At 72.3% G+C, this 57,671-nt stretch carries 44 protein-coding genes (2 of these 44 cut by a window edge); 20 read left to right on the top strand and 24 right to left on the bottom strand.

The window, feature by feature from the left end; genetic code table 11:
- A protein-coding gene (locus tag IE177_RS23330; RefSeq protein ID WP_308431588.1) for an aconitate hydratase crosses the window boundary here: on the top strand, positions 1-2,308 show its 3' portion. Its footprint begins 488 nt before the window's first position; the window shows 2,308 of its 2,796 coding nt (coding positions 489-2,796); its start codon lies off the left edge, out of view; its stop codon occupies positions 2,306-2,308.
- Between the two features lie 160 nt (positions 2,309-2,468).
- Here IE177_RS23330 and IE177_RS23325 read toward each other — a convergent pair whose 3' ends face one another.
- Entirely contained in the window at positions 2,469-5,159 is a 2,691-nt protein-coding gene (locus tag IE177_RS23325; protein WP_190017334.1) for a SpoIIE family protein phosphatase, read from the bottom strand.
- 301 nt (positions 5,160-5,460) lie between these two features.
- Here IE177_RS23325 and IE177_RS23320 point away from each other — a divergent pair, with 301 nt between their 5' ends.
- Positions 5,461-8,730: a GH92 family glycosyl hydrolase gene (locus IE177_RS23320; protein WP_190017333.1), complete on the top strand. Its 3,270-nt coding sequence runs from the start codon at positions 5,461-5,463 to the stop codon at positions 8,728-8,730.
- A 56-nt stretch (positions 8,731-8,786) separates the two neighbouring features.
- On the opposite strand, the gene IE177_RS23315 is transcribed toward IE177_RS23320, so the two are convergent.
- Entirely contained in the window at positions 8,787-12,590 is a 3,804-nt protein-coding gene (locus tag IE177_RS23315) for a GH92 family glycosyl hydrolase (RefSeq protein ID WP_229816230.1), read from the bottom strand.
- A gap of 378 nt (positions 12,591-12,968) precedes the next feature.
- Between IE177_RS23315 and ngcE the strand changes: the two genes are divergently transcribed.
- The 10 genes from ngcE (at position 12,969) to IE177_RS23265 (ending at position 26,617) form a co-directional block, all read left to right on the top strand.
- The gene (gene ngcE, locus IE177_RS23310; protein WP_190017332.1) at positions 12,969-14,417 is read left to right on the top strand and encodes an N-acetylglucosamine/diacetylchitobiose ABC transporter substrate-binding protein; all 1,449 of its coding nucleotides are present in this window, start codon (positions 12,969-12,971) and stop codon (positions 14,415-14,417) included.
- 82 nt (positions 14,418-14,499) lie between these two features.
- Positions 14,500-15,435 (top strand): carbohydrate ABC transporter permease, encoded by a 936-nt coding sequence (locus IE177_RS23305; RefSeq protein ID WP_190017331.1) that lies wholly within the window; start codon positions 14,500-14,502, stop codon positions 15,433-15,435.
- Between the two features lie 14 nt (positions 15,436-15,449).
- Positions 15,450-16,373: a carbohydrate ABC transporter permease gene (locus tag IE177_RS23300; RefSeq protein ID WP_190017330.1), complete on the top strand. Its 924-nt coding sequence runs from the start codon at positions 15,450-15,452 to the stop codon at positions 16,371-16,373.
- A 200-nt stretch (positions 16,374-16,573) separates the two neighbouring features.
- Positions 16,574-17,773, top strand: a complete 1,200-nt coding sequence (locus IE177_RS23295) for an ROK family transcriptional regulator (RefSeq protein WP_190017329.1) — start codon at positions 16,574-16,576, stop codon at positions 17,771-17,773.
- Positions 17,774-17,906: 133 nt separating this feature from the next.
- Positions 17,907-19,013, top strand: a complete 1,107-nt coding sequence (locus IE177_RS23290) for a substrate-binding domain-containing protein (RefSeq protein ID WP_190017359.1) — start codon at positions 17,907-17,909, stop codon at positions 19,011-19,013.
- Positions 19,014-19,203: 190 nt separating this feature from the next.
- The gene (locus IE177_RS23285; RefSeq protein WP_190017328.1) at positions 19,204-20,004 is read left to right on the top strand and encodes an ATP-binding cassette domain-containing protein; all 801 of its coding nucleotides are present in this window, start codon (positions 19,204-19,206) and stop codon (positions 20,002-20,004) included.
- The gene (locus IE177_RS23280) at positions 20,001-21,311 is read left to right on the top strand and encodes a sugar ABC transporter permease (protein WP_190017327.1); all 1,311 of its coding nucleotides are present in this window, start codon (positions 20,001-20,003) and stop codon (positions 21,309-21,311) included. The genes IE177_RS23285 and IE177_RS23280 overlap by 4 nt, the downstream gene beginning before the upstream one ends.
- A gap of 146 nt (positions 21,312-21,457) precedes the next feature.
- The gene (gene dxs, locus IE177_RS23275; protein WP_190017326.1) at positions 21,458-23,386 is read left to right on the top strand and encodes a 1-deoxy-D-xylulose-5-phosphate synthase; all 1,929 of its coding nucleotides are present in this window, start codon (positions 21,458-21,460) and stop codon (positions 23,384-23,386) included.
- A gap of 154 nt (positions 23,387-23,540) precedes the next feature.
- Positions 23,541-25,064, top strand: coding sequence for an amino acid permease (locus IE177_RS23270; protein ID WP_190017325.1), 1,524 nt, complete (start codon positions 23,541-23,543; stop codon positions 25,062-25,064).
- 107 nt (positions 25,065-25,171) lie between these two features.
- Positions 25,172-26,617, top strand: a complete 1,446-nt coding sequence (locus IE177_RS23265) for a glycosyltransferase family 39 protein (protein WP_190017358.1) — start codon at positions 25,172-25,174, stop codon at positions 26,615-26,617.
- Positions 26,618-26,790: 173 nt separating this feature from the next.
- Here IE177_RS23265 and IE177_RS23260 read toward each other — a convergent pair whose 3' ends face one another.
- On the bottom strand, positions 26,791-27,156 hold the full coding sequence (locus IE177_RS23260) for a PIN domain-containing protein (RefSeq protein WP_190017324.1): 366 nt from the start codon (positions 27,154-27,156) through the stop codon (positions 26,791-26,793).
- A 120-nt stretch (positions 27,157-27,276) separates the two neighbouring features.
- Here IE177_RS23260 and IE177_RS23255 point away from each other — a divergent pair, with 120 nt between their 5' ends.
- Entirely contained in the window at positions 27,277-28,293 is a 1,017-nt protein-coding gene (locus IE177_RS23255; protein WP_190017323.1) for a PLL family lectin, read from the top strand.
- Between the two features lie 62 nt (positions 28,294-28,355).
- Here IE177_RS23255 and IE177_RS23250 read toward each other — a convergent pair whose 3' ends face one another.
- The 5 genes from IE177_RS23250 to IE177_RS23230 all read right to left on the bottom strand — a co-directional run bounded on the left by IE177_RS23250 (position 28,356) and on the right by IE177_RS23230 (position 35,441).
- A complete protein-coding gene (locus tag IE177_RS23250) occupies positions 28,356-30,485 on the bottom strand; it encodes a 3-hydroxyacyl-CoA dehydrogenase NAD-binding domain-containing protein (protein ID WP_190017322.1) in 2,130 nt (709 codons plus the stop codon).
- Positions 30,482-31,699, bottom strand: a complete 1,218-nt coding sequence (locus tag IE177_RS23245) for a thiolase family protein (RefSeq protein WP_190017321.1) — start codon at positions 31,697-31,699, stop codon at positions 30,482-30,484. Before IE177_RS23245 ends, IE177_RS23250 begins: the two co-directional genes overlap by 4 nt.
- A gap of 661 nt (positions 31,700-32,360) precedes the next feature.
- On the bottom strand, positions 32,361-33,650 hold the full coding sequence (locus IE177_RS23240; protein ID WP_190017320.1) for a ribonuclease D: 1,290 nt from the start codon (positions 33,648-33,650) through the stop codon (positions 32,361-32,363).
- A 180-nt stretch (positions 33,651-33,830) separates the two neighbouring features.
- A complete protein-coding gene (locus IE177_RS23235) occupies positions 33,831-34,487 on the bottom strand; it encodes a response regulator transcription factor (RefSeq protein ID WP_190017319.1) in 657 nt (218 codons plus the stop codon).
- Positions 34,488-34,769: 282 nt separating this feature from the next.
- The gene (locus IE177_RS23230) at positions 34,770-35,441 is read right to left on the bottom strand and encodes a DUF3000 domain-containing protein (protein ID WP_190017318.1); all 672 of its coding nucleotides are present in this window, start codon (positions 35,439-35,441) and stop codon (positions 34,770-34,772) included.
- Positions 35,442-35,539: 98 nt separating this feature from the next.
- Here IE177_RS23230 and hemE point away from each other — a divergent pair, with 98 nt between their 5' ends.
- Entirely contained in the window at positions 35,540-36,607 is a 1,068-nt protein-coding gene (gene hemE / locus IE177_RS23225) for a uroporphyrinogen decarboxylase (protein ID WP_190017317.1), read from the top strand.
- 1 nt (position 36,608) lies between these two features.
- Here the strand turns inward: hemE and IE177_RS23220 are convergent, their stop codons facing one another.
- Entirely contained in the window at positions 36,609-37,433 is an 825-nt protein-coding gene (locus IE177_RS23220; protein WP_190017316.1) for a rhomboid family intramembrane serine protease, read from the bottom strand.
- 119 nt (positions 37,434-37,552) lie between these two features.
- On the opposite strand from IE177_RS23220, the gene IE177_RS23215 reads away from it, so the two are divergent.
- Complete coding sequence (locus tag IE177_RS23215) at positions 37,553-37,813, top strand: hypothetical protein (RefSeq protein ID WP_190017357.1); 261 nt, start codon at positions 37,553-37,555, stop codon at positions 37,811-37,813.
- A 160-nt stretch (positions 37,814-37,973) separates the two neighbouring features.
- Here IE177_RS23215 and IE177_RS23210 read toward each other — a convergent pair whose 3' ends face one another.
- Positions 37,974-39,374 carry an FAD-dependent oxidoreductase gene (locus IE177_RS23210; RefSeq protein WP_190017315.1) on the bottom strand — a complete coding sequence of 467 codons (1,401 nt, stop codon included), beginning with the start codon at positions 39,372-39,374 and terminating at the stop codon, positions 37,974-37,976.
- 27 nt (positions 39,375-39,401) lie between these two features.
- Complete coding sequence (locus IE177_RS23205; protein ID WP_190017314.1) at positions 39,402-40,427, bottom strand: DUF4349 domain-containing protein; 1,026 nt, start codon at positions 40,425-40,427, stop codon at positions 39,402-39,404.
- Positions 40,428-40,611: 184 nt separating this feature from the next.
- Here IE177_RS23205 and hemG point away from each other — a divergent pair, with 184 nt between their 5' ends.
- Positions 40,612-42,066, top strand: coding sequence for a protoporphyrinogen oxidase (hemG, locus tag IE177_RS23200; protein ID WP_190017313.1), 1,455 nt, complete (start codon positions 40,612-40,614; stop codon positions 42,064-42,066).
- 4 nt (positions 42,067-42,070) lie between these two features.
- The gene (hemQ, locus tag IE177_RS23195) at positions 42,071-42,802 is read left to right on the top strand and encodes a hydrogen peroxide-dependent heme synthase (RefSeq protein WP_190017312.1); all 732 of its coding nucleotides are present in this window, start codon (positions 42,071-42,073) and stop codon (positions 42,800-42,802) included.
- Positions 42,803-42,882: 80 nt separating this feature from the next.
- Here the strand turns inward: hemQ and IE177_RS23190 are convergent, their stop codons facing one another.
- The 5 genes from IE177_RS23190 to IE177_RS23170 form a co-directional block, all read right to left on the bottom strand.
- Positions 42,883-44,550 (bottom strand): alpha/beta hydrolase, encoded by a 1,668-nt coding sequence (locus IE177_RS23190; RefSeq protein ID WP_190017311.1) that lies wholly within the window; start codon positions 44,548-44,550, stop codon positions 42,883-42,885.
- 183 nt (positions 44,551-44,733) lie between these two features.
- The gene (locus IE177_RS23185) at positions 44,734-45,513 is read right to left on the bottom strand and encodes a TIGR04222 domain-containing membrane protein (protein ID WP_190017310.1); all 780 of its coding nucleotides are present in this window, start codon (positions 45,511-45,513) and stop codon (positions 44,734-44,736) included.
- A gap of 97 nt (positions 45,514-45,610) precedes the next feature.
- The gene (locus IE177_RS23180) at positions 45,611-46,381 is read right to left on the bottom strand and encodes a DUF4142 domain-containing protein (RefSeq protein ID WP_190017309.1); all 771 of its coding nucleotides are present in this window, start codon (positions 46,379-46,381) and stop codon (positions 45,611-45,613) included.
- Between the two features lie 134 nt (positions 46,382-46,515).
- Positions 46,516-47,979, bottom strand: coding sequence for an MbnB/TglH/ChrH family RiPP precursor modification enzyme (locus IE177_RS23175; protein ID WP_190017308.1), 1,464 nt, complete (start codon positions 47,977-47,979; stop codon positions 46,516-46,518).
- A 150-nt stretch (positions 47,980-48,129) separates the two neighbouring features.
- Positions 48,130-48,843, bottom strand: a complete 714-nt coding sequence (locus IE177_RS23170) for a peptidyl-tRNA hydrolase (RefSeq protein WP_190017307.1) — start codon at positions 48,841-48,843, stop codon at positions 48,130-48,132.
- 164 nt (positions 48,844-49,007) lie between these two features.
- Here IE177_RS23170 and IE177_RS23165 point away from each other — a divergent pair, with 164 nt between their 5' ends.
- Positions 49,008-49,883: an ABC transporter ATP-binding protein gene (locus IE177_RS23165; RefSeq protein ID WP_190017306.1), complete on the top strand. Its 876-nt coding sequence runs from the start codon at positions 49,008-49,010 to the stop codon at positions 49,881-49,883.
- Positions 49,880-50,551, top strand: coding sequence for an ABC transporter (locus IE177_RS23160; RefSeq protein ID WP_190017305.1), 672 nt, complete (start codon positions 49,880-49,882; stop codon positions 50,549-50,551). The genes IE177_RS23165 and IE177_RS23160 overlap by 4 nt, the downstream gene beginning before the upstream one ends.
- Positions 50,552-50,575: 24 nt before the next feature.
- Here IE177_RS23160 and IE177_RS23155 read toward each other — a convergent pair whose 3' ends face one another.
- The 8 genes from IE177_RS23155 to zapE form a co-directional block, all read right to left on the bottom strand.
- The gene (locus tag IE177_RS23155; RefSeq protein ID WP_190017304.1) at positions 50,576-50,758 is read right to left on the bottom strand and encodes a hypothetical protein; all 183 of its coding nucleotides are present in this window, start codon (positions 50,756-50,758) and stop codon (positions 50,576-50,578) included.
- A 17-nt stretch (positions 50,759-50,775) separates the two neighbouring features.
- Positions 50,776-51,624, bottom strand: a complete 849-nt coding sequence (locus IE177_RS23150) for a polysaccharide deacetylase family protein (RefSeq protein ID WP_190017303.1) — start codon at positions 51,622-51,624, stop codon at positions 50,776-50,778.
- 102 nt (positions 51,625-51,726) lie between these two features.
- Positions 51,727-52,584 carry a PPK2 family polyphosphate kinase gene (locus IE177_RS23145; protein ID WP_190017302.1) on the bottom strand — a complete coding sequence of 286 codons (858 nt, stop codon included), beginning with the start codon at positions 52,582-52,584 and terminating at the stop codon, positions 51,727-51,729.
- Between the two features lie 117 nt (positions 52,585-52,701).
- Positions 52,702-53,556 (bottom strand): slipin family protein, encoded by an 855-nt coding sequence (locus IE177_RS23140; protein WP_229816229.1) that lies wholly within the window; start codon positions 53,554-53,556, stop codon positions 52,702-52,704.
- 148 nt (positions 53,557-53,704) lie between these two features.
- The gene (locus IE177_RS23135) at positions 53,705-55,180 is read right to left on the bottom strand and encodes a SulP family inorganic anion transporter (protein ID WP_190017301.1); all 1,476 of its coding nucleotides are present in this window, start codon (positions 55,178-55,180) and stop codon (positions 53,705-53,707) included.
- Positions 55,181-55,188: 8 nt separating this feature from the next.
- Positions 55,189-55,767 carry a carbonic anhydrase gene (locus IE177_RS23130; RefSeq protein ID WP_190017300.1) on the bottom strand — a complete coding sequence of 193 codons (579 nt, stop codon included), beginning with the start codon at positions 55,765-55,767 and terminating at the stop codon, positions 55,189-55,191.
- 88 nt (positions 55,768-55,855) lie between these two features.
- Entirely contained in the window at positions 55,856-56,041 is a 186-nt protein-coding gene (locus tag IE177_RS35195; RefSeq protein WP_229816228.1) for a hypothetical protein, read from the bottom strand.
- A gap of 410 nt (positions 56,042-56,451) precedes the next feature.
- A complete protein-coding gene (gene zapE, locus IE177_RS23125; protein WP_190017299.1) occupies positions 56,452-57,555 on the bottom strand; it encodes a cell division protein ZapE in 1,104 nt (367 codons plus the stop codon).
- Between the two features lie 37 nt (positions 57,556-57,592).
- Here zapE and IE177_RS23120 point away from each other — a divergent pair, with 37 nt between their 5' ends.
- Positions 57,593-57,671, top strand: partial view of a pyrimidine reductase family protein gene (locus IE177_RS23120; protein WP_190017298.1) — the 5' end (the start) only. 734 nt of this gene lie beyond the right edge of the window; 79 of the gene's 813 nt are visible here — the first part of the coding sequence; its start codon is at positions 57,593-57,595; its stop codon lies off the right edge, out of view.

Below are 57,671 nucleotides of genomic sequence, written 5' to 3'. Positions count from 1 at the left end.
CGAGTTCAAGGTCGTCCCGCCGGGCACCGGCATCGTGCACCAGGTGAACATCGAGCACCTGGCCCGTACGGTCATGGTCCGGGGCGGCCAGGCGTACCCCGACACCCTGGTCGGCACCGACTCGCACACCACGATGGTCAACGGCCTCGGCGTCCTCGGCTGGGGCGTCGGCGGCATCGAGGCCGAGGCCGCCATGCTCGGCCAGCCGGTCTCCATGCTCATCCCGCGCGTGGTCGGCTTCAAGCTCACCGGTGAGCTGCAGCCGGGCACGACGGCCACGGACCTCGTGCTCACCATCACCGAGATGCTCCGCAAGCACGGTGTGGTCGGCAAGTTCGTCGAGTTCTACGGCGAGGGCGTCGCCGCCACCTCCCTGGCCAACCGCGCCACCATCGGCAACATGTCGCCGGAGTTCGGCTCCACCGCCGCGATCTTCCCGATCGACGACGAGACCCTGAACTACCTGCGCCTGACCGGCCGCTCCCACCAGCAGGTGGCGCTCGTCGAGGCGTACGCCAAGGAGCAGGGCCTCTGGCTGGACCCGAAGGCCGAGCCGGACTTCTCCGAGAAGCTCGAGCTGGACCTGTCCACCGTCGTGCCGTCCATCGCCGGCCCGAAGCGCCCGCAGGACCGCATCGTCCTCGCCGAGGCCGCCCAGCAGTTCGCCAAGGACGTCCTCAACTACGTCGAGGCCCCCGTCGCCCAGACGCCGGCCGCCGCCTCCTCCGTGGTCGACGAGGCGAGCGCCGAGTCCTTCCCGGCCTCCGACGCCCCGGCCTACGGCCACGAGGACAACGGCGCCGGCGCCCCGCAGCACGGCCAGGGCAACGGCTCCGTCCCGTCGAACCCGGTCCAGGTGACCGCCCCCGACGGCACCACCTACGAGCTGGACCACGGCGCGGTGACGGTCGCGGCCATCACGTCCTGCACCAACACCTCCAACCCGTACGTCATGGTCGCCGCCGCCCTGGTGGCCAAGAAGGCGGTCGAGAAGGGCCTGACCCGCAAGCCGTGGGTCAAGACCACCCTCGCCCCGGGCTCCAAGGTCGTCACCGACTACTTCGAGAAGGCGGGCCTGACCCCCTACCTCGACAAGGTCGGCTTCAACCTGGTCGGCTACGGCTGCACCACCTGCATCGGCAACTCCGGCCCGCTGCCGGAGGAGGTCTCCAAGGCCGTCAACGACAACGACCTCGCCGTCACCTCGGTCCTCTCCGGCAACCGGAACTTCGAGGGCCGCATCAACCCCGACGTCAAGATGAACTACCTGGCGTCCCCGCCGCTGGTCGTGGCGTACGCCCTCGCCGGTTCCATGAAGGTGGACATCACCCGTGAGGCGCTGGGCACCGACACCGACGGGAACCCGGTCTTCCTGAAGGACATCTGGCCCTCCGAGGCCGAGGTCAACGACGTCGTCGCCAACGCCATCGGCGAGGACATGTTCGCCAAGTCCTACAGCGACGTCTTCGCCGGCGACGCCCAGTGGCAGTCCCTCCCGGTCCCGACCGGCAACACCTTCGAGTGGGACGCGGAGTCCACCTACGTCCGCAAGCCCCCGTACTTCGAGGGCATGGGCATGGAGCCGGCCCCGGTCGAGGACATCGCCGGCGCCCGCGTGCTCGCCAAGCTGGGCGACTCGGTCACCACCGACCACATCTCCCCGGCCGGTGCCATCAAGGCCGACACCCCGGCCGGCAAGTACCTCACGGAGCACGGCGTCGAGCGCCGCGACTTCAACAGCTACGGCTCCCGCCGCGGCAACCACGAGGTCATGATCCGCGGCACGTTCGCCAACATCCGCCTGCGCAACCAGATCGCGCCGGGCACCGAGGGCGGCTACACCCGCGACTTCACCCAGGCCGACGCGCCGGTGTCGTTCATCTACGACGCCTCCCGCAACTACATCGAGCAGGGCATCCCGCTGGTCGTCCTGGCCGGCAAGGAGTACGGCTCCGGCTCGTCCCGCGACTGGGCCGCCAAGGGCACCGCGCTGCTCGGCGTCAAGGCCGTCATCGCCGAGTCCTACGAGCGCATCCACCGCTCGAACCTCATCGGCATGGGCGTCCTGCCGCTGCAGTTCCCGGAGGGCCAGTCGGCCGACTCCCTCGGCCTGACCGGTGAGGAGACCTTCTCCTTCACCGGCGTCGAGGAGCTGAACAACGGCACCACGCCGCGCACGGTCAAGGTCACCACCGACACCGGGGTCGAGTTCGACGCGGTCGTCCGCATCGACACCCCCGGTGAGGCCGACTACTACCGCAACGGCGGCATCATGCAGTACGTGCTGCGCAGCCTGATCCGCAAGTAGGCGGCACGCCGATCCGCGCGTAGCGGCACCCGGCGGCAGAGGGCCGCACCCCCGGCACCGGGGGTGCGGCCCTTCGCCGTGCCGTCCGGGTGTCCCGGCCGTGCCGTCCGGGTGTCCCGGCCGTGCCGTCCGGGTGTCCCGGCCGCGTCGGCCGGCCCGCTCAGTCCGGAAGGATCTCCGCCAGGTCCGGGACCGCCAGTTCCGCCCAGATCACCTTGCCCTGCGGGGTGTACCGGGTGCCCCAGCGCTCCGCCAGCTGGGAGACGAGGAAGAGGCCCCGGCCTCCCTCGTCGGTCGTCGCGGCGTAGCGCAGGTGCGGCGAGGTGCTGCTGCCGTCGGCCACCTCGCAGACCAGGGAGCGGTCGTAGATCAGCCGTACGTGGATCGGATCCGAGCCGTAGCGGATGGCGTTGGTGATCAGCTCGCTCAGCACGAGTTCCATGCCGAAGCCCAGCTCGGCCAGGCCCCACTCCTCCAGCTTGCCGGACACCGCCAGCCGCATCCCCGACACGGCCGCCGGGTCGCGCGGCACGTCCCAGTCGGCGATGCGGTCGGCGGGCAGCGCCCGGGTGCGGGCGATGAGCAGGGCGACGTCGTCCCGGGGCCGCTCGGGCAGCAGGTCGGCCAGCACCGCCCGGCAGCTCTCCTCCGGCGGCCGGTCGGGGTGCCCCGCCAGCGACCGGCGCAGCAGCTCCAGCCCCACGTCCAGGTCGCGGGCGCGGTCCTCGACGAGGCCGTCGGTGTACAGCACGAGCTGGCTGCCCTCGGCCAGCTCCAGCTCGGCCGTCTGGAACGGCATGCCGCCCAGGCCCAGCGGGGGTCCCGCGGGCACCTCGGGGAAGACGGCGCTGCCGTCGGGGTGGACCAGCGCGGGCGCCAGGTGTCCCGCGCGCGCCATGGCACAGCGGCGCGTCACCGGGTCGTAGATCGCGTACAGGCAGGTGGCGCCGACGATCTCGGCCGACTCCGAACACGCCTCGTTCTGGTCGATGCGGCCGACGAGGTCGTCCAGGTGGCCGAGCAGTTCGTCGGGAGGCAGGTCGAGAGTGGAGAAGTTGTGCACCGCGGTGCGCAGCCGGCCCATCGTCGCGGCGGCGTGCAGCCCGTGCCCGACCACGTCGCCGACGGCCAGCGCCACCCGGCTGCCCGGCAGTGGGATCACGTCGAACCAGTCACCGCTGACGCCGGACTGCGCGGGGAGGTAGCGGTAGCCGACCTCCAGGGCGCTCTGCTCGGGCAGCGCCCGTGGCAGCAGGCTGCGCTGCAGCGTGACCGCCAGCGCGTGCTCGCGGGTGTAGCGGCGGGCGTTGTCGATGCTGACCGCCGAGCGGGCCACCAGCTCCTCCGCCAGCGACAGCTCCTCCTCGTCGAAGGGGTCCCGCTTGGAACGGTAGAAGTTGGCCATGCCCAGGATGACGCCGCGGGCCTTGATCGGGGCGGCGATGAGCGAGTGGATGCCGTAGTCCAGGATCCTGCGGGTGCGCTGCGGGTCCTGCACGTGCCAGCCCCGCGCGGTCGACAGGTCGCTCACCAGCTCGGACCGGCCGGCGCCGTAGCCGCGGGCCTGGGGGGTGGAGGGCAGGAAGTCGATCAGCCGGCCCTGCTCGTAGAGCGGGTGGTCGTCCCGGATGCCGCGCACCACCACGCGCCGCATGTCGGTCGCGGTGGGGGCGGGCTCCTCGCCGTGCAGCACGGCGTCGGACAGGTCCACGGTGACGAAGTCGGCGAAGCGGGGGACGGCGACCTCCGCCAGCTCGTCGGCGGTGCGGACCACGTCGAGACTGGTGCCGATGCCGAGGCCCGCGTCGTACAGCAGCTCCAGCCGCTCCCTGGCGACCTCCGCGCGGCCGGAGACCGTCTGCAGCTCGGTGGAGTCGCGGAGGGTCACCACGGTCCCCCTGGGGCCGCCGCCGCGGTCCGTGGGCCGCTGGTTGACCGCCAGCAGCCGCCCTCCGGCGAAGTGGACCTCGTCGTTGGCCTCCCGCCCGGAGACGAGCAGCTCCACCGTCGCCGGGTCGAGGTCGGTCAGCTCGCGCACGTTGCGTCCCTCGGCGTCGGGAGGCAGGTCCAGCAGGCGTCTGGCCTCGTCGTTGGCGAGCAGCAGCCGCCTGTCGTCGTCGATGATGAGCACGCCCTCGCGCACCGAGTGCAGCACCGCGTCGTGGTGCTCGTACATGCGCCTCATCTCGGCCGGGGCCAGGCTGTGGGTCTGCCGCCGCAGCCGCCTGCCCACCAGAGCCGTGCCGCCGGTCGACACCACGAGCGCTCCCGCCCCGGCGCCCAGGATGATCGGCAGCTGCCGGTCCAGCTCGCTGGTGACGTGCTTGACCTTCAGCCCGGCGGAGACGAGCGCGGTGACGTGGCCGTCGGTGTCCTTGACGGGAACCGTCGCCTGCACCTCGTGGCCGAGCGGGCCGTGCACGCTCTCCGTGTAGACCTTGCCCGCCAGCGAGGGCTCGATCCGGCCGACGAACCGCTTGCCGATCCGGCTGGGTATCGGATGGGTGTAGCGAATGCCCTTGGTGTCCATCACCACGATGAAGTCGACGCCCGCGGTCTTGCGGCCCGCCTCGGTCAGCGGCTGGAGGACCTTGGAGGGATCGGGGCTCTGGAGCGCCTGGAGCATGCCCGGGGAGTGGGCGAAGGTCTGGGCGACGGCTATCGACCGGCGCCGTGCCTCGGTGCTGGTGTCCCGGCTCGACTGCAGGACCAGGGCGAGGACTGCGCAGAACACGAGCAGTACCACCAGCGCCACTTGGAGCAGGAAGACCTGCCCGGCAACGCTCCGCGGGCCCTTGCCGATCACAGAACGCCAAGCGAGACGTCTGAATCGGGCAAACATGTCCGACATGCGCCCTTTGTAGCATCGGCGTTTCCCGGATGGCTACGCCTGTTCCACGAGATGGACGGGGAAGACTGCGTGGCTTGTGCGCCGCGAGGTGCGCGACAACGTTGTCTGATTGGTCTGTACATGACTCTACCGTCCTAACCGACAACGATGTCAACCCACTTGGCGCAACCGCCGGAACGATTCATCGGGCGCCCGCGCGCGCCGGGGCGGTCTTCCGCGGTACCGCCGGCGCACGCTACTGTCCCTGCGGCTTGTGCGACCCGTGGTGCGCGACCCGTCCGTCAGGAGGAAGGGCCGCGCCATGCGTATCCGACCGATGTCCCTGCTGCTGGCCGCGCTCCTCGCGGCCGGCGGCACCTCAGCACCCGCCGTCGCGGCGACCGCCGGTCCGCCGGGCCTCGTCAAGGACCCCACGCCCTACGTCGATCCGCTGATCGGCACCAGGAACGGCGGCAACGTCTTCCCGGGCGCCGTCGTGCCGTTCGGCATGCTCTCCTGGAGCCCGGAGAACACCCGCGGCGACGCCACCAGAACCGCCGCGCCCGGCGGCTACCAGTACGACGCCACCCGCGTCCGCGGCTTCAGCCTGACCCACATGTCCGGCACCGGATGCGCGGGCGGCAGCGGCGACATCCCCTTCTTCCCGTACTCCGGCGAGGTCACCTCCTCACCGGCGAGCGACACCGAGGACGCCGTCTACGCGTCGGACTTCACCCACGCCGACGAGACCGCCGAACCCGGCCACTACCGGGTGGGCCTGGCCTCCGGCGTCACCGCCGACCTCACCGCCACCGCGCGCACCGGCTCGGCCCGCTTCACCTTCCCCTCCGGCAGGCCCGCGTCGCTGCTGGTGCGCACCGCGAACTCCGAGGTCGGATCCGAGGACTCGACGGTCACCGTCGACCCCGGCACCCGGACGATCTCCGGCTCCGTCACCTCCGGGAACTTCTGCGGCTACCTCGATCCCGAGGGCCGGCGCTCCTACTACACCCTGCACTTCACCGCCCGCTTCGACCGCGCCTTCGAGGCGACGGGCACCTGGCGGGACGACCGGCTGGACCCCGGCTCCACCAGGGCGTCCGGCGGCACCGGCGGCTTCTCGCACGGCGGGCGGCCCGTCGCGGGCAAGGGCGCGGGCGCCTACGTGCGGTTCGCGCCCGGCGACGGCCCGGTGAACGTGAAGGTCGGCATCTCCTACGTCAGCCGGGAGGCCGCCGAGGCGAACCTCGCCGCCGAGAACCCGCCCGGCCGCTCCTTCGACGCCGTCCGGGAGGCGGCCCGCCGCGCCTGGCGTGAGCGCCTCGGCGCCGTCCGGGTCGGCGGCGGCACGGACGCCGAGCGCACCACCTTCTACACGGCGCTGTACCACGCGCTGCTGCACCCGAACGTCATCAGCGACGCCGACGGCCGCTACCGGGGCGGCGACGGCGAGGTCCACCGGGTCGGCCGCGGCCACCGCGCCCAGTACGGCACCTTCTCCGGCTGGGACGTCTACCGCGACCAGGTGCAGCTCCTCACCCTGCTCGACCCGCGCACCGGCTCCGACATCGCCCAGTCGCTCTACGCGCTCGCCGGGCAGAACGGCGGCGTCTGGGACCGCTGGCTGCACGGGGCGAGCGGCACCCACGTCATGAACGGCGACCCCGCACCGACCGCGCTGGCCGGCATCCGCGCCTTCGGCGGCACCGGCTTCGACCTGAAGGGCGCCCTGCACTCCCTCGTCCGGGCAGCCACCGTGCCGACCGAGCGGGATCTGTCGGCGGCCGGCAAACCCGTGCTCTCGGTGGGTCAGCGCCCGTCGCTGGACAAGTACCTGAAGCTGCACTACATGCCCAGCGTGTCCAACGCCTGGGGCGGCGCGGCCGAGACCCTGGAGATGTCCACGGCCGACTTCTCCCTCTCCCAGCTCGCGCGCGCGGCGGGGGAGAAGGACACCGCGGCCGCCTTCGCCCGCCGCGCCCAGTGGTGGCAGAACAACTTCGACGTCGCGGCACATCCGAGCGGCGGGTACATCGCCGACCGCAAGGCCGACGGCAGCTGGGTCACCGGCTTCACCCCCGGCACCGGCACCGGCTTCGTCGAGGGCTCGGCCGCCCAGTACACCTGGATGGTCCCGCACGACCCGGCGGGCCTGTTCGCGGCGCTGGGCGGCCGGGACCGGGTCCTCGCCCGGCTGGACGACTTCTTCCACGACGCCGGCGGCGGCTGGGCCCTCACCGGCCACGGCGGCACCAAGTCCGAGCTGGACAACGAGCCGTCGATCAACGTGCCCTACCTGTACGCCTACGCGGGCGCCCCGTACCGCACGCAGGAGACCGTCCGCGCGGCGATGCGGCAGCTGTGGTCCGCGCGGCCCGGCGGCATCCCCGGCAACGACGACCTCGGCGCGATGTCGTCCTGGTACGTCTTCTCGGCGCTCGGCATGTACCCGCAGGTGCCGTCGCGCGCCGAACTGGTCCTCGCCTCACCCCTGTTCGAGCGCGTGGAGATCCACCGGCCCCGGGGCAACGACATCTCCGTCCACGCGACCGGAGCGGCGGCCGACGCGCCGTACGTGCGGTCCCTGAAGGTCGACGGCCGCTCCAGTGACCGTCCCTGGCTGCCCGCGTCCTTCGTCCGGGACGGCGGCCGCCTCGACTACACGCTGTCCGCCACCCCGGACCGCACCTGGGGGGCGGACAGCCCGCCGCCGTCCTTCCGGGAGGGCGAGCAGCCGTACCAGATCGGCGTCGGGCCGACCGCCGCCACACTCGCGCCCGGTGACAGCACCACGATCGGCGTCCGCGCGCTGTCGCTGGACGGCGGCACGGGCCCCGAGGTCCGCTTCCGGGTTCAGACCCCGGACGGCGTCACGGCCACTCCCGCCGAGGGCACGGTGACCGACGGCGCCCGGGAGATCACCCTGACCGCGGCGCGGGACGCCCGGCAGGGCTTCGCCGACGTCGAGGTCACGGTCACCTCGGGCGGCACGTCCTACCGGCAGCCGGTCCGGCTCACCGTGGCCGCTCCCGGCACCCTGCTCGCCGCCTACGACAACACCGGCGTCTCCGACGACACGGGCGACCACGACGAGGCGGACTACGACGGCGGCGGCTGGAGCTACTCGCGCCAGGCCCTCGCCGCGGCCGGTCTGACCCCGGGCGGGCGGGGCACCGTGGACGGCCTGGCCTTCACCTGGCCCGACTCGCCCGCCGGCCGCCCGGACAACGCCTCGGCGGCCGGCCAGACCATCGAACTGCCCAGTCCCGCACAGAGGTTGTCGTTCGTCGGCAGCGCGGTCAACGGCAACCGGCGGTCCGAGGCGACCGTCACCTACACCGACGGCACCACGGCAACCGTCGGCCTGTCCTTCACCGACTGGACCGTCGGCGGCGGAGGCGGCACCGTCCAGTACGGCAACGAGGTCGTGGCCAGGACCGCCTACCGCAATGTCGCCGGCGCGGACAAGGACCCGGTGGCGACCTACGTCTTCGCCACCGAGCCGTTCGCGGCGCCGGCCGGCAAGGCCATCAGGAGCGTCCGGCTCCCGCGCGACGCCGATCTGCACGTGTTCACCCTCGCCACCGGCTGAGCCCAGCCATGACAAGGGGGCGGACCGGACGGGCCCGCCCCCTTCGCCGTGCCGGGTCAGGCCAGCAGCTCCACCTCCGCCAGCGTCGACTCACCGTCCAGGACCAGCCGGAACTTCGTGCAGGTCCGGGGCGCGGCGACGGTGAAGGCCCGGGTCTGGCGGTCCCAGGTGAACGTCTCGCCGGAGCGGTGGTCCAGGGTCTGCCAGGTCGTGCCGTCCGCCGAGCCCTGCAACGTCCAGCCGGCCGGCGCCTTCGTGCGGTCCGCCGAGGAGGTCAGCGTGTACTGCACCGGCCGGACGGCACCACCGGCCGGCAGGTCCACCGAGGTGACCGTGGCGCTCGTCGCCGAGGTGTCGTCGAACAGGGCGCCGTCCCCCTTGAGGACGTCCGCGCGCGGCGACGGCACCTTGTCGTCCCGGGTGACGGACACCGGAGCCGCGTCCTTGCCCGTGCCCCACGCCGACGGCTCGGGCCCCATGGCGAACTCCAGCACGCCGCCCCGGGCCAGCAGCGAGTGCGGCAGCGACGTGGACCTCCAGGGGCGGCCGTTGAGCTTCACACCCTGGACGTACACGTTCTTCGCGCTGTTCCCGGGCGCCTTCACCACCAGGTCCCGCCCGTTCTCCAGGTGCACGGTCACCTGCTTGAACAGCGGGGAGCCGATGGAGTACTCACCGCTGCCCATCACCAGCGGGTAGAAGCCGAGCGCGGAGAAGAGGTACCAGCCCGACTGCTCGCCGTTGTCCTCGTCGCCGTGGTAGCCCTGCCCGATCTCGCTGCCGGTGTAGAGGCGGGCGAGCGCCTCGCGTGCGTACGCCTGCGCCTTCCACGGCTCGCCGGCCGCGTCGTACATGTAGATCACGTGGTGCGCGACCTGGTTGGAGTGGCCGTACATGCCCATGCGGACGTCCCGCGCCTCGGTCATCTCGTGGATGACACCGCCGTAGGAGCCGACGTAGTCCGGGGAGGCCGTCTCGGGCGTGGCGAAGTACTCGTCGAGCTTGTCCGCGAGGCCCTGGCGGCCGCCGTACAGGTTGGCCAGGCCACGGCTGTCCTGCGGGGCGGTGAAGGCGTAGCCCCAGCCGTTGGTCTCCGTGTAGTCGTAGCCCCACACGCGCGGGTCGTACTTCGCGGAGTCCACGCGCCAGGCGCCCCTGGCGTCGCGGCCCTGGAAGAAGCCCGCCCCGGCGTCGAAGAGGTTCACGTAGTCACGGGCGCGGTTGAGGAAGTACTGCGACTCCTCCCGGTAGCGCTTCTCGCCGGTCTTCTCGTACAGGGCCTGGCCCATCCGCGCGATGCCGTAGTCGTTGACGTAGCCCTCCATCGCCCACGACAGGCCCTCGTGCGTGTCGGTGCTGGTCCAGCCGAGGAACGGCGAGGTGCTCATGCCCTTGCGTCCGACTCCGGAGGACGGGGGGACGACCGTGGCGTTCTTGACCGCCGCGTCGTAGGCCGCCTTCGCGTCGAACTTCACGCCCTTGACGTACGCGTCGGCGAACGCCACGTCCGAGGAGGTGCCGGTCATCAGGTCGGCGTAACCGGGGGAGGACCAGCGGGAGGTCCAGCCGCCGTCCTTGTACTGCTGCACGAACCCGTCGGCCAACTCGCCCGCCTGCGACGGGGTGAGGAAGGAGTACGCCGGCCAGGTGGTGCGGTAGGTGTCCCAGAAGCCGTTGTTGACGTACACCTTGCCGTCGACGATCTTCGCCCCGGTGTGCGTCGGCGTGTCCGGGCCCGGCATGGGGGAGAAGGGGGAGGCGTAGCGGTCCTCGCCGTCCACCTTCTCGAAGCCCGAGTTCGGGTACAGGTACAGCCGGTACAGCCCGGAGTACAGCGTGGTCAGCTGGTCCGGGGTCGCGCCCTTCACCTCGACCTTGCCGAGCAGCCCGTCCCAGGCCCGCTGGGCCCGCGCCCGCACCGTGGCGAACGCGGTGCCGTCCGGGATCTCCCGTGCCAGGTTGTCCTTCGCCTGGTCGACGCTGATCAGCGAGGTCGCGAGACGCAGCGTGACCGTCCGGCCGGCGCCCGCGTCGAAGCGCAGGAAGCCCTTCACCCCGCTCGACGCGCCGTCCGTCACCGGCCGGTCGAACTCGCCGTACACGAACAGCCGGGTCGCGCCCGTGGACAGGCCCGACTTCACGTCCGAGTAGCCGGTGACGGTCCCGTGCTCCTTGTCGAGCGTCAGGCCCGCCTGCTCGGTGACGTTGTCGAAGACCACGCTCGCGTCGTCACCCGGGTAGGTGAAGCGCAGCATGGCCGCGTGGTCGGTCGGTGTCATCTCCGCCTTGAGACCGTTCTCGAACCGGACCCCGTAGTAGTAGGGCCGCGCGGTCTCGTTCTCGTGCCGGAAGGCCAGCTCGCGCGCCTCCCGGCCGGTGTCCGGGGTGCCGGACGCGGCCGACGGCATCAGCTGGAAGGTCTGCCGGTCGCCCATCCACGGGCTGGGTTCGTGGCTCGCGCTGAACGCCTGCACGGTGGGCAGGTTGTCGTCGTTGTTGGCGCGTGCGTACTCGTACAGCCAGCTCAGCGAGGACGCGTTGGTCACCGGTGTCCAGAAGTTGAAGCCGTGCGGGAGTGCCGTCGCCGGGAAGTCGTTGCCCCGCGAGAAGCTGCCGCTGGAGTTGGTGCCCCGGGTGGTCAGCGCGTAGTCCGACAGGTGCGCCTTCGGCTTCTGGGGAGCCACCCGCCGCAGCGCGATGTCGTCTATCCAGCCCCGGAACTTGGCCGGCCCGTCGGGGGAGTCGTACGCCACGAGGATCCGGTCGACCGTCTTGCCGGCCGCCACCGAACCGATCCGGGAGACCACGTTGTTCCACTGGTTGGTGTAGAGCGTCCTGGAGGCACCCTGACCGCGCGGCGAGAGCGGGAAGCCGTGCTCGTCCAGCGCGCCCAGGCCGCTGAGCGAGGTGCCGTCGGTGAAGACCAGGTCGACGCAGACGTTCGTGGCGTCGTAGTCGCGGTCGCCGTCGGCCATCGAGGGGAAGATCCGGTACGACAGCTGGGTGTCGCCGCCGACCTTCACGTTCACGTCGAAGACCTTGTTGTACGAGTACGCCCGGCCGTCCGCCGTGTGCCGTCCGGCGTAACGCAGGGCACGCCTTCCGGTGAAGCCCGCCCGCGCCTTGGCGGTCGGGGAGCCGCTCGGGCCCTTGTCGACGAGCGTCAGCATGTCCTGCGGGACCGGGCCGCCCCCGCCGCCGGTGGAGAACTGCACGTCGGCGAGTTGCAGGATGTCCGGGGCGCCGTTGTTCCGCGTGACCTCCAGCCGGAAGTGCCGGTACTCGGCCGGCTGGGCCAGGTCGTAGGACTTCGTCTGGAACCGCTCGGAGAAGTTCTCACCCGTCCGGGTGTCGAGGGTCTTCCAGTCCTTGCCGTCGGCGGAGCCCTGGAGGGTCCAGTCCCTCGGGTCGCGCGCGTCGAAGTCGTTGGCCGAGGTGAGCGCGTACGTCACCAGCTTGACGGGCTTGTCCAGGTCGAACTCCGCCCAGCCGGTGGGCTGGAAGGTCAGCCACTTGCTGCCGGGCTCGCCGTCGGCCAGGTTCTCCTTCACCTCACCGGCGCCCGCGTTCTCGCCGCTCGCCCGCACCTCGGTGACGTGGTCGGTCACGCTGCCCGGGATGCCGGTGCTGTAGCCGCCGTCGACTCCCGAGGCCCGCTTGCCGCCGTCCGCCGTGGTGTCGACGGCGTTCAGCCAGTCCGGCGCCGGATCACCGGACTCGAACGAGGATGCGAACTCCTGGCCGGCGACCGGAGCCCTGGCGGGCAGGGCGACCGCCGCGCCCTGCCCGCCCACCGCCATGACAAAGGCGGCCGTGAGGACGACCGCCGGACCCCATGTGTGCCGCGTTCTCCGCTGCATCTACGGATTCCCCTCCTGCGCCGGGCTGAGGACAACGTTGTCAACTTCGTGGCGCAGGAACCAGTAGGTGGTCAAGTGGCCGTTGATGTCAAGGGTGTTGAGCGTGGCATTCAGGGGCTCATGTCGCGACTTTTTCCGGCAGGTCGCCCCATGGGGTGCTCATATTTCCGGCAGGTCTCAACTCGGAAAAGACCCGCCGCGAACCATGTATTCGATCTTGATCCGCTGACGGGAAGTGGACTATACCTGTCGGCGCCCGGTAAAGAAGCACCCCCGGTATGCACGATGTACTTCCTGCACCACCCAGCTTGACCCGACAGCGGTGCCGGGAAGGATCCGGTTCACCGCCTGAGTCCTGGAGAAGGCGAGGACTTGAGCATGGGATCCACTTCCGGCGAAAACCGCGGTTCCACGGGTGTCGGCCGCCGCGACCTGATCAAGCGGTCCGCCGCGCTCGGTCTGGCGGGCGTGCCCGCGATGAGCTTCCTGTCCGCCTGTGCCAGCGGCGGGGGAGGCGGCGATTCGGACGAGGGCGACGTCAAGGGTGACGTGTCCAAGGCCAATCCCTTCGGCGCCAAGAAGGGCAGCAAGCTCGACGTCGTCGTCTTCAAGGGCGGATACGGCGACGACTACGCCAAGGCGTGGGAGGCCGACTTCGGCAAGAAGCTCGGCATCACCTCGTCCCACACCGGCACGCAGGAGATCACCGGAAAACTGCAGCCGCGCTTCAACGCCGGGAACCCGCCGGACATCGTGGACGACTCGGGCGCCCAGCAGATCAAGATCGACGTGCTCTACCGGAACGACTCGCTGCTGGACCTCTCCGAGGTCCTCGACGCGCCGTCCGTGGACGACCCGGGCAAGAAGGTCCGCGACACCCTCATCCCCGGCACCCTCGACCCGGGTGTGCAGGAGGGCAAGGTCGTGGCCCTCAACTACATCTACACCGTCTGGGGCCTGTGGTACTCCGGCAAGCTCTTCAAGGAGAAGGGCTGGGAGGCGCCCAGGACCTGGGACGACTTCCTCGCCATCTGCAAGGACGCCAAGAAGCAGGGCATCGGCGGACTCGCCCATCAGGGCAAGTACCCGTACTACATCAACGTCGCCATCATGGACCTCATCGCCAAGAAGGGCGGCATCGACGCGGTCAAGGCGATCGACAACCTCGACCCCAAGGCGTTCGCCGGCTCCGACGCGGCCGAGGCGGGCATCGAGGCGATCTACGAGGTCGTCGAGAAGGGCCTGCTGATGCCCGGCACCAACGGCCTGACCCACACCGAGTCCCAGACCCGCTGGAACCAGTACAAGGCCGCGTTCATCACCAGCGGCTCGTGGCTGGAGAACGAGCAGCTCAAGCAGACGCCGGCGGACTTCGACATGAAGTTCCTGCCGATGCCGCTGCTGTCCGGCAGCGAGATGCCGTTCGAGGCGATCCGGGCCGGCTCGGGCGAGCCGTTCATCATCCCGAGGAAGGCGGGCAACCTGCCCGGCGCCAAGGAGTTCATGCGGCGCATGCTCTCCAAGGAGTGGTCGACGCTGTTCGCCAAGGAGGCGAACTCCCTCACCATCCTCAAGGACGGGGTCGACCCGGGCGTGAAGCTGCGCCCCGGCACGCAGTCCACGGTCGAGGCGTCCAAGGCGGCCGGATCCAACACGTTCCGCTATCTGTACCCCGAGTGGTACAGCGAGATGGACACGGCGATCCAGAACGCGTCCAATGAACTCATGGCCAAGCGCATCCAGCCCAAGGAGTGGCTGAAGAGGTGTCAGGCCGCCGTGGACAAGCAGGCGAAGGACCCGGCGTCGAAGAAGAACCGGCACGAGTAGGTTCGCCTGGGCACCGCAGGGGCACATCGGCACAGGTCCGTGCCCCTGCGGTGTCGGTGCTGACCGGAATTCAGGGGCAGGTATGCGCAAAGGGCAGTACCGGTTCGTCGCGGGGTTCCTCTTCGTTCCCGTGGCGCTTTACGTGGTCTTCGTGATCTGGCCGTACATCCAGACGTTCGGCTATTCGCTGACCGACTGGAAGGGCCAGTCGCAGACCTTCGACTTCGTGGGCCTGGACAACTACCGGACCCTGTTCCAGGACGACGTCTTCCTGAAGGCCATCTGGCACAACATCCTCTTCCTGGTCTTCATCCCGGTGATCACGATCCTGCTCGCCCTCTTCTTCGCCTTCATGCTGAACGCGGGCGGGCGCGGCCGGGCCGGCGGGGTGCAGGGCGTGGCCGGCTCGAAGTTCTACAAGATCGTCTACTTCTTCCCGCAGGTGCTGTCACTCGCGATCCTCGCCGTGCTGTTCAACGCCGTCTACCGCAGTGACGGCGGCGGTCTGCTCAACGGATTCCTGATCAAGCTCGGACTGGTCGACGCGGGCAGCCCGGTGGAATGGCTCAACGAACCCGACATGGTGCTGTGGGCGCTGATGCTGGTCGTGGTCTGGCACGGCGTCGGCTTCTACCTGGTGCTGTTCTCCGCCGCCATGCAGTCCATCCCGAAGGACATATACGAGGCCGCCCTCATCGACGGCGCGGGCCGCAACCAGTCCTTCTTCCGCATCACCCTGCCCCTGCTGTGGGACACCGTGCAGACCGCCTGGGTCTACCTGGGCATCGTCGCCATGGACATGTTCGTGCTGGTCTCCTCGATGACCCAGAACATGGGCGCGTACGGCGGCGGCCCCGACCACCACAGCGACGTGATGTCGACGGTGATGATGCGCAACTTCCTCTACTACGGGAAGAGCGGCTACGCCTGCGCCATGGGCGTGATCATGCTGCTGCTCACCCTGGTCCTGTCCGTGGTCACGCTGCGCGCCACCCGCCGCGAGCGCGTCGAGTTCTGAGCGGAGTGCCGACGATGAGCGCCCTCACCAAGGAGACCACCCCCGCTCCCCCCGAGCGGCCCGTGGCCAAGATCCCCGTCAGCGCCGGCGAGCGGCGCGGCGAGGGCGTGGTCCTGAACGCGTTCTCGCACGGCTTCCTCGCCGTGTGGGCCCTGCTGATCGTGCTGCCACTGCTGTGGCTGGTGCTCAGCTCCTTCAAGTCCGACGCCCAGATCGGCGGCTCCGCGTTCGGCTGGCCGCACAACTGGTCCCTCGACGTCTTCGGCCGCGCCTGGGACAAGGGCATCGGCGACTACTTCCTGAACACCGTGATCGTCCTGGTGTTCTCGGTGCCGCTGACCATGCTCTTCGGCTCGATGGCCGCGTACGTCCTGGCCAGGTACCAGTTCTGGGGCAACCGGCTGCTGTACTACTTCTTCGTGGCCGGTGCCATGTTCCCGGTGTTCCTGGCCCTCGTCCCGCTGTTCTTCATGGTCAAGCGGCTGGACATGCTGAACACCTACCAGGGGCTGGTCCTGGTCTACGTGGCCTACTCGATGCCGTTCACGGTGTTCTTCATGCACGCCTTCTTCCGGACCCAGTCCACGGCGGTCTTCGAGGCGGCCGTCCTGGACGGCGCCTCGCACACCCGTACCTTCTTCCAGGTGATGCTGCCCATGGCGAAGCCCGGACTGGTCAGCGTCGGGATCTTCAACACTCTGGGCCAGTGGAACCAGTTCATCCTGCCCACGGTCCTCATGCAGCCGCAGAGCGGCTCCGACCCCGAGCGCTACCTGCTCACCCAGGGCCTCATCCAGCTGCAACAGCAGCAGGGCTACGCCTCCGACCTGCCCGTTCTCTTCGCGGGTGTGACCATTGCCATGATCCCGATGCTGGTCGTCTACCTGTCCTTCCAGCGCCAGGTGCAGGCGGGCCTGACCTCGGCGACGCTGAAGTAGCGCACGGGCGCGCACAGCGCCGCGCGACGGTCCGGACACACGCCGCTCCCGGCCTCGGGGGCGGCGTGCGCGCGTGTGTGCTGGCACCCGGAAACGGTTCAACCTCTTGACGTATGTGACCCCGAACGGCTCAGCTTAGAGTTCACTAGTTGGACATACACGGGGCCTCGCCGAAGCGGCCCCGCGCTCAGGAGGTCGTCGTGGAGACTCCAGGGTCGCAGTCGTCACTGCACCGGGCAAACCTGGAGCGGGTCGTCAGGGCCGTGCGCCTGGCCGGATCACTCACGCAAGCGGAGATCGCGCGGACGACCGGTCTGTCCGCGGCCACCGTCTCCAACATCGTGCGGGAGTTGAAGGACGGGGGGACCGTCGAGGTCACGCCCACGTCGGCGGGCGGGCGGCGGGCCCGCAGCGTCAGCCTGAGCGGGGACGCCGGGATAGTGATCGGCGTCGATTTCGGGCACACCCATCTGCGTGTGGCGATCGGGAACCTCGCCCATCAGGTGCTCGCCGAGGAATCCGAGCCGCTGGACGTGGACGCCTCGGCCGCGCAGGGCTTCGACCGGGCCGAGGAACTGGTCAGCCGCCTGATCGCGGCGACCGGGGTGGACCGGACCAAGGTGGCCGGCGTCGGGCTCGGCGTGCCGGGTCCGATCGACGTCGAGTCGGGGACCCTGGGGTCCACGGCGATCCTGCCCGGCTGGGGCGGCACCCGGCCCGCCGAGGAGCTGCGGGAGCGCCTCGGCGTGCCCGTGCACGTGGACAACGACGCCAACCTCGGCGCCCTCGGCGAACTGGTCTGGGGCAGCGGCAGGGGCGTGCGCGACCTGGCCTACATCAAGGTCGCGAGCGGTGTCGGCGCCGGTCTGGTGATCGACGGGAAGATCTATCGCGGCCCGGGTGGCACCGCGGGCGAAATCGGACATATTACACTCGATGAATCCGGCCCGGTCTGCCGCTGCGGAAACCGCGGCTGCCTGGAGACGTTCGCGGCGGCACGCTACGTGCTTCCGCTGCTCCAGCCCAGCCACGGCCCCGATCTGACGATGGAAGGCGTCGTGCGGATGGCCAGGGACGGAGATCCGGGCTGTCGTCGGGTGATCGCCGACGTCGGCCGCCACATCGGCAGTGGAGTGGCCAATCTCTGCAATCTGCTGAACCCGAGCAGGGTGGTCCTCGGCGGTGATCTCGCGGAGGCCGGAGAGCTGGTGCTCGGGCCGATCAGGGAGTCCGTCGGTCGCTATGCCATCCCCAGTGCGGCGCGCCAACTCTCCGTTCTCCCGGGGGCACTTGGAGGCCGCGCCGAAGTGCTCGGAGCGCTCGCCCTCGCCTTGAGCGAGATGGGCGATTCGACGCTTTTGGACGGAACGCTGTCCGTGGCGGCCCCTGCCTTCACTTAGAGAACGGATGGCACCGTTGCCATCTCGTTAAGGATTTACTTCTTGACGTCGCACGTGTGGCCGAGTTGACTTCCAGCCACCTCGGCCGCAACGACGCGGCCTCGTCAGGGAGGTTTCTGAAGTGAACGCACGTATGCGTCGTGCCGCCGTTGCCGTTGCCGCCGGTGCGATGGCCGTCTCGCTCGCCGCTTGTGGCAGCGCCAAGGAGTCGAAGGGCAGCGATGACTCTTCCTCCTCGTCGGCCAAGAAGGGCGACGACATCAAGGTCGGTCTGCTCCTGCCGGAGAACAAGACCGCTCGGTACGAGAAGTTCGACCGGCCGCTGATCGAGAAGAAGATCAAGGAGCTGACGAACGGCAAGGCCGAAGTCGAGTACAACAACGCCCGTCAGGACGCGAACCTGCAGGCCCAGCAGGTCGACACCATGATCACCAACAAGGTGGACGTCCTGATCGTGGACGCGGTGGACGCCAAGGCCATCCAGAACTCGGTCAAGAAGGCCGTGGACGCCGGCATCAAGGTCGTCGCGTACGACCGTCTGGCCGAGGGCCCGATCAGCGCCTACACCTCGTTCGACAACGAGGAGGTCGGCAAGACCCAGGGCGAGGCCCTGCTGAAGGCGCTGGGCGGCAAGGCCGGCAAGTCCTCCAAGATCGTCATGATCAACGGCTCGGTCACCGACCCGAACGCCGCCCAGTTCAAGAAGGGCGCGCACTCCGTCCTGGACGGCAAGGTCACCATCGCCAAGGAGTACGACACCAAGGAGTGGTCGCCGGACAACGCCAACTCCGAGATGGAGGCGGCGATCTCCTCGGTCGGCAAGGGCAAGATCGCGGGCGTCTACTCCGCGAACGACGGCATGGCCGGCGGTATCATCACCGCCCTGAGCGCCGCGGGCGTGAAGGTCCCGGTCACCGGCCAGGACGCCGAGCTCGCGGGTGTGCAGCGCATCGTCTCCGGTGAGCAGTACATGAGCGTCTACAAGCCGTACGCCCCCGAGGCCGAGGCCGCCGCCGAGATGGCCGTCGCCCTCGCCCAGGGCAAGTCGCTGGACTCCGTCGCCAAGGACAAGGTCTCCAGCAACTCCGCCAAGGACGTCCCGTCGGTGCTCGTCCCGGTCACCTCGCTGACCAAGGACAACATCAAGGACACGGTCATCAAGGACGGCGTCTACACCGCCGACGAGATCTGCGCCGGCAAGTACAAGTCCGCCTGCGAGAAGCTCGGTCTCAACAAGTAACGAACAAGCAGTCCCCCGTTCCCTCCCGTCCCGGGCGTTCGGCCGCGAGCGCCCTCCCGGAAGGCGACGGACTGCCCCCAGCTCCTCCGGTGCCCCGCGCACAGACAGCCCCGCAAGCTCGACGCGGGGCGCCGGACGGAACACCCCCAAACTTCTGCACAACCTCCCGCCGGGTCAGGCGGCGAAGGAGATGGTTCACGTGTCCGCTACGCCCGTGCTGGCGTTGCGCGGGGTCTCCAAGCGGTTCGGTGCCGTTCAGGCGCTCACCGACGTAGAGCTTGAGGTCCACGCCGGTGAGGTGGTCGCCCTGGTGGGCGACAACGGCGCCGGAAAGTCCACGCTGGTCAAGACGATCGCCGGCGTGCACCCCATCGATGAGGGCGCCATCGAGTGGGACGGCAAGGCCGTCTCGATCAGCCGGCCGCACGACGCCCAGGCCCTGGGCATCGCGACGGTCTACCAGGACCTCGCGCTGTGCGACAACATCGACGTCGTCGGCAACCTGTTCCTCGGCCGTGAGCTGAGGAAGTGGGGCGTCCTGGACGAGGTCGAGATGGAGCGCCGCTCCCGCGAGCTGCTCACGACGCTGTCGATCCGCATCCCCAGCGTCCGTATCCCGATCGCCTCCCTCTCCGGCGGTCAGCGCCAGACGGTGGCCATCGCCCGGTCCATGCTCGGCGACCCCAAGCTGGTCATCCTCGACGAGCCCACCGCCGCCCTCGGCGTCGAGCAGACCGCCCAGGTCCTCGACCTGGTGGAGCGACTGCGCGAGCGCGGTCACGCCGTCATCCTCATCAGCCACAACATGGCGGACGTGAAGGCGGTGGCCGACAAGGTCGCCGTCCTGCGCCTCGGCCGCAACAACGGCGTCTTCGAGGTCAAGACGACCTCGCAGGAGGAGATCATCTCCGCCATCACCGGCGCCACCGACAACGCCGTGACCCGCCGTGCGGCGCGCACGTCCAGCACGAACGGGGAGGTTTCCAAGTGAGCCTCGACAAGACCTCCGCGAACCTCGGCAAGGCGCCCTCCGGGGACGAGCACGTCGTCGAGAACCCCGAGGCCGCGGCCGCCGCGGTCACCGCGGTCGACCCGCGCCTGCTGGTGCGCGAGCAGGGCCTGCTCGGCTACTGGAGCGAGTTCAAGCGGAAGATGAAGGCCGGTGAGCTGGGCTCCCTCCCGGTGGTCCTGGGCCTCGCGATCATCTGCATCATCTTCCAGGTCCTGAACTCCGAGTTCCTCTCCGCGCAGAACATCAGCAACATCACGGTCACGATGGTCGGCACGGGCATGATCTCCGTCGGCATCGTCTTCGTGCTGCTGCTCGGCGAGATCGACCTGTCGGTCGGCTCGGTCAGCGGCGCGGCCAGCGCCCTGGCGGCCGTCCTCACGGTCAACCAGGGCTGGCCCGAGTGGGTGGCCGTGCTCGTCGCCGTCGCCGCCGGCGCGGCCATCGGCGCGCTGCACGGCTTCTTCTTCGCGGTGCTCGGCGCCCCCGCCTTCGCCGTGACCCTGGCCGGCCTGCTGTTCTGGCTGGGCTTCATGCTGAAGGTGCTGGGCGAGGACGGCACGATCAACCTCGACAGCGAGGGTCTGATCGGCAAGCTGACCACGTACACCTTCACCGACGTGGCCGCCGCCTACGGCCTGGCCGTCGTCGTGGTCGCGCTGTTCTTCGTCAGCTCGTTCCTCGGCAACCGGCGCCGGGAGGCCGCGGGCGTCCCGTCCCGGCCGCTCAGCGACACGATCCTGCGCACCGGGCTGCTCGCGGTGGTCTCCTTCGCCGCGGCGTACATGTACAACCAGTACAAGGGCCTGCCGCTGGCCACGGTGATCTTCCTCGCCTTCCTGGTCGCCACCGACTTCGTGCTGCGGCGCACCCCCTACGGCCGCAAGATCTTCGCGCTCGGCGGCAGCGTCGAGGCGTCCCGGCGTGCCGGCATCAACGTCACCGCGGTGCGGATCTCGGTGTTCGCCATCTCCGGCGGGTTCGCGGCGATCGGCGGTCTGTTCCTGGCCTCGAAGATCGCGTCGGCCAACCAGAGCGCCGGTACCGGCGACCTGCTGATGAACGCGATCGCCGCCGCGGTGATCGGCGGTACGTCGCTCTTCGGCGGACGCGGCCGCACCTGGAACGCCCTGCTGGGTGTACTGGTGATCGTCTCCATCCAGTACGGTCTCCAGCTGGAGTCCATCGCGGAGCCGGTGAAGTACATGATCACCGCCGCGGTCCTGCTCACCACGGTCGTGATCGACTCGATCACCCGCAAGACGCAGAAGACGGCGGGCCGCGCGTAACCACCCCGCGGTCGGACACAGTGCCCGGTGCCTTCCAGGCGCCGGGCACTGCCGTGTCCTACACCCGGACACCGGCCGCGAAGCCGGAACATTAGACTCGTCAAGCCCGGCGAAAGCTCGATCAGCTCTATTGCAAGGAGGCACGGGTGCCGCTGCTGACCCGCATCAGGGGACCGCGCGATCTGGACCGGCTCAGCCTGGAGCAGCTGGACCAGCTGGCAGGGGAGATCCGGACCTTCCTCGTCGACGCCGTGTCCAAGACCGGCGGCCACCTGGGCCCCAACCTGGGCGTCGTCGAGCTCACCATCGCCCTGCACCGCGTCTTCGAGTCCCCCAAGGACAAGGTCCTGTGGGACACCGGCCACCAGTCCTACGTGCACAAGCTGCTCACCGGCCGGCAGGACTTCTCGCGCCTGAAGATGAAGGGCGGCCTGTCCGGCTACCCCGCGCAGGCCGAGTCCGAGCACGACGTCATCGAGAACAGCCACGCCTCCACCGTGCTCGGCTGGGCCGACGGCATCGCCAAGGCCAACCAGCTCAAGAAGCGCGACAGCCACGTCGTCGCCGTCATCGGTGACGGGGCCCTGACCGGCGGTATGGCCTGGGAGGCGCTGAACAACATCGCCGAGGCCAAGGACCGCCCGCTGGTCATCGTCGTCAACGACAACGAGCGCTCCTACGCCCCGACCATCGGCGGCCTCGCCAACCACCTGGCGACCCTGCGCACGACCGACGGCTACGAGCGCTTCCTCGCCCGCACCAAGGAGATCCTCGACCGCACCCCGGTCGTCGGCAGGCCGCTCTACGAGACCCTGCACGGCGCCAAGAAGGGGCTGAAGGACTTCATCGCCCCGCAGGGCATGTTCGAGGACCTGGGCCTGAAGTACGTCGGCCCGATCGACGGGCACGACATCGAGGCGCTGGAGTCGGCGCTGGCCCGGGCCAAACGGTTCGGCGGGCCGGTCATCGTGCACTGCCTGACCGAGAAGGGCCGCGGCTACCAGCCCGCCCTCCAGGACGAGGCCGACCGCTTCCACGCCGTCGGCAAGATCCACCCGGACACCGGTCTGCCGATCGCCTCCTCCGGCGCCGACTGGACCTCCGTGTTCGGCGAGGAGATGGTCAGGCTCGGCGAGGAGCGCGAGGACATCGTCGCGATCACCGCGGCCATGCTCCAGCCGGTCGGCCTGGACAGGTTCGCCAAGCGGTTCCCCGACCGGGTGTACGACGTCGGCATCGCCGAGCAGCACGGCGCCGTGTCGGCGGCGGGCCTGGCCCACGCCGGTGTGCACCCGGTCTTCGCCGTGTACGCCACCTTCCTCAACCGCGCCTTCGACCAGGTCCTGATGGACGTGGCCCTGCACAAGTGCGGGGTGACGTTCGTGCTGGACCGGGCCGGTGTCACCGGCACCGACGGCGCCTCGCACAACGGCATGTGGGACATGTCCATCCTGCAGGTCGTGCCGGGCCTCAGGCTCGCCGCCCCGCGCGACGCCGACCAGGTACGGGCCCAGCTGCGCGAGGCCGTCGCCGTCGAGGACGCGCCGACCGTGGTCCGCTTCTCCAAGGGCGCCGTCGGCCCCGCCGTACCGGCCGTGGGCCGGGTCGGGGGCATGGACGTGCTGCGCGAGCCCGGCACCGACCGCCCGGACGTCCTGCTGGTCTCCGTGGGCGCCCTCGCCCCGATGTGCCTGGAGGTCGCCGGCCTGCTCGACCGGCAGGGCATCTCCACCACCGTGGTCGACCCGCGCTGGGTCAAGCCCGTGGACGAGGCCATGGCCCCGCTGGCCGAGCGCCACCGGGTGGTCGTCACCGTCGAGGACAACAGCCGCGTCGGCGGTGTCGGCTCCGCGATCGCCCAGGCCCTGCGCGACGCCGGCGTGGACGTGCCGCTGCGCGACTTCGGCATCCCGCCGCGCTTCCTCGACCACGCCTCCCGGGCCGAGGTCATGGCCGAGATCGGGCTGACCGCACCCGACATCGCCCGCCAGGTCACCGGTCTGGTCTCCAAGCTGGACGGCCGGTTCGACCGTACGGCGGCAGAGGTGGACGCCGTGGAACCCGCGCGCGACTAGCGCGAACAGCGCCTTACGGGCCGGTCCCGCCGCCTCTCCCGGTGGCGGAACCGGCCCGATTGCGTGAACCTGCCTTTGCCGGGGCACACGCGTACCCGGTCCTCTCGATCATGTTGAGCCATATCGAGGTCTCACAAGCGTGGGAGGTAGGCACGTGAGCAGCGCGCTCTTCAGGACGAAGAACGTCGAGCAGTCCATCCGGGACACGGAGGAACCCGAGCATTCGCTCAAGAAGTCCCTCTCCGCCCTCGATCTGACCGTCTTCGGCGTGGGTGTCATCATCGGCACCGGTATCTTCGTCCTCACCGGACAGGTCGCCAAGAACAACGCCGGCCCGGCGGTGTCCCTGGCCTTCGTGGCGGCCGGCGTGGTGTGCGCGCTCGCCGCTCTGTGCTACGCCGAGTTCGCCTCCACGGTCCCCGTGGCGGGTTCCGCGTACACCTTCTCGTACGCCTCCCTCGGCGAACTGCCCGCCTGGATCATCGGCTGGGACCTCGTCCTGGAGTTCGCCCTCGGTACGGCGGTGGTGGCCGTCGGCTGGTCCGGCTACATCCGCTCGCTGCTCGACAACGCGGGCTGGCACCTGCCGGCGTACCTGGCCGGCCGGGACAACGCCACCGGGTTCGGCTTCGACATCCTCGCCGCGGCGCTCGTCCTGGTGCTCACCGGCATCCTCGTGCTCGGGATGAAGCTGTCCGCCCGGATCACCTCCATCGTGGTCGCCATCAAGGTGGCCGTCGTCCTCATCGTGATCATCGCCGGCGCCTTCTTCATCCACGGCGAGAACTACAAGCCGTTCGTCCCGCACCCCGAGCCCGTACCGGCGGGCGGCAGCCTCAAGGCCCCGCTCATCCAGCTGATGTTCGGCTGGGCGCCCGCCAACTTCGGCGTGATGGGCATCTTCACCGCCGCCTCGGTGGTGTTCTTCGCGTTCATCGGCTTCGACATCGTCGCCACGGCCGCCGAGGAGACCCGCAACCCCCAGCGGGACATGCCCCGCGGCATCCTCGGCTCGCTGCTCATCTGCACGGTGCTCTACGTCGCCGTCTCCGTCGTCGTCACCGGCATGCAGAAGTACACGCGCCTGTCGGTGGAGGCCCCGCTCGCCGACGCCTTCAAGGCCGTCGGGCACCCCTGGTACGCGGGCGTGATCAGTTTCGGCGCCGCCGTCGGCCTGACGACCGTCTGCATGATCCTGCTGCTGGGCCAGACCCGGGTGTTCTTCGCGATGAGCCGCGACGGCCTGCTGCCGCGCTTCTTCTCCCGCGTCCACCCGCGCTTCAAGACCCCGCACCGGCCGACCATCCTGCTCGGCGTCATCATCGCGGTCGTGGCCGGGTTCACCAGCCTGAGCGAGCTGGCCGAACTGGTGAACATCGGCACGCTGTTCGCGTTCGTCGTCGTCGCGATCAGCGTGATCATCCTGCGCAGGACGCGCCCCGACCTGCCCCGCGCGTTCCGCACCCCCTGGGTCCCGGTGGTCCCGATCGTGTCCGTGTGCGCCACGCTGTGGCTGATGCTCAACCTGCCCGCCGAGACCTGGCTCCGCTTCGCCGTCTGGATGGTCATCGGCATCGTGGTCTACCTCCTCTACGGCCGCAAGCACAGCCTGCTCGCCCTGCGCGAGCAGGCCGCGGCGGGTGAGCTGTCCGGGCCGCCGCCCGGGGACAAGAGGTAGGCGGCCGATCGCTTCCCTCCGCCCCGTTCGCCGATCGCTCCCTTCAGCCCCGTATGTTCCGCTTCGCCGGAGGTGCGGGGCCGGATAGCGTGCTGTCCGTGCTGCCCATGCCCGCCGCCCCGCTCACCTCCGCACGGCCCGCGGCCACCCGGACGGCGTACTGGACACGGCTGCTGCCCATGCTGGCGGCCCTGGCCTGCCTCACCCGGGTACCGTCCTTCGTCCGCCCGCTGTGGAACCCGGACGAGGGCTTCCTCGCCGTCCAGGCGGGTCTCCTCGCGCAGGGCGGCCGGCTGTACGAGACGGTCGTGGACCGCAAGCCGCCCCTGGTGCCCTGGCTGTACGAGGCCGCCTTCGCGGTCTGCGGCTCCGGCTCACTGACCCCGCTCAGGGTGCTGGCGGTCCTCGCCCAGCTGCTCACCGCCGCCCTGCTGGCCTCCGTGGCCCGCCGCCGCTGGGGCGACACCGCCGGACGCACCGCCGGGATCCTGTACCTGCTGCTCTCCGTCGGGCTGAACCCCGAGGACGCGCAGGCGGCCGTCTTCGAGGTGTTCATACTGCCCGGCACGGCCGCCGCCCTGTGGTGTGCCGACCGCGGGCGCTGGGGCGGGGCCGGGGCCGCCGTCGCCGCCGCGTTCCTCGCCAAGCAGACCGGCGGTGCGGTGCTGCTGCCGGTGGCCTGGCTGCTGCACCGGCAGGCCGACGCCCCGCGCACGGCCGTACTGCGGCTGGCGGCCGGGTTCGCCGTTCCGGTGCTCGGCGCGGCCCTGCTGACCGACCCGGCCGGATTCCTGTTCTGGACGGTGACCGGCTCAGCAACGTACGCCACTCTCAGCGGGTCGGGGCTCCACGTCCTGAACCGGGCCCTGGCCAACGCGGCGCTCCTGGCCGGCGCCTCGGCGGCCCTGATCCCGCCCGTCGCACGGGCCCTGCGCGACGGGCGCGGTCCGTCGGCCGACCTGTGGCTGTGGCTGGCCTCCTCGGCCGCCGCCGTGACCCTCGGCTTCCACTTCTTCGGCCACTACTACCTCCAGCTCACCGCGCCGATCGCCCTGCTGGCCACCGCGGCGCTGCGGTTCCTGCCCCGGGAGCGGCAGGTGTCCGCCGTGCTCGCGTCGGTCTGCTGCTGCGTCCTCTTCCTCGCCTGGGGCCTGTTCGCCCCGCGTGCCGAACTCACCCACGCGCAGCGGCTCGCCGCCGCCCTCGAACGGCGCACCACGTCGGCCGACCGGGTCCTCGTCTGGGGGATGCACCCCGAGACGTACTGGCTGTCCGGCCGGACCCCCGCCACCCGTTTCCTCACCGCGGGCCTGCTCACCAACTACAGCGGCGGCCGGGACGGTCCGCGGGTCGGCGAGAAGTACGCCGTGCCGGGCGCCTGGCCGGTGTTCCGCCGGGAGATGAGCGCGCACCGCCCCGCGCTCGTCGTGGACGACTCCCGGGGCCGGCCCTACGCCCCCGACCGTGTCCCCACCCTGCGCCGCCTGCTCGCGACCGGCTACGAGGAGGTGGACCGGGTGGACGGCGCGGTGCTGTACGCCCGGGCGGAGTAGCGGTTCCGCTCACCGGCGCTCGCGGGGTGCCTCCCCCAGAGGGGGGACCCCCAGCGCCCACCCGTGCCGCCCCAGCGGCACGACTGCCCGCGACTGCGCCCAGGGGCGCGGGGAACTGCGCGGTCGACCACGACGCACCCGCGGACGAAGGCGGCCGAGCCCCCGGCGAGGGATCAGCCGAGGAGGACGCGGGGGCCGGTCACCTCCGCGCCCAGCGCGGTCACCCTGCCGCGCAGTCCACGGTCCGCGGTGACCACCAGCCGGTGACGGCCGGCGTGTTCGGCGGTCAGCTCCACGATCCGGTCGTCACCGCTCCCGGACGCCGGCTCCACCCGTACCCCCGGCACGGACTCCACCCCGCGCGCCGCGCCCTCGACGACGAGCACCATCTCCACGGGCTCGGCGTGACCGGGCAGCCCCCCGGCGGCCAGCCGGTCCCGCAGCCGTTCAGCGGCCCCCTTGCGGTCCCGCCACCAGCCGTCGGGCCGCGACCCCACGACGTTCGCGCCGTCCACGATCACCAGCAGCGGCTCGTCCATGCCGCCAAGGGTCCCATGCCCCCATGCCCCCATGCCCCCATGCCCCCACACCCCACGTCCGCCGGCCCGTGGCCCGGGGCCGGGCCACGGGCCGGCGGACGACCGGCTTAGAGTGAACCGGTGAACGGCGATTGGCTCATGCGCGGCCGAGACGGCCGGCTCAGTGTCTACCGGCTGTCGGGCGCCGCCGTCCTGTGCCGGGCGGAGAGCGGCCCCGGCGGCCCCTGGACCGCCGAGCGCAAGGTCGGCGGCGACCAGAAGCTGCACCCCGTCCTGGCGCTCGGCCAGGGCGCCGACGGCTACGCTCACCTCGTCTCCTGGCGGCCCACCGTCAAGGGCGAGGCGGGGCTCGTGCACTCCACCCACTTCCGCCCGCGTCTCGCGGCCCTGGACTGGACCCCCATCGGCCACCCGAACAAGAAGGGCGACCGCACCGGCACACCGGCCGTCGCCGTGGACGCCCAGGGCCGGGCCCACGTCTTCGTCCGCAACGCGGGCGGGGGAGTGAGCATGGTCGCGCAGAAGGAGAAGGGCGGCTGGGATCCCTGGCGGGACCTCGAGGGCACGGAGGTCCAGGACGGTCTCGCGGCGGTGACGGGGGAGTCCGGCCGCGTCGAGCTGTACGCGGCCGTCCCCGGGGGCCTGCTGCACTGGCGTCAGGAGACGCCCGGCGCCCAGCCCGTACGCCAGGAGGCCCTGCAGGCGCCGGTCCGCCCGGGCACCCTCAGCGCCCTCGCCACGTCCGCCGACGGCACGACCGTCTTCTACACCGACACCTCCGGCGACCTGTGCGCCTGGCGCCCCGGGGGCAAGCCGGTCACCCTGCTGCCCTCGGCCGGCTCCGGCCCCGTCTCGGCGGTCCGCTGCGACCTGGACGGCCACGACTGCACCCTGCTCGCCCAGCGGTCCGCGAGCGGCCGGGTCGCCTTCGCCGCCTATCCGACGGAGCTGGAGTCGGCGGGCGCCTGGTGGACCGAGTCCGGCCCGCGACTCCCGCTGGACGCACGGGTGTCCGTGGCGACGGACGAGAACGAGCGGGTGGTCGCGGCAACGTTGTCCCCGTCGACCGGCGGGCTGTTGCTGACCCGGCGGAAGGACGAGCCGGGGCTCGCGCTGGAGGCCTGGCGGCAGGTCTGACGCCGGCCACGGCGAAGGGCCCCCGCCCGGAGGCGGAGGCCCTCTTCACACCGGTACGGCGCTTACGCCGGGACCGACGCCACGCCCGGGGCCAGGAACCTCTTGCCGTTCACGCGCTCCGAGACACCCTCGCGGTCCAGGTACGGCGTGATGCCGCCCAAGTGGAAGGGCCAGCCGGCGCCCGTGATCAGGCACAGGTCGATGTCCTGGGCCTCGGCGACGACGCCCTCGTCGAGCATGAGCCCGATCTCCTGCGCCACCGCGTCGAGCACCCGCGCCCGCACCTGCTCCTCCGTCAGGACGACGTCGCCCTGCTTGAGCAGCGCGGCGACCTCCGGGTCCAGCTCCGGCTTGCCGCTGTCGTAGACGTAGAAGCCGCGCTTGCCCGCCTCGACGACCGCCTTGAGGTTGGGGGAGACCGTGAAGCGGTCCGGGAACGCGCCGTGCAGCGTCTCGGAGACGTGCAGACCGATCGCCGGGCCGACCAGCTCCAGGAGCACCAGCGGCGACATCGGCAGACCGAGCGGCTCGACGGCCTTCTCGGCGACCTCGACGGGGGTGCCCTCGTCGATGACGTTCTGGATCTCTCCCATGAAGCGGGTGAGGATGCGGTTCACGACGAACGCCGGGGCGTCCTTCACCAGAACCGCCGTCTTCTTCAGCTTCCTGGCCACCGCGAAGGCGGTCGCCAGGGAGGCGTCGTCCGTCTTCTCGCCGCGGACGATCTCCAGCAGCGGCAGGACCGCGACCGGGTTGAAGAAGTGGAAGCCGACGACCCGCTCCGGGTGCTTGAGCTTCGACGCCATCTCCGACACGGAGAGGGAGGAGGTGTTCGTCGCGAGGACGGCGTGGGCGGGGGCGACCGCCTCGACCTCCGCGAACACGTTCTGCTTGACGCCCATCTCCTCGAACACCGCTTCGATGATGAAGTCGGCGTCCGCGAAGCCCTCGGCCTTGTCCAGGACACCGGTCACCAGCGCCTTGAGGCGGTTGGCCTTGTCCTGGTTGATCCGGCCCTTGCCGAGCAGCTTGTCGATCTCGGCGTGGACGTAGCCCACACCCTTGTCGACGCGCTCCTGGTCGATGTCGGTCAGCACGACCGGCACCTCCAGGCGGCGCAGGAAGAGCAGCGCGAGCTGGCTGGCCATCAGACCGGCGCCGACGACGCCGACCTTGGTGACCGGGCGGGCCAGGTTCTTGTCCGGGGCGCCGGCGGGACGCTTGCCGCGCTTCTGGACGAGGTTGAACGCGTAGATGCCCGAGCGGAGTTCGCCGCCCATCATCAGGTCGGCGAGCGCCTGGTCCTCGGCGTCGTAACCCTGCTGCAGCTCGCCGTTCTTGGCGGCCGCGATGATGTCCAGCGCGCGGTAGGCGGCCGGAGCCGCGCCGTGCACCTTGGAGTCCGCGACGAAGCGGCCCTTGGCGACGGCCTGGTCCCAGGCCTCGCCGCGGTCGATGACCGGGCGCTCGACCTCGATGTCGCCCTTGAGGACCTGAGCGGTCCACAGCAGCGACTGCTCCAGGAAGTCGGCGCCCTCGAACAGGGCGTCCGCGATGCCCAGCTCGAAGACCTGCTTGCCCTTGAGCTGCTTGTTCTGGTTGAGGCTGTTCTCGATGATGACCGAGACGGCCTTCTCGGCGCCGATCAGGTTCGGCAGCAGCGTGCAGCCGCCCCAGCCCGGGACCAGACCGAGGAAGACCTCGGGAAGGGAGAACGCCGGGATCGCCTTGGAGACGGTCCGGTAGGTGCAGTGCAGACCGACCTCGACGCCGCCGCCCATGGCCGCGCCGTTGTAGTAGGCGAAGGTCGGCACGGCCAGCTGCGCCAGGCGCTTGAAGACCTCGTGGCCGCCCTTGCCGATGGCGACCGCGTGGTCGCGCTCCTTGAGGATCTCCACGCCCTTGAGGTCGGCGCCGACCGCGAAGATGAACGGCTTGCCGGTGATGCCGGCGCCGACGATCGCGCCCTCGGCCGCCTCCTTCTCGACCTGGTCGATGGCGGCGTCCAGGTTCGCCAGCGAGGCCGGGCCGAAGGTGGTGGGCTTGGTGTGGTCCAGGCCGTTGTCCAGCGTGATCAGCGCGAAGCGGCCGGCGCCGAACGGCAGGTCGAAGTGGCGCACGTGCGCGCTGGTGACGACCTCGTCGGGGAACAGGTCCGAAGCCTGCTTCAGAAGCTCGGTGGTGGTGCTCACTTGTCCCCCTCGAAGTGCGGGTTCTCCCAGATGACCGTCGCGCCCATGCCGAAGCCGACGCACATGGTGGTCAGGCCGTAGCGGACCTGCGGCTGCTCCTCGAACTGGCGGGCCAGCTGCGTCATCAGGCGGACACCGGAGGAGGCCAGCGGGTGGCCGAAGGCGATCGCGCCGCCGTACTGGTTGACGCGCTCGTCGTCGTCCGCGATCCCGTAGTGGTCGAGGAAGGCCAGGACCTGGATGGCGAAGGCCTCGTTGATCTCGAACAGGCCGATGTCGGAGATGGACAGGCCCGCCTTGGCGAGGGCCTTCTCCGTGGCCGGGATCGGGCCGTAGCCCATGACCTCCGGCTCCACGCCCGCGAAGGCGTAGGAGACCAGGCGCATCTTGACCGGCAGGCCGTTCTCGCGGGCGAAGTCCTCGCTGGCGATGATCGACGCGGTGGCGCCGTCGTTCAGGCCGGCCGCGTTGCCGGCGGTGACCCGGCCGTGCACGCGGAACGGGGTCTTGAGGCCCTGCAGGTTCTCCAGGGTGGTGCCCGGACGCATCGGCTCGTCGGCGGTGACGAGGCCCCAGCCGGTCTCGCCGGCCTCCGCGTTCGTCCGGCGCACCGAGATCGGCACCAGGTCCTGCTGGATCTTGCCGTTGGCGTACGCCTTGGCGGCCTTCTCCTGCGAGCGCACCGCGTACTCGTCGGCGCGCAGCTTGGTGATGTGCGGGTAGCGGTCGTGCAGGTTCTCCGCCGTCATGCCCATGAACAGCGCGGACTCGTCGACCAGCTTCTCGCTGACGAAGCGCGGGTTGGGGTCCACGCCCTCGCCCATCGGGTGGCGGCCCATGTGCTCCACGCCACCGGCGATGACGGCGTCGTACGCGCCGAACGCGATCGAGCCGGCGGTGGCGGTCACGGCGGTCAGGGCGCCGGCGCACATGCGGTCGATCGAGTAGCCGGGCACGGACTGAGGCAGGCCCGCGAGGATGCCGGCCGTGCGGCCGAGGGTCAGGCCCTGGTCGCCGATCTGCGTGGTCGCCGCGATGGCGACCTCGTCGATCTTCTGGGGGTCCAGGCCGGGGTTACGGCGCAGCAGCTCCCGGATCGCCTTGACGACCAGGTCGTCGGCGCGGGTCTCGTGGTAGATGCCCTTCGGGCCCGCCTTGCCGAACGGGGTACGGACGCCGTCGACGAAGACGACGTCCCTGACGGTACGAGGCACGATGGCTCTCCTCCAGGTACGGGACGCTGAGCGCTTGCTTAAGCCCATGCTACTTGCGAGTAATGTAGCTGCACAGCCCTGCCGCCGGGAGCGGTGAACGTCACACCGGAGGAACCGCCCACCCGGGCCCGAATCGACCGGCGCGACGGTATGGCTTGATCTTTACGCCGGGGCAGCGCTCTTCGGGCCGCCGGAACCCACTGCGGACGTCGCGGCCTCACAGCGACCGCCGGCACACGCCGGCACACGCCGGCCCCGCTCGGGCCGGCCGGGGGCCGCGGCCACCGGGCACCCGGCCTGATCCCCGGGAGGGGGGGCCCAGGGGATGTCCCTCCGCGGAGCGGAGCCGCGGCCACCGACACCCCGGGCCCGCTGACGCCCGGCTCCGCCGGGGCCGCCCACGCCCTTCCGGGCATCGCGGCCGGATGAGTGCTGGCTGCCCGCGCGTGCGGGGTGCCTCCCCCGGGGGGGTACCCCCAGCGCCCACCCGTGCCGCCCCGGCGGCACGACCGCCCGCGGCTGTGGCGGGGCGCCGGCGGGTTCTGGGCGCCGGCCCTGACGTGCCGCGACCGGCGGGTCCTCGGCGTAGGCCCCCGGCAGCGCCGCGATCGGGAGGTTCCGGGTACCCGCCGTGACCCGACAGCGCCGCGACCGGCAGGTCCTAGGCGCCCTTCCCCGACAGTGCCGCGACCAGTACCGGCGTCACCTGCTCCACCTGCCACGGACGCGCGCCGTAGCCCGCGAGCGCGGTCTCCACGGACCCGGCGTCCGCGACGGCCGGCGGCTCCCAGCACAGGCGGCGCACGGTGTCCGGTGACACCAGGTTCTCCTGGGGCATGTTCAGCCGCTCGGCCAGGGCCGAGACGCCCGCCCGGGCGGCGGACAGCCGGGCCGCGGCGGCGGGGTCCTTGTCGGCCCACGCACGGGGCGGCGGCGGGCCGGTGACGGGCTGGCCGGGCTGCGGCAGCGCGGTGTCGGGAAGCGCCTTGGCCCGGTCGACGGCCGCCTGCCACTGCTCCAGCTGCCGTCGCCCGGTCCGGTGCCCGAACCCGTTCAGCGCGGCGAGGGCGTGCACGTTGGACGGCAGGGCGAGCGCCGCCTCGACGATGGCCACGTCGCTGAGCACCTTGCCCGGCGACACGTCCCGCCGCTGGGCGATCCGGTCCCGCGTCTCCCACAGCTCCCGTACGACGGCCAGCTGCCGGCGCCGGCGCACCTTGTGCATCCCGGACGTGCGGCGCCAGGGGTCCTTGCGCGGCTCGGTGGGCGGCGCGGACGCGATCGCGTCGAACTCCTGCAGGGCCCACTCCAGCTTCCCCTGCCGGTCCAGCTCCTTCTCCAGGGCGTCCCGCAGGTCCACGAGGAGCTCGACGTCCAGCGCCGCGTAGCGCAGCCACGGCTCGGGCAGCGGCCGCGTGGACCAGTCGACGGCGGAGTGCCCCTTCTCCAGGACGTAGCCGAGGACGCCCTCGACCATGGCCCCGAGGCCGACACGGGGGAACCCGGCGAGCCGGCCGGCCAGCTCGGTGTCGAAGAGCCCGGTCGGGACCATGCCTATCTCGCGCAGGCACGGCAGGTCCTGGGTGGCCGCGTGCAGCACCCACTCGACGCCGGACAGCGCGGCGCCGAAGCCGGACAGGTCGGGGCAGGCGACGGGGTCGATCAGGGCGGTGCCTGCACCCTCGCGGCGCATCTGAACCAGATACGCGCGCTGGCCGTACCGGTAGCCGGAGGCGCGCTCGGCGTCCACGGCGACGGGGCCGGAGCCGGCGGCGAAGGCGGCGACGACCTCGGCGAGGGCGGCCGCGTCCGTGATCACGGGAGGAATGCCCTCGCGGGGTTCGAGCAACGGAGTCGGCGCCCCCAGCACAGAAGATCCGGCGTCGTCCGGAGGAGTACCTCCGGTGATGCGCAGGGAGCTGTCTGCAGCGGTGTCTTGGGCGTCGGTCACCTGTCAAGGGTATCCGTGAGTGGGCGGCGCCCGTCGCCGGAACGTTCCGGCGACGGGCACCCGGGGGTCGCAAACCAGTCAGGACGGTGAAACTTCCGGTTCAGACGAGTGAGCCGGCGGTACGTCGACGGGGGTACGGACGGGCACGCTCCCGCCAGGGGCGCGCGCGGGGGACAGGGGTCAGTGGATGATTCCGGTACGCAGGGCCACGGCCACCATGCCGGCACGGTCGCCGGTGCCCAGCTTGCGGGCGATACGGGCCAGGTGGCTCTTCACGGTGAGGGCGGACAGGCCCATCGAGACGCCGATCGCCTTGTTCGACTGGCCCTCCGCGACCAGCCGCAGCACCTCGACCTCGCGTCCGGACAGCTCCCGGTAGCCACCCGGGTGGCTCGGGGCACCCGGGGGACGGCGGTGCAGCCGGGCGGCACCGAGCGGAGCCGCACCGGGCCGGGTGGGGAGACCGATGTTGGTGCGGGTGCCGGTGACGACGTAGCCCTTGACCCCACCGGCCAGGGCGTTGCGGACCGCGCCGATGTCGTCGGCGGCGGAGAGGGCCAGGCCGTTGGGCCAGCCCGCGGCGCGGGTCTCGGACAGCAGGGTCAGGCCGGAGCCGTCGGGCAGGTGGACGTCGGCGACGCAGATGTCGCGCGGGTTGCCGATACGGGGACGGGCCTCGGCGACGGACGAGGCTTCGATGACATCGCGCACGCCGAGCGCCCACAGATGTCGGGTGACGGTCGAGCGGACCCGCGGGTCGGCCACGACCACCATGGCGGTCGGTTTGTTCGGGCGGTAGGCGACCAGGCTTGCGGGCTGCTCGAGGAGAACGGACACCAGGCCTCCTGGGTGGGGGGACGGGGCCGGCTTGTGGGGATGTAGCCGGGACGAACGGTGCTTTCAAGGTCACAGTCGTCTTCGGCAGCAAACTCGTCCGCCTTTAGAGAATGATCACGATCTAGTGAGTAACAATCCGTGCAATTCGGACACGCGATCGATCACCCGAAGATCGAGTCGGTTCGAGCGGATGCGATTCGAGTACGGAAAGTGGCCGTATCGACAAAGAGATGGTCAACAGGGCATCCATGAGGATGACACCGCCGGAACCCGCGGGTCAGGTCACCGTGACTGCGGGCCCCTGCGCTGCGGCAGCGTCACCACCGAGGCGTCGCCCGGACCGGCCGGCGGCAGCCCCCCGACCTGCGCCAGCAGGTCGCACCAGGAGGCCAGGTGGGCGGCCGTGTCCGGCACGCCGCCCATACCCTCGCGGGGTGTCCAGGAGGCCCGGATCTCGATCTGCGAGGCGGCCGGCCGCTCGGCCAGGCCGCCGAAGTAGTGCGAACTCGCGCGCGTGATCGTGCCGCTCGGCTCGCCGTAGCCCAGTCCGCGCGCCTGCAGCGCGCCGGTCAGCCACGACCAGCACACCTCCGGCAGCAGCGGATCGGCCGCCATCTCCGCCTCCAGCTCCGCGCGCACCAGCGTCACCAGCCGGAAGGTGCCCCGCCAGGCCTCGTGCCCGGCCGGGTCGTGCAGCAGTACCAGCCGCCCGTCGGCCAGCTCCTGCTCGCCGTCGACCACCACCGCCTCCAGCGCGTACGCGTGCGGGGCGAGGCGCTGCGGCGCGGGTGTCGGCTCCACCTCGACCTGCGGCCTCACCCGCGCCGTCCGCAGCGCGTCCACCGCGGACCGGAACGCGGGCGGCAGCGCACCGCCCGCCCGCCCCTGCGCGGTGTCCTCCGCGTCGTCCATTCCGTCAGCGCCGTCCGACAGTCGTCCCTGAGCCGCAGCCATGCCGGGAAGAGTAAGGGGAACCGGGCCCGCGCGCAGGCAAGGACACCCCCGAAGGGCGGGCGCACTTCCCCGCTCCGGGCCGTGCGAGACTTGCCGTCGTGAGTGCCAACGCAAGCCCTTCGGGCCAGCCGCCGACAGCGACGTACGACAGCGCCTTCCTCAAGGCGTGCAGGCGCGAAGCGGTGCCGCACACCCCCGTGTGGTTCATGCGCCAGGCCGGCCGCTCCCTGCCCGAGTACCGCAAGGTGCGCGAGGGCATCCCGATGCTCGAGTCCTGCATGCGCCCGGAGCTGGTCACCGAGATCACCCTGCAGCCGGTGCGCCGGCACGACGTGGACGCGGCGATCTACTTCAGCGACATCGTCGTCCCGCTCAAGGCCATCGGTGTCGACCTCGACATCAAGCCCGGCGTCGGCCCGGTCGTCGAGCAGCCCGTCCGGACCCGCGCCGACCTGGCCCGGCTGCGCGACCTCAGCCCCGAGGACGTCTCCTACGTCACCGAGGCGATCGGCCTGCTCACCCGTGAGCTGGGCCCGACCCCGCTGATCGGCTTCGCGGGCGCCCCCTTCACGCTCGCCAGCTACCTGGTCGAGGGCGGCCCCTCGCGCACCTACGAGAACGCCAAGGCGATGATGTACGGCGACCCCGAGCTGTGGGCCGACCTGCTCGACCGCCTCGCCGACATCACGGCCGCCTTCCTGAAGGTGCAGATCGAGGCCGGCGCGAGCGCCGTCCAGCTGTTCGACTCCTGGGCCGGCGCCCTGGCCCCGGCCGACTACCGGGGCTCGGTGATGGCCGCCTCCGCGAAGGTCTTCCGGGCGGTCGCCGGCTACGGCGTCCCGCGCATCCACTTCGGCGTCGGCACCGGTGAACTGCTGAAGCTCATGGGCGAGGCCGGCGCGGACGTCGTCGGCGTGGACTGGCGTGTCCCGCTGGACGAGGCCGCGCGCCGGGTCGGTCCCGGCAAGGCCCTCCAGGGCAACCTCGACCCGACGGTCCTGTTCACCGACAAGGAGACCGTCGAGGCCAAGGCCGGCGAGGTGCTCGACGCCGCCGCGGGCCTGGAGGGGCACGTCTTCAACCTCGGCCACGGCGTCATGCCGAACACCGACCCGGACGCGCTGACCCGGCTGGTCGACTACGTGCACACGCGCACGGCGCGCTGACTCACCACGTGTAACGGGGCCGCGCCCGCCTGCCGAACAGCAGGCCGGGCGGCTCCGGTGGGGCGGGCGTGCCGGGCTTGAGCGGCCAGGCCAGCAGCATGCCCGCGACGAACCCCACGACATGTGCCGCGTACGCCACGGTCCCGGCGCCGGAGACGCCGTGGCCGGAGGAGTACACCGCCTGCAGCACGAACCAGGAGCCCAGCACCAGCCAGGCGGGCAGCCGCAGCGGCAGGAAGACCAGGAACGGGACGAGGACCCAGACCCTCGCCCGCGGATACAGCACCAGGTAGGCGCCGAGGACCCCGGCGACGGCGCCGGAAGCGCCGATCAGCGGGTCCGAAGAGGAGTCGTTGAGCAGCGCGAAGCCGTAGCCGGCCGCGTAGCCGCAGACGACGTAGAAGAGGAAGAAGCGGATGTGGCCCATCCGGTCCTCGACGTTGTTGCCGAAGATCAGCAGGAAGAGCATGTTCCCCAGCAGGTGCAGCCAGCCGCCGTGCAGGAACATCGCGGTGAAGACCGACAGCGCCGGGGACTTGTCGTAGCCGGGCGGGGCGACGACGCAGCCCGGCCCGTGCGGGCCCACTCCCACGCCGCCCGTGGGAACCAGCCGCGGTACCTGGTGGTGTATCAGTTCTCTGGGTATCGCCGCGTAGTGGTCCATGAAGGCCTGCAGATCACACAGCCGCGCCAGATCGTTCCCCCCGGTCACGGAACCGGCGATACCGGGCGTGGTGAGGAACACGAGCACGTTGGCGGCGATGAGCGCGTACGTCACCCAGGGGGTGCGGCGCACCGGGTTCACGTCATGGACGGGGATGACCACACAGAAGTAGTGCCCGCGATGCGGCGCGTGAACCGGTGAACGCCGGCCCGCGGGTGTGCGTATCTTCCGTCAACCGACGTGAGGATCAGGCGATGAAGAACACTGCGCAGGTCTCGGCGATGCATGCGCTGCCCGACGGCGAGGCAGAGCTGTCCTTGGTGATAAGGCTTCCCTGGGAGGACGTCGCCCGGCTCGGTCAGGAGGCGGGGCGGCTCGCGTCCCAGATGCAGCGGCCCGTGACGCTGGACGAGGCGGTGAGCCACCGCCTGCGCTCGGCCCGGCCGGCCGCTTCCCATGCGAAGCCCGCGGCGGAGCAGTCGGCGTCCGTCTCCTCGGGCGCGGGGGTCACGTCGCTGCCGCGCATCAGCGGGACGGCCTAGCCGGCCGGGTGCGGGTCCCTTGCGGGGTGCGGGTCGTGTGTGGCTGGTCGCGCGGTTCCCCGCGCCCCTGGCGGGTTGCTCCCTGTGTCGGCTGAGAGGGCGTCGGCACGATCCCGAGGTCGCGGAGTGATGGTCGGTGTACTTGCCGCGCTGCCGAAGTTCAGGAGGCGCCTCGGTGCACCTTCGCCGCCGCCTTCCTCGCCGCCACCAGCACGGGGTCCCACACCGGTGAGAAGGGCGGGGCGTAGCCCAGGTCCAGGGCCGTCATCTGCTCCACCGTCATGCGCGCGGTCAGCGCGACCGCCGCGATGTCGACGCGCTTGGCCGCCCCCTCCCTGCCGACGATCTGGACGCCGAGCAGCCGGCCCGTGCGGCGCTCGGCGAGCATCTTGACCGTCATGGGGGAGGCGCCGGGGTAGTAGCCGGCACGGCTGGTGGACTCGACGGTGACCGTCTCGAACCGCAGGCCCACCCGGCGGGCGTCCTTCTCCCGCAGACCGGTACGGGCGATCTCCAGGTCGCAGACCTTGCTGACGGCCGTGCCGACCACGCCGGGGAAGGTGGCGTAGCCGCCGCCGGCGTTGGTGCCGATGACCTGGCCGTGCTTGTTGGCGTGGGTGCCGAGGGGGACGTACTGCTCCTGGCCGGAGACCAGGTTCAGCACCTCCACGCAGTCGCCGCCGGCCCAGATGTCCTCGTGCCCGCGCACCCGCATCGCCAGGTCGGTGAGCAGGCCGCCGTGGGCGCCGACGGGAAGGCCGGCCGCCCGGGCCAGGGAGGTCTCCGGGCGGACGCCGATGCCGAGGACCACCAGGTCCGCCGGGTACTCGGCGTCCTGTGTGACCACCGCGCGGACCCGGCCGTCCCCGCCCGTGAGCAGCTTGGTGACCTCAGCGTCGTTCACCATGGTGATGCCGAGGCCCTCCATGGCCCGGTGCACCATGCGGCCCATGTCCGGGTCCAGCGTCGACATGGGCTCCCGGCCGCGGTTGACGACCGTCACCTCGAAGCCGCGGTTGATCAGCGCCTCGGCCATCTCCACGCCGATGTAGCCCGCCCCCACGACCACCGCCCTGCGGCCACGCGCGCGTGCCAGCGTGTCGAGCAGGGCCTGGCCGTCGTCCAGTGTCTGCACGCCGTGCACGCCGGGGGCGTCCGCGCCGGGCAGGTCCGGACGCACCGGGCGGGCGCCGGTGGCGATGACGAGCTTGTCGTACGGCGTCCAGTACTCGTCCCCCGAGGCGGCGTCACGCGCGCGCACCCGCCGGCCGGCCACGTCGATGCCGGTGACCTCGGTGCGCAGCCGCAGGTCGATGCCGCGTGCCCGGTGCTCCTCGGGCGTACGGGCGATCAGCCGGTCGCGTTCGGGGACGTCGCCGCCCACCCAGTACGGGATGCCGCACGCCGAGAAGGACGTGAAGTGGCCCCGTTCGAAGGCCACGATCTCCAGTTCCCCGGGTCCTTTGAGCCGGCGTGCCTGTGACGCCGCGGACATGCCCGCGGCGTCGCCGCCGATGACGACCAGTCGTTCCGTCCCGCCCCGCCCAGCGCTCATGCTCATGGGAACACGCTACGGGGTGCGGGCACTTCAGCGCCGGTCCGCATTCCGGTCCGCATTCCGGTCCGCATCACGGTCCGCATCCCGGTCCGGCTCCCGCACCGCCTCCGGCGCCGGGCGGGCGGACGGCAGCGGGCCCGGCGCCGTCGTCGCCGGTGCGTGGCCGGGACGGCGCGGCAGCCGGGGCCGAACGACCCGCAGCCACAGCGCGGCCAGCAGCGCGGCGAAGGCCGCGAACGGCAGGGCGGCGCCGAGTGCGAGGACGATCCACCGCAGCATCGTGACGAACACGTGCCAGCCGCCCGCCAGTGCGTCCCCGATCCCCGGCGTTTCGTCACCGGCCGCATCCGGCGCCGGCCTCTCGGACAGCGACAGGGTGACGGTGGCCAGGCCTGTGCGGTCCTTCAGCGCCGCCTGCCTGGCCAGCAGGGCCTCCAGATCGGCCTGACGGCTGCTCAGCTCGCCCTCCAGTGTGACGACATCGCTCAGCTTGGCCGCCCGGTCCATCAGCGCGCGGATCCGTTTCACGCTGGACCGCTGCGACTTGACGCGGCTGTCCACGTCGACGACCTGGCCGGTGACGTCCACCGCCTTGGCCGTACGGTCGATCAGCCTGCCCGTCCCCTGCAGTCCGGTGAGGACCTCGTCGTACCTTTCGGTGGGCACCCGCAGTACGACCTGTGTGTCCTCGTGGCCGTCGGCGTCCCGGCCGGTGCGCTCCCTGCCGACGTAGCCGCCTGCCTCCTCGGCGGTTCTGCGGGCCGCGGCCAGCGCCTTGGGCACGTTCTCGACCTCGACGACGAGGGACGCGGTGCGGATGATCGCGCTCGGGGCGGGACCGGGTGTCCTGGGCGCGGACCTCCCCTTGTCCGTCGTGGCGCCGGCCGCGTCGGCCGCCCGCGCCTCGGACCGCCCCCCAGCGGACTTGGAGTCACCGCCCGAGTCGCCCGCGCCGTCGCATCCGGCGACGGTGAGGGACGCGGCGAGCAGGACCCCGGCCAGGACGCGGACGGGGCCGGCGGAGCGTGGCGGTCGTGTGGGACGTGCTGTGCGCATGGGCGGTACCCCCGGCGGCTGGTTCGGACGACGCTCCTACGACGGCGGAGGCCGCCGGGACGTTGGCGCGGCGCGGTTGCGAAGAGGTCACGGTCCGGCTGCGCGCCGGACGCCGGGGCCGGTAGGAACGGCGGGACCAGTGGCCCTGGCGGGAGCGCGGGCGGGGTTTGAGAGAGTGGGGGACATGAGCGCAACGGGTACGCGTACGGGGCATGTCGTCGTCATCGGAGCCGGTATCGCCGGGCTGGCCGCCGCCCACCGGCTGCTGGAGGGCGGCACGCGCGTGACCGTACTGGAGGCCGCCGGGCGGGTCGGCGGCAAGCTGCTGCCCGGTGAGATCGCGGGCGTCCGGGTCGACCTGGGCGCCGAGTCGATGCTCGCCCGTCGCCCCGAGGCCGTGACCCTCGCGCGCGCGGTGGGCCTCGCCGACCGGCTCCAGCCGCCGGCCACCGCGACCGCCTCGCTGTGGACCCGGGGCGCGCTGCGGCCCATGCCCAAGGGGCACGTGATGGGCGTGCCCGGCACCGCCGCCGCGCTCTCCGGCGTCCTGTCCGACGAGGGCCTGGCCCGCGTCGAGCGCGACGCCGCCCTGCCCCGCACCGAGGTCGGCGAGGACGTGGCCGTAGGGGAGTACGTGGCGGCCCGGCTCGGCCGCGAGGTCGTCGACCGCCTGGTCGAACCCCTGCTCGGCGGGGTCTACGCCGGCGACGCCTACCGCATCTCGCTGCGCTCGGCCGTCCCGCAGCTGTTCCGGGCGGCGCGCACGCACCGCTCCCTGACGGAGGCGGTCCGCGACATCCAGGCGAAGGCGGCGGCGGCCCCGCAGACCGGCCCGGTCTTCACGGGCGTCGAGGGCGGCGTGGGCGCACTCCCGCTCGCGGTCGCCGACGCCGTGCGGGCTCGCGGAGGCGAGATCCTCACCGGTACGCCGGCCACCGGGCTGCGCCGCGAGGCCGGCGGCGGCTGGCGGATCACGGCCGGGGACCGGGTGCTGCCGGCCGACGCCGTGATCGTCGCCGTACCGGCCCCCGCCGCGGCCGGCCTGCTGCGCGCCGAGTCACCGGAGGCCGCCGCCGAGCTGGCCGCCGTCGAGTACGCCTCGATGGCCCTGGTCACCCTCGCCTACCGGCGCGCCGGCCTGGACCTCCCGGCGGGCAGCGGCTTCCTGGTGCCGCCGGTCGACGGCCACACGATCAAGGCGTCCACCTTCGCCTCCCAGAAGTGGGGCTGGATCGCCGAGCAGGACCCCGAGGTGGTGGTGCTGCGCACGTCCGTGGGCCGCCACGGCGAGACCGCGGTCCTCCAGCGGGACGACGCCGGCCTCGTGGAGGTCTCCCGGCACGATCTGCGCGAGGCCACCGGCCTGGACGCCGAGCCCCTGGAGACCCGCGTGACCCGCTGGACCGACGGCCTGCCGCAGTACCCGGTGGGCCACCACGCGCGCGTGGCCCGGATCCGCGACCACGTCGCCAAGCTGCCGGGGCTCGCGGTGTGCGGCGCGCAGTACGACGGCGTGGGCATCCCGGCGTGCATCGCGAGCGCCCACGCGGCCGTGGACCAGCTGGCCGGTGACCTCACCGGCGTCCGGGAGCTGACCGCCCACCCGGTGCAGAGCCTGCACGGCGGAGCGGGAGAATAGGAACATGAGTGACGACGCCCCCACCACCGAGTCCGGCAGGATCCCGAACAAGGGCAAGCTGGCCAAGGACCTCAACGAGGTCATCCGCTACACCCTCTGGTCGGTCTTCAGGCTCAAGGACGTGCTGCCGGAGGACCGCGCGGGTTACGCCGACGAGGTCCAGGAGCTGTTCGACCAGCTCGCCGCCAAGGACGTGACGATCCGCGGCACCTACGACCTCTCCGGACTGCGCGCCGACGCCGACCTCATGATCTGGTGGCACGCGGAGACCAGCGACCAGCTGCAGGAGGCGTACAACCTCTTCCGCCGCACCCGGCTGGGCCGCGTCCTGGAGCCGGTCTGGTCGAACATGGCGCTGCACCGGCCGGCCGAGTTCAACCGCTCGCACATCCCGGCGTTCCTCGCCGACGAGACGCCCCGCGACTACGTGAGCGTCTACCCCTTCGTGCGCTCCTACGACTGGTACCTGCTGCCCGACGAGGACCGCCGCCGCATGCTCGCCGACCACGGCAAGATGGCCCGCGGCTACCCGGACGTGCGCGCCAACACGGTCGCCTCGTTCTCCCTCGGCGACTACGAGTGGCTCCTGGCCTTCGAGGCCGACGAGCTGTACCGCATCGTCGACCTCATGCGCCACCTGCGCGCATCCGAGGCCCGCATGCACGTCCGCGAGGAGGTGCCCTTCTTCACGGGCCGCCGCAAGGACATCGCGGATCTGGTCGCCGGCCTGGCCTGACCACGGGAGCCGGTCCGCGGTCCGACGGGGAGCGGTCGCCGGGCCGGCCCGACGGGGACGGGTCGCCGGGCCCGGCCGGTTCAGGGACGGTCGGCCTTGCCCTTCAGGGCGTCCCGCGCGGACCGCCCCGGGGCGGGACCGGCCTGGGTGTCCGGCTTTGGTTCCTGGCGCGGTGCGCAGGACGTGTGCCGCGCCGGTACCCGGCCCTGCAGCAGGTACGCCTCGAAGTGCGCGTTGACGCAGCGGTTGGGGCCGCCCGCGATGCCGTGCGTGCCCGCGTCCCGCTCGGTCACCAGCACCGACCCCGCCAGCCGCCGGTTCATCTCCACCGCGCCCGGGTACGGTGCGGCGGCGTCCCGCTCGGCCGCCAGGATGAGCACCGGCGGCAGGTCACCCGGCCCGGTGCGCACGTCCAGCGGCCGCTGCCGGGGCGCCGGCCAGTAGGCGCACGGCAGGTTCATCCACGCGTTCTCCCAGGTCTCGAACGGTGCCACCCGGGCCAGCCGGGTGTTGTCGCGGTCCCACACCTTCCAGTCCGTCGGCCAGGGCGCGTCGTTGCACTCGACGGCCGTGTAGACCGCGCCGGAGTTCTCCGCCCGCGCGGCCGTGTCCGGCATCGGGGCCGCCAGCCGGACCAGCGGCGCGGGGTCGCCGTGCAGATAGGCCGACAGGGCCGCGGCCCGGCTCGGCCAGAAGTCGTCGTAGTACGCGGCCGTCAGGAACGCGTTCTGCAGCTGGCCGGGCCCGACCTTCCCGCCCGCCGCCTTCCGGGCCAGCCGCTCCCGCGCGGCGTCGTAGGAGCGCTGCACCCCGGCGGGGGTGTCACCGAGCCCGTACACGCCGTCGTGGCGCGCGATCCAGTCGCGGACGTCCGCCCAGCGGTCCTCGAAGGCCGCCGACTGGTCGAGGTTGCTGCGGTACCAGATCCTCTCCGGGGCAGGGTTCACCGCGGCGTCGAGCACCAGGCGCCGCACGTGCGAGGGGAACATCGCCGCGTACAGCGCGCCGAAGTAACTGCCGTACGACGCCCCCACGAACGTCAGCCGGTTCTCGCCCAGCGCGGCGCGCAGGACGTCGAGGTCACGGGCGTTGTTGAGAGAGGTGTAGTGGCGCAGCCGGCCGCCCGACCGCTGGGCACAGCCGCGCGCGTACGCCTTGGCCTGGGCGATGCGCTGCCGTTTGAACGCCTCCGACGGGTGCGCCGGCGACGCGCTCGGCGCCTTGAAGTACCGCTTGGGGTCCACGCAGGACAGCGGCGCCGAACGGCCGACTCCACGCGGGGCGTAGCCGATCAGGTCGTAGGCGGCGGCGAGCCGCTGCCACTTCGGGGTCGTGCCGATCAGCGGGAAGTACATGCCCGAGGCGCCGGGGCCGCCCGGGTTGTAGACGAGGGGCCCCTGTCGCGGGACTCTCAGCTTGCTGTTGTGCGGGTCCTTCTGAGTGGCCCGGACCCGGCTGACGGTCAGCGCGATCTGCTTGCCGTCGGGATGGGCGTAGTCCAGCGGGACCCTCACCGTGCCGCACCTGAGGCGGCTCGGCGCCTGTGGCACGTCGGCGGCGGAGCACGCCCCGAACGCGACACCGGCCGCCCGGGCGCGGGCCACGGCCACCGCGGTGCCGCGCAGCTCGGCGGTGCCGGGCGCGCCGGGCCTCCCGGGACCGGCCGCGGACGTGCCGCCCGCGGGGGACGCGGCCACAGTGGCGACGAGCAGGGCTCCGGCGGCCGAGTACAGGGCGGCAGCTCTCATCGTGTGTCCCTTTCGCTGCGCGGCGGCGATGGCACGACTGCCACGGCCCGGCGACCACAGAAGGGATGTTTCGTTCGCCCGCCGGCGAAGGCAAGCACCACCCGCCGGTGTCGGCGCCAATGCCCCCTGTGCGCCCCCTGGCGCGCTCGCGTCCGGACCGGGCGCCGTCCGCCCTCGGCCTCCTCAGGGCCGGTCGCGGTGGGTGAAGGCCGCGCGCAGGTCCGGTTCGGCGATGGCGCGGACGCCGCGGAGGGCCACCTCCGTGAGGAATGCCCGCTCGTCGCCCGCCGTCCCGCCGGCGAACGCGCCGAGCAGCCGCTGCCCGGCCGGAGAGGCCCAGCGTGCGTATGGGTGGACCTCGAAGCGGGCGAGGGCCAGGCAGCTCAGCGACAGGGTGATCGGCAGCGCGAACCACAGCCCGATCAGCAGCCGCGGCGTCGCCGTCGGAACGGGCAGCAGCAGGGCGGTGACGCCCAGCGCGGCGGCGGCCAGTGCGGCGGCCCGCACCTGGCGCACGGCGGTACCCACGGCCGACGCGGCGCCGTCGGGCAGCGCGAGGCCCGCCCGCACCAGGCCGTCGGCCAGCCGGCGAACGGCCTCGGCGCCGGCCGCCCGCGCCCGCACCGGGATGATCCGGGACTGGCCCTCCGGTCCGATCGCCCCTATGACGGACCGCTCCATCTCGTCCCGCCCCCGTGGATCCACCACGGTGGCCCAGCCGGTGTGCGCGAGCAGCAGCCGCCGCTGCCGGGCCATGGCCACCAGGGTCAGCTCGGCGACCCGGTCCGGGCCGCCGGACAGGAAGGCCGCCTCGTACAGCGTCAGACCGTGCTCCCGGGCGGCCGCGTGTGCGTCCGCGCCCCCGGTGTCCGCGGTCGCCGCGTGTGCGGCGGCAAGGCACAGCCGAGTGCACGCGGTACCGGCGAACACCCAGGCCAGGAGCAGCAGAAGGACCCAGAACATGACGAGTTTCTATGCCGGGGACCCGCCGGAGGGCCATGCCCTGTTCACCATTCGGACGGAGGGTCACCGGAATGTGACGCTCCGTTTCCCGTGCGGGTCAGGGGCCGCTCGACCGCGGCGGCGCACTCGTGGTCGCGGGCGGCAGGGCGTACGTCTCGTCCGGCGAGGGGGTCACCGGGACCGCGGAGCCCGGGTCGACCACCGGCGGTGAGGGCACGGGGGTGGCCGAGGCCGCCAGTTCCCGGGACAGCGTGGCGAAGTCGACGTACCCCGTCGCCTCCAGGATCTTGATGTGGTCCAGGACGGTGGTGTTGGCGTCGTCGGCGAGGTCGCGGACGAGGGAGTTCTGGGTGCCCGCCCGGACCTGGGCCACCAGGGAGAACACCCGGCCGTGCGCCAGTCGCAGGATGCCCGCGAACCGGCGGTCGAAGTCCTGCCCCCGTGCCGCGTCCAGAGCGGCCAGCCACTGTTTCTGCTGCGCGTTGGGCTGATTGGGCAGGGGCACGCCGAGCTGGGTGGCGACGGTCCGCGCGTGCGCGTCGAGGGAGGTGTGCCCGTCGACGAGGTGCTGTCCCGCGGTGCGGACGGCCGGCGTGGTCCCCCTGCGCTCGGCCAGCTCACCGGCGGGCAGCTCCCACAGCCCCGCGAGCCGCACCTTCGTGACGAAGTCGCGGTCCTGTGCGGACAGCGGGCCGTACGGGGTGGTCACGGTCTGCGCGCTCAGCACGTTCGCGCTCACGGCGTCCTGCCGGCCGGCGTACGACCAGAGCGGGAAGAGCAGCGCCGCGGTCGTCGCCGCCAGACCGGCGATGATGAGCCCGGTGCCACTGAACACGCCTCGGCCCTTGATCGGGGGTCGCGGTCGCATGGGGCCTCCTGTACGGCACCGCGCGCCGGGGTTGCTTGGGGGGTGGGTCGGTGCGGCTTGGCATTTTACTGCGGGGGCTCAGGCCGGTACGCCGCAGTGGCCCCCGCCCGGCCGTCGCCCCCGGGCCGCCCCCCTCACGTCCTGCGCAGCAGCACCCTCCGCGCCGCCCGGGCCGCCCGCGCCGCCGGCCCGTGGGACCTCGGCGCGGGGCCGGCGCGGTCCAGCCACCACTCCCGCAGGGCGCCGCGTGCCCGCGCGTCCGCCGGCCGCCCCGCCCGCAGCAGGTGTCCGGCGAAGTCCAGGGCGTCGCGCCGGTAGCCGCCGGTCATCGGCCGTTCCCGCGCGTACTCCAGGAACGCCGGCCGGTACCACGCGCCCAGGATCACCGGCAGTTCGGGCGCCACCCTGGCCACCACGCCGGCCCGCTTCGCCGCGAGCGCCCGCGCCTGGACGCCCAGCCGCGCCCGGTCGAACCCCTCGGGCACCGGCGTGCCCGCCACCAGGCAGGAGAGCACGGCGGCCTGGGCGACCCCGAGCCGCTCACGGGCCGCCTCCGGGGCGCTCTCCCGGGTCTTCTCCGATGCCCTCTCCGGTGCCTTCTCCGCGGTCTTCCCAGAGGCCTTCTCCACGGTCTTCTCCGAGGTCTTCTCCGATGCCTCCCCCAGGGCCGTTCCCCGGGCGAGGACGCCGGCCGTGGGCCGCGCCGGCACCGCAACGGCCCCGTCCCCCGCGCCCCCGGCGGCCGTACCCCCCGTACCCGCGTCCGCCCGCGCTCGTCCCGCCCGCACCGCATCCCGGATCGCGCCCAGTTCCGCCTCCAGTTCGGCCGGTTCCGGGAAGTCCTCGTCCCGTTCCAGCAGGACGCCGGGCGGTGCCGTCCGGCAGGCGAGGTCGGTCAGCAGGGCCAGCACCGACGGCGGTACGGGGTGCGCGTGGCTGTCGTGCCAGACCCCGTCGCGCTCGTAGCCGCCGGCCACGTGGACGTAGGCGATCGCCTCCAGCGGCAGCGTGGCCAGCGCCTGGGCCGGGTCCTCGCCCCGGTTGACGTGATTGGTGTGGAGGTTGGCCACATCGATGAGCAGGCGTACGCCGGTCCGCTCGACCAGCTCGGACAGGAACTGCCCCTCGGTCAGCTCCTCACCCGGCCAGGAGAACAGCGCGGCGATGTTCTCCAGGGCCAGCGGCACCGGCAGCGACTCCTGGGCGATGCGGACGTTCTCGCACAGCACGTCCAGCGCGTCCCGGGTGCGCGGCACGGGCAGCAGGTGCCCGGCCTCCAGCGGCGGGGAGGCGGTGAGCGCGCCGCCCGCCCGGACGAACGCGATGTGCTCGGTGACCAGGGGTGCGCCCAGCGCCTCCGCCCGCTCGGCGAGCGCCGACAGCCGGCCCTCGTCGGGGCGGTCCGCGCCGCCGAGCCCCAGGGAGACACCGTGCGGGACGACCGTCACGCCGCGCTCGCGCAGCCGGAGCAGCGACTCGGGGAGGTGGCCGGGGCAGACGTTCTCCGCCACGGCCTCCACCCAGTCGATGCCGGGCATGCGCTCCACGGCGTCCGCGATCTCCGGCCGCCAGCCGATCCCCGTGCCCAGTCGCCGCATGGCGCTCCCCCCTCCTCGGCCCGTGCTCGTGTGCCGGGTGACGGGGGTATGGCCCCGGCGACCCGACCCGAACCCCCTCCGCGCCGCGTTCAGAGCAATATTTGAGGTTGGCCCGCGTGCGGCGGGGCGGCATCCGGTGCCGCGCGCCCTTCAGCGCAGCGCCGGGTGCTCCGCGACGACCGTGCAGGAGCCCGGCGCGATCTCCGTGAAGCCCGCGTCGCGCACGAGCGGCAGCCCGGCGGTGGTCAGCCGGTGCCAGTCGGCGGGCGCGGCCGTGCGCACGGAGAGCGCGAGCCCGGCGTCGCGCCAGGCCGTGCGCTCGGCGCCGGGCAGCGCCCACCAGGCCAGCTGGGCGCCGTGCCCGGCCTGGGCCATCGCCTTGCCGGCCGACATCTCCAGCTCCGGGTTCAGCCACAGCACGGGCAGCGCCGGGTCCGCCGCGGCGGGCGGCTCCGGGTCGTCCAGCTCGGTGCCCGACACCTGGAGCTTCGCCAGGTCCCGGGGCCAGCCGTCCAGCGGGACCGGCGGGAAGACCCGGACCTCGGCGGACTTGCCGGTCACCGTGATCCCGGGCAGCGCCTCGGCGCGGCGCCACTCGGCGCCCCGTGCCCTGCGGACGACCTTGCGGATCCGGGCGTCCTCCCAGTTCCGCACGGCCTCGGCCCATTCGCCCGCGCCGCGGGCCCGTTCGTCGCCGAGCAGGAGGAGCACGGCGCGGGCGGCCGTCTCCAGCGCGTCGGTGCGGGCGGGCGGCGCGCTCCGCTCGATCCGCACCACGAGGGGCAGCACGAACTGCGGGGCCTCGTCGCGAGGCGTGCGCTCGGACCGGAAGGGACTGTCACCGGGGGCTGGAACATGGCTCACGACAGCCCACCCTACGAAGCCGCCGGCGTGCCGATCAACGGGCCCGCCACCTCGCCGGGGGATTCCGGCGGCCGCGCGCAACCCGCAGGCCGCGCCGGCCGTCTTGCCGATCGACCGAAGGGGGCCGGAACGAGTCCGGCACGTCGGCGGAGGGAACGCCTGCCATGCAACCTGAGCTGCGCCTGACCGCCGTGGGCCGCCGCTACGGCATCCGCGGGCCGTGGGTGCTGCGCGGCGTCGACCTCGCCGTCGCCCCCGGCACCCTGGTGCGGGTGGAAGGAGCGAACGGCACCGGCAAGTCCACCCTGCTCCGGCTCCTCGCCCGGCTCGACGCCCCCACCGAGGGCCGTGTCACCGGCCGGCCCCGCACGGCCTACGTGCCGGAGCGGTTCCCCTCCGCCCTGCCCTTCACGGCCGTCGGCTACCTGACCCACCTCGGCACCGTCCACGGCCTGTCCCGCGCGTCCGCCGCCCGCGCCGCGGACACCTGGCTGGAGCGGTTCGGCGCGGGCGCGTACGGCGGTACGCCGATGGAGCGGCTGTCCAAGGGCAGCAGCCAGAAGGTCGCCGTCGCCCAGGCCCTCATCGGCGAGCCGGAGCTGCTGGTGCTGGACGAGGCGTGGACCGGTCTCGACGCCGGCGCACGTGACGAGCTGGAGCGGGCGGTGGCCGAACGCACCGCCGCCGGGGGCGCCGTGGTCTTCGTGGACCACGATCCGCGCCGGCTGGCCGGGGCGCCGGACGTGACCTACGCGGTGCTCGACGGCGGCCTCGAACGGTGTGCCGACGGCGTGCGTCCCGCGGCCGGCCCGCTCACCCTGGTCACCGCGCAGGGCCCGCCCGGCGGGCGGCTGCCGGCCGACGCGGCGCGGATCGTCTCCTCCGCCGAGGAGACCGCCCCCGGCACCCACCGCCTCACCGTCCGCGCCTCGCACTCCGACGTCCTGCTGCGCGCCCTGCTCACGGCCGTCCCGCCCTGGCACGTGGCGGGCGTCGAGTCCGCCGCGGCCCCGCACCCCGACCCCGGGACCCGCCCATGAACGCACTCCTGCGCTACCAGGCCGACCTGCTCCTGCGCTCCCAGCGCTGGCTGCCGCCGGTGATCCTCTACGCCGCCTTCCTGGCGGTCGGCGTGCAGAGCGGCCAGCCGGTCCTCGACTCGCTCGGCTACACGGCCGCCGCCCTGCTGCCGGTGGCCGCCTGGCTGGTGCGCGTCTGTGTCACGGCCGAGCCGCCCGCGGCCCGCGCCTGTGTCGCCGCCGCGCGCGGTCCCGTCCGGGCGCACCTCGCCTGTCTGCTGACCGCGCTGATCGCCTCGGTGCTGCTCGCCGTGACGGCGACCGCCGTCGTGACCCTGATCAGCGATCCGGCGAGCAACGGCCACCGGATCCATGTGGCCCCGCTCAGGGCCGCCGCGGCCGGGCTGCCGGCCACGCTCGCCTGCGCGCTGCTCGGCACGGCGGTCGGCGCGCTCACCAACCGGCCGCTGCTGCGCTCCACCGGCCGCGCCGTCCCCGCGATGCTGCTGGGCGCCCTGCTGTCGGTGGTGGCCACGGGCTCCCCGGCGCAAGCCGCGGTCGACGGCCTGGTCACCGGTTCGCAGACCGGCCGGGTGCCGGTACCGCTGCTGCCACTGGCCGGGGCGGCCCTGCTCACGGCAGGGGCCTTCGCGGCGGCCGCCCGGCTCACCGCCCGCCGCACCCCCTGAAGGGCGCTCGCCCCGAACGGCCGCTCACCCGGAGCAGGCGGTGCGCTGCGCCTCCTGCCACTCGCACACCGGGCAGAGCGTGATGCCCCTGTACGACTCCGGGTACTCCGTCGGCTCCCGGCACAGCACGCACTCCGCGTACGGCGGGCCGTCGGCCTCGGCCGGTCTGACCGTCGCGGCGATCGTGCAGTAGTCCTCGTCGCTCATACGTCCAGCGTAGGACGTCAGCGGTGGCCGGCGGTCTCGCCGATCAGCTGGGAGACCTTCACGAACCGGTACCCGCGGTGGCGCAGCTCCGGTACGACCGCGCGGACCACCTGCTCGGTCGTCGGGGCGGCGCTGCGGGTGCAGTGCATGACGACCACCGAGCCGGGCTTCACCCCGTCCAGCACCTGCCGGGTCACCGCGTCGGCGTCCGTGGCGAAGGCGTCACCGCTCACCACGTCCCACTGCACCGCGGTCACCCCCAGTCCGCTGAGCGCGCGCAGCGCCCGCTGGTCGTAACAGCCGCCGGGGAACCGGAAGTAGGGCAGCGGTTTCGGCACGCCCGCCTTGCGCAGCGAGGCGAAGGCCCGCTCGACGTCGGTCCGCATGCCGTCCGCCCCGACGGTCGGCAGGCCGTAGCAGTCGTCGGTGAAGGCGTAGTGGCTCCAGGAGTGGTTGGCGACCTCGAACTGCGGGTCGTGGCCGAGGCTGCGGGCCTCGACCGGGTACTGCTCGGCCCACCGGCCGGTCATGAAGATGGTGGCCGGCACCTTCAGCGCGCGCAGCGCGCCGATCAGGTCCGGATTGTCGAAGTGCTCCCCGGCGGCCGCCCGGGGCCCCTGGTCGGCGGTCATGTCGGCGTCGAAGGTCAGCGCGACGGTCTTGCCCAGGGTGCGCGGGCCGTGTTCGAAGACCGGGGTCAGACCGCTCGGCCCCGGGGCGAGCAGGGGCGGACGCGAGGAGGACGGCGAGGCGGGGACGGTGGACCTGGCCGGGCGGTCGGCGCCCGGGGCGCCCGCGGTACCGCAGGCGGCGAGGGCCGCGGCCAGGGCGCAGACGACGGTGAGACGACGAACTGATGGGATCACCGTACGAACGTAGAGCTGGATGTGCGCTTATGTGGTGATATGACTGCGGCGCGTCGTCATGGTCACCCGCGCGGCGGCCGGGCCTCCCCGCGGCCGGCCGGCTCACGCCTGCCTCAGCAACTGCTCCCGGCACGCCGCCACGTCGAAGGCGCCCTTCGGGTACCGCGGGCCGAGGGCCGTCAGGTGCTCCAGCAGCAGCCGGCTGATCGCCCAGTTGCGGTACCACTTGCGGTCCGCCGGCACCAGGTACCAGGGCGCGTGCGCGGCGGCGCAGTGCTCCAGCGCCAGCTCGTACGCCTCCTGGTAGGCGGGCCACAGGGCGCGCTCCGCGATGTCGGTCGGGTCGAACTTCCAGTGCTTGTCGGGGCGGTCCAGGCGGCGCAGCAGACGGCGCTTCTGCTCGTCGTGGGAGATGTGCAGGAAGCACTTGACGAGGGTCACGCCGTCCTCGGCCAGCTCCCGCTCGAAGTCGTTGATCAGGCCGTAGCGGCTGCCGATCTCGGCGGGCGGGGCGAGGTGGCGGACACGGGCGATGAGGACGTCCTCGTAGTGCGAGCGGTCGAAGATGCCGATCTCGCCGGGCCCGGGCAGCGCGCGGCGCACCCGCCACAGGAAGTCGTGCGCGCGTTCCTCCTCGCTGGGCGCCTTGAAGGCCTGGATGCGGCAGCCGGCGGGGTTGAACTGGCCGATGACGTGCTTGACCGTGCCGCCCTTGCCGCTGGTGTCCATGCCCTGCAGCACCAGCAGCACCCGGCGCCGGTCGCCCGCGGTGCCCGCCGCCCACAGCCGTTCCTGCAGCCCGGCCAGGCGGCCGCCCATCCGGGCGGTGTCCGTGAGAGCCGCCTGCTTGCCGTCGGCGAATCCGGGCGTGGCCCGGGCGTCGTACGCGGCCAGTTCGATCCGCTCGCCGAGCGGGAGGCGGAGCGTCTCCCGGAGATCTTCGCCGCTCTTCTTCGCCACGGGCACCCCTCTGCCGTCCGGACCGGTCCCTCGATGGTGCGCCGCGCCCGCCCGCTCGCGCCACCCACCGTCCCGGAGGACGGGCGCCCACCGTCACGGGCGGGCGCCCGCGGCCCGTCAGCCGTGCGAAGCGGTGCCGTCGCCGTTCGGCGCGGGCTGCTCCGCGAGGGCGGCGGCCCCCCGCTGCCCCGCGTCGCCGTCCGGGCCGGCCGTTCCGCCGCCCCGCTCCAGGAAGCGCAGCAGTTCCACCGGGATGGGCAGCACCAGCGTGGAGTTCTTCTCCGCGGACACCGCCATCACCGTCTGCAGCAGCCGCAGTTGGAGCGCGGCCGGGGTGTCCGACATCTGCTGGGCGGCCTCGGCGAGCTTCCTGGAGGCCTGCAGTTCGGCGTCGGCGTTGATGATCCGGGCCCGGCGCTCCCGGTCGGCCTCCGCCTGGCGGGCCATGGACCGCTTCATGGCGTCCGGCAGGGAGACGTCCTTGATCTCCACCCGGTCGACCTGGACACCCCAGCCGACGGCCGGGCTGTCGATCATCAGCTCCAGGCCCTGGTTGAGCTTCTCCCGGTTGGAGAGCAGGTCGTCCAGGTCGCTCTTGCCGATGATCGACCGCAGCGAGGTCTGGGCCATCTGCGAGACCGCGAACTTGTAGTCCTCCACCTTCACCAGCGCGCTCGCCGCGTCGACGACCCGGAAGTAGACGACCGCGTCCACGCGGACGGTGACGTTGTCGCGGGTGATGCCCTCCTGGGCCGGGATCGGCAGGGTGACGATCTGCATGTTGACCTTGTGCAGGCGGTCCACGAAGGGGATGACCAGAGTCAGGCCCGGGGCCCGGGTGTCACCCGCGAGCCGGCCGAGCCGGAACAGGACGCCTCGCTCGTACTGCTTGACCACCTTGGCGGCCATCGCGAAGTACACGAGGCCCAGGCAGCACACCACGACGACGGCGCCCAGCACTTGCTGGAGCATGATGACCTCCTCACACAGAGGCCTGTTTCGTCCCTTGCTGTAACGATATGCCTGGGCCGGGGTTTGGGCCATGGTCCTGGGGCGGCGGGTGTGCCAGGGGGTCGCGCCCCCCGCGCCCCTGGCACACCCGCACCGCCGGAGGCGCTCGTCAGGCCGCCGTGACCTCCACCGGTTCCGTGCCCGCCGCGCTGTGCCGCGCGGCCCAGTTCCGCAGGGCCGTGCGGCAGGCGTGGTCGAGGTGGTGCAGGCCGGAGAGGTCGAGGCGGACCGGGCGGTCCTGGGGGAGGGACTCCAGGATGTCGAGGATCTTCGGCAGCCGCAGGAAGGTCGCGTTGCCCGACAGGTGCGCCTCGACAGGGCCCGCGCCCTTGTCGACGACCTCCAGCCTGATGTGCGAGGCCTCCCACGCCGTCTTGACCACCGCCAGCGCCAGGCCGATCAAAACGCCCTCGAACATGCTGACCGCCACGATGGAGACGGCGGTGACGGACAGGATCAGCGCCTCTCCGCGGTTCTCGCGCCACAGCGCCGCCAGCGCCCGGACCGGCACCAGCTTGGCGCCGGAATAGATGAGGATGCCGGCGAGCGCCGGGACGGGGATGTACGCGAGCGCGCCGGGCAGCAGGGCGGCGAACAGCAGCAGCCACACGCCGTGCAGGACGCGGGAGGCCTTCGTCCGGGCGCCCGCCTGGACGTTGGCCGCGCTGCGCACGATCACCGCGGTCATCGGCAGCGCGCCCAGCAGCCCGCACACCGTGTTGCCGGCGCCCTGGGCGACGAGTTCCCGGTCGTACTCGGTGCGCGGCCCGGAGTGCAGCCGGTCCACCGCCGCCGCGCTGAACAGTGACTCGGCGGACGCGATGAGCGTGAACGCGGCGACGGTGCCGAGGGCGCCGAGGCCGGCCAGTTCACCGAAGGCGCTCAGCGGCGGCGGCTGCACCGAGCCCAGCAGGCCGTGCACCTCGACGGTGCGCACGGGCAGGTTCAGCGCGAACGCCGCGAGCATGGCGAGACCGACGGCGGCGAGCGGACCGGGCACCGTGCGCAGCCTCGCCGGGGCGTGCTTCCACAGCAGGAGCACCGCGACGGTGCCGGCGCAGATGCCGAGCGAGGCCAGGGCCTTCGTGGTGCCGAGGGCGTCCAGGGCGGCCCCGGGCAGACCGGTGATCTTCCCGAGGCCGGAGCCGGGCGCCTTCGCCGCCAGCGCCGGATACAGCTGGCCCGCGATGAGGACCAGTCCGATTCCGGCCAGCATGCCTTCCACCACGGAGACGGATATGGCGCGGAAGTAGCGGCCCAGCCGCAGCATGCCCATGGTCACCTGGAGCAGTCCGGTGACGAGCACGATCGCGCCGAGCACCGGCAGGCCGAACTCCTCGACCGCCTCGAAGACGAGCACGGTCATGCCGGCCGCCGGGCCCGACACCTGGAGGCTGCTGCCGCGCATCAGCCCGGTGACGATGCCGCCCACGATGCCGGTGACCAGGCCGAGTTCGGCCGGGACCCCGGAGGCGACGGCCACGCCCACGCACAGCGGCAGCGCGACCAGGAAGACCACCAGGGAGGCGGCGAAGTCCTGCCTGAGATGGGGGAAGCGGGATATGAGGGTGCGCTTGCTGGTCATCGGCGCGCTCACAGGGACTCGAAGGTGTCGGTCTGCGGGCGGTGCGTCCGTACGGCGCCGGTGTGCACCTCGTAGTACCAGGCGTGCAGCGCCAGCCGGCCCTCCGCCAGCTTCCGCCCGACGCACGGGTACGAGCGGAGCCGCAGCAGCTGGGTCAGGACATGGCTCTGGACGCCCTCGGCGACCTCCGGGTCCTCGGCCGCGCCCGCCGGGCGCGGGGTGGCGTGCGCCAGCCAGTCGCGCACGGCGGGCACGGCGGTCAGGTCGTCGCCGCGCACCAGCGCGCCGACGGCGCCGCAGTGCGAGTGACCGCAGACGACGATGTCGCGGACGCCGAGCACCTCCACGGCGTACTCGATGGTGGCGGCCTCACCGGTGGGGTGCTGTGAGGTGTGGGGCGGGACGATGTTCCCCGCGGTGCGCAGCTCGAACAGCTCGCCGGGGCGGGCGCCCGTGATCAGGGCCGGAACGACCCGGGAGTCGGAGCAGGTGATGAACAGGACCTGCGGGGACTGGCCTTCGGCGAGCTTGGCGAACTCCTCAGGGCGCTGTCCGAAGGTACGGGCGTTGTCGATGAGGGGCTGCATGTATGTGGTCCTCCTGGCGCGCCGCACCGGCGCGTCGGGTCTGAACAACGGTTGTGGGGGTGAGGGAGGAGGGCGAACGGCCCGCTCCTCAACAGCGGAAGACCTGGAGCGCTGCCGGGGCGTGGGCTCTGGGGGCAGCCGGGACCTGGTGCCGCGGGGCGCCGGCGGTGTGCGACGAGGCCGCCGCGGCCGCCCGGCCGGGTATGAGGGGGTGCTCCTGCGCCCAGCCGGAGGCCGAACCGCGCTGCCGGTCGCGCACGTGCGGTACGTGCACGGGCTCACCCGAACGGCCCGGAGCGCGGAACACCTCCGCTCGCTCACGCGCCGGCTGGGCGGCGGAGGGGGTGATTCCGGGCTCGGCCTTGGCCAGTGCCTGACCGATTGTATGTGCGGGTGCGAAGGTTCCCGTGGGAGTGAAGAGCTGCAGCGCGAGCAGCGCGACGGCGAGGAGGCCGAGCAGCGTCCGGGGCGTCGTACCGCGGAACATGCGCCCCCCTTCGCCGCGTTCGCATCTCTAGTGCACGCCAAGCCTTGGTCAATGGCTGGTCAAGAAACACGTTAACCCCGCAACGGCCTTTGCGGGGTCAACTGTGCATTACATGCGCGAGAGAGCGTGAAAAACGCGGGTGGCGTGGCGGGAACTCGCCCTTGCCCAGTGGGGCCCGGTCGCGTAACGGGCGCCGGTCAGGAGCCGACGAGGCCCTTCGCGTCGCGGGCCAGCGCGGTGAGCCGGGATATCGCGCGGAAGTACTTCTTGCGGTAGCCGCCGTTCAGCATCTCCTCGCTGAACAGCCTGTCGAACGGCAGCCCCGAGGCCAGCACCGGGACCTCGCGGTCGTAGAGCCGGTCGGCCAGCACCACCAGCCGCAGCGCCGTCGACTGGTCCGGTACCGGCCGCACGCCCGTGAGGCACACCGCCCGCAGCCCGTCGGTCAGCGCGCCGTACCGGCTCGGGTGCACCTTGGCCAGGTGCTCCAGCAGGTGCGGGAAGTCGTCCAGCGAGGCCCCCTCGGTGGCGTACGCCGCCTTGGTCACCTCCTCGTCGGTGAACGGCGCCGGCGCCTCGGGCAGACCGCGGTGACGGTAGTCCTCGCCGTCGATGCGCAGGGCGCGGAAGTGGGCCGACAGCCCCTGGATCTCGCGCAGGAAGTCGGCGGCGGCGAACCGGCCCTCGCCGAGCTTGCCGGGCAGGGTGTTGGAGGTGGCGGCGAGCGCCACGCCCGCCTCGACCAGCTTGCCGAGCAGCGTGGAGACGAGCACGGTGTCACCGGGGTCGTCCAGCTCGAACTCGTCGATGCACAGCAGACGGTGGCCGCTCAGCGTCCGCACCGTCTGCTGGAAGCCGAGCGCGCCGACCAGGTTGGTCAGCTCCACGAAGGTGCCGAACGCCTTGAGCGCGGGCTCGGCCGGGGTGGCGTGCCACAGGGAGGCGAGCAGGTGGGTCTTGCCGACGCCGTAGCCGCCGTCGAGGTAGACGCCGCGCGGGCCGGCCGGGGTCTTCGGGGCCTTCGCCCGGCCGAACCCGAGGAAGCCCCGCTTGCCGCCGCCGACGGCGTGCGCCCCGCCGAGCCCGGCGGCGAAGCCCTCCAGCACCCGCACGGCCTCGCTCTGGCTGGGCTGGTTCGGGTCCGGGAGGTAGGTGGCGAAGCGGACCGAGTCGAAGCGCGGCGGCGGCACCATCTCGGCGACCAGCCGGTCGGCGGGGACGTGCGGCTCGCGGGCGCACAGGGACACGGGGCCCGCGTCGGTCAGGGGACCGGATCCGGGGGCGGAGGTGGAGGACGACACGGTTACCCATGCTAAGCGCCGTGTCACACTGCACGACATGCGACGCCTGTTCCCTGTGACCGACGAAACAGCAGCTCCCGCCGCGGACGGGTCCCCGGGGGCCGCGGCTCCCGGAG

This window comes from Streptomyces lucensis JCM 4490, assembly GCF_014650035.1.
Classification (GTDB): domain Bacteria; phylum Actinomycetota; class Actinomycetes; order Streptomycetales; family Streptomycetaceae; genus Streptomyces; species Streptomyces lucensis.
The sequence above is the reverse complement of the archived record's forward strand: the minus strand, read 5'-3'. Positions and strand labels throughout refer to the sequence as shown.

Bases quoted from the DNA above. Each gene is read 5' to 3' on its own strand.
- IE177_RS23165 (WP_190017306.1), top strand. From the start codon at position 49,008: ATGCAACCTGAGCTGCGCCTGACCGCCGTGGGCCGCCGCTACGGCATC.
- IE177_RS23130 (WP_190017300.1), bottom strand. From the start codon at position 55,767: ATGCAGCCCCTCATCGACAACGCCCGTACCTTCGGACAGCGCCCTGAG.
- IE177_RS23290 (WP_190017359.1), top strand. From the start codon at position 17,907: ATGCGTCGTGCCGCCGTTGCCGTTGCCGCCGGTGCGATGGCCGTCTCG.
- hemG (WP_190017313.1), top strand. From the start codon at position 40,612: ATGAGCGCAACGGGTACGCGTACGGGGCATGTCGTCGTCATCGGAGCC.
- IE177_RS23265 (WP_190017358.1), top strand. From the start codon at position 25,172: ATGCCCGCCGCCCCGCTCACCTCCGCACGGCCCGCGGCCACCCGGACG.
- IE177_RS23190 (WP_190017311.1), bottom strand. From the start codon at position 44,550: ATGAGAGCTGCCGCCCTGTACTCGGCCGCCGGAGCCCTGCTCGTCGCC.
- IE177_RS23205 (WP_190017314.1), bottom strand. From the start codon at position 40,427: ATGCGCACAGCACGTCCCACACGACCGCCACGCTCCGCCGGCCCCGTC.
- hemQ (WP_190017312.1), top strand. From the start codon at position 42,071: ATGAGTGACGACGCCCCCACCACCGAGTCCGGCAGGATCCCGAACAAG.
- ngcE (WP_190017332.1), top strand. From the start codon at position 12,969: ATGGGATCCACTTCCGGCGAAAACCGCGGTTCCACGGGTGTCGGCCGC.
- IE177_RS23185 (WP_190017310.1), bottom strand. From the start codon at position 45,513: ATGTTCTGGGTCCTTCTGCTGCTCCTGGCCTGGGTGTTCGCCGGTACC.
- IE177_RS23210 (WP_190017315.1), bottom strand. From the start codon at position 39,374: ATGAGCATGAGCGCTGGGCGGGGCGGGACGGAACGACTGGTCGTCATC.
- IE177_RS23215 (WP_190017357.1), top strand. From the start codon at position 37,553: ATGCATGCGCTGCCCGACGGCGAGGCAGAGCTGTCCTTGGTGATAAGG.
- IE177_RS23285 (WP_190017328.1), top strand. From the start codon at position 19,204: ATGGTTCACGTGTCCGCTACGCCCGTGCTGGCGTTGCGCGGGGTCTCC.
- IE177_RS23180 (WP_190017309.1), bottom strand. From the start codon at position 46,381: ATGCGACCGCGACCCCCGATCAAGGGCCGAGGCGTGTTCAGTGGCACC.
- IE177_RS23320 (WP_190017333.1), top strand. From the start codon at position 5,461: ATGCGTATCCGACCGATGTCCCTGCTGCTGGCCGCGCTCCTCGCGGCC.
- IE177_RS23155 (WP_190017304.1), bottom strand. From the start codon at position 50,758: ATGAGCGACGAGGACTACTGCACGATCGCCGCGACGGTCAGACCGGCC.
- IE177_RS23230 (WP_190017318.1), bottom strand. From the start codon at position 35,441: ATGGCTGCGGCTCAGGGACGACTGTCGGACGGCGCTGACGGAATGGAC.
- IE177_RS23140 (WP_229816229.1), bottom strand. From the start codon at position 53,556: ATGCTCCAGCAAGTGCTGGGCGCCGTCGTCGTGGTGTGCTGCCTGGGC.
- IE177_RS23305 (WP_190017331.1), top strand. From the start codon at position 14,500: ATGCGCAAAGGGCAGTACCGGTTCGTCGCGGGGTTCCTCTTCGTTCCC.
- IE177_RS23325 (WP_190017334.1), bottom strand. From the start codon at position 5,159: ATGTCGGACATGTTTGCCCGATTCAGACGTCTCGCTTGGCGTTCTGTG.
- IE177_RS23135 (WP_190017301.1), bottom strand. From the start codon at position 55,180: ATGACCAGCAAGCGCACCCTCATATCCCGCTTCCCCCATCTCAGGCAG.
- IE177_RS23260 (WP_190017324.1), bottom strand. From the start codon at position 27,156: ATGGACGAGCCGCTGCTGGTGATCGTGGACGGCGCGAACGTCGTGGGG.
- IE177_RS23175 (WP_190017308.1), bottom strand. From the start codon at position 47,979: ATGCGGCGACTGGGCACGGGGATCGGCTGGCGGCCGGAGATCGCGGAC.
- IE177_RS23315 (WP_229816230.1), bottom strand. From the start codon at position 12,590: ATGCAGCGGAGAACGCGGCACACATGGGGTCCGGCGGTCGTCCTCACG.
- IE177_RS23160 (WP_190017305.1), top strand. From the start codon at position 49,880: ATGAACGCACTCCTGCGCTACCAGGCCGACCTGCTCCTGCGCTCCCAG.
- IE177_RS23300 (WP_190017330.1), top strand. From the start codon at position 15,450: ATGAGCGCCCTCACCAAGGAGACCACCCCCGCTCCCCCCGAGCGGCCC.